Here is a 55730-nt window from a genome sequence, read left to right on the forward strand (position 1 = left end):
GCCTGCCCCCCTTTCCCACCCCTTCCCCGTTGAATACGCCTATGTCCGAAGCCAGTCCGTGTCTGAATTGCGGTGCCTGCTGTTCATACTTTCGTGTGTCTTTTTTCTGGGGCGAATGCGCCTCGTCCGGCGGAACGGTCCCCGACGAACTGGTGCAGAGCATCAGTCCCAGCCGGGTAGCGATGCTCGGTACCGACTGCAAGTCGCCACGCTGCATCGCCCTTGAAGGAGAAGTCGGCAAGGGTGTGAGCTGCTCGATCTACGCCCAGCGTGGCAGCCCATGCCGGGAGTTCGAGGCTTCCTGGATCGACGGCCAGCACAACGCCGATTGCGATGCCGCCCGGGCCGCGTTCGGCCTCGCCCCACTGGAGCCGGCGAACGATGAGCCCTGGTACGAGGAAAGCGCTTAGCACCATTGGCGATAACCCCCATAAGCAAATCATTAGGGCCAAAGTGCCACCGCCCATTGCAGCCACCGAGTGCCTTCTATACTGCAAGCACTCGTTGGCGCTGATCCGCCGACGCCAGACGACTAAAAAAGACATGGGCACGCTATGGATTGGCTGGGTCTGCATTTCATTACCGAGCTTCCGGATAGCGGGCAAGTGGTCCTCCATTGCACCCACAATCCGGTTCTAGTGCTGCTGGCCTACCTGGTGGCCTGCGCCGCCAGCTTCGCCACCCTGGACATGGCCGAGCGCGTCAGCCATGTCGAGCAGCCAAGCAGCCAGCGCTTGTGGCGTTGGGTCGGTGCCTGCTGCCTGGCCGGCGGCATCTGGTCCATGCATTTCATCGCCATGCTGGCGTTCGAGGCGCCGCTGGAAATCCACTACGACCTGCCGCTGACCCTGCTATCGCTGTTCATCGCGCTGATCGCCGCCTGGCTGGCGATGGATACCCTGAGCCACATGCAACTGCCGCTCTGGCGCTACTGCCTGGCCGCGCTGTGGATCGGCCTGGGCATCAGCGCCATGCACTACGTGGGCATGGCGGCCATGCGCTCCAGCGCCAGCTTGTACTACGAGCCCAGGATCATGGGGCTGTCGCTGCTGGTGGCCATCGGTTGCAGCCTGGCGGCGCTCTTGTTGTCCCGGCACCTGCGCGATGGCAGCGGGATATTCCACCAGTTGCTCAAGTACACCAGCAGCCTGGTACTGGGCGGCGCCATCGTCCTCATGCACTTCACCGGCATGTGGTCCATGACCCTGGCCCTGCCCGCCGGGGCGCTGCCGATCGCGGTGACGCCCGATGGCAACCTGCAACTGGGGCTGACTGTCTGCGCGATCATCCTGCTGGTCATCGGCAGCGGCATCAGCGCAGCCCTGGCGGACAAGAAGCTGCAGCACAAGGAGCGCGACCTGCGCCGGGTCAACGCCCTGCTCTCGCAGCTCGACCAGGCCCGCGCGTCCCTGCAGCACGTGGCCCACTACGATGCCCTGACCAACCTGATCAACCGCCGCGGCTTCAACCAGCTGTTCGCTGAAAAGCTGATGGAGAAGAGCACCTTCGGCGGCATGCTGGCGGTGATGTTCCTCGACATCGACCACTTCAAGCGCATCAACGATAGCCTCGGCCACGATGCCGGCGATGAACTGCTCAAGGTCATCGCCGGGCACATCAAGAGCTCGACCCGCAACCATGAGGACGTGGTGGCCCGCCTGGGCGGCGACGAATTCTGCATCCTCATCAACCTGTACGGTCGCGACGAGGCCAGGAACATGGCCCAGCGCATCATGCACAAGATGAAGGAGCCGATCGAACTGGGCGGGCGGCGCATGGTGATGACCACCAGCATCGGCATCAGTATCTTTCCCGACGACGGCAAGACCTGCGAGGAGCTGCTGAAGAACGCCGACCTGGCCCTCTACCAGTCCAAGGACTCGGGGCGCAACAGCCTGCATTTCTTCAGTTCCAACCTCAAGACCCGGGCCACCCTGGAGCTGCAACTGGAAGAAGAATTGCGCAATGCGCTGCGCGACAACCAGGGCTTGCAGCTGTACTACCAACCGATCTACGACCTTCGCAGCGCCCGGGTCACCAAGCTCGAAGCCCTGGTACGCTGGCAGCATCCACAGCATGGCTTGTTGAGCCCGGATCGCTTCATCAGCATTGCCGAAGCCAACGGCATGATCGCCGAGCTGGACAGTTGGGTGCTGCGCAAGGCCTGCGAAGACCTGGCCTACCTGTCACGCCACGGCCGCGGCGAACTGAAGATCGCGGTCAACTGCTCGGCGCTGAACCTGACCCGCGAAGAACTGGCCGGGGAGATCGAGAGCGCCCTGCGCGATGCCCAGGTGGCCCCCCAGCGCCTGGAACTGGAGGTCACGGAAAACGCCCTGATGGGCAACATCGCTAGCACCCTGGCGCTGCTCAAGCAGATCCGCGGCCTCGGGGTATCGCTGTCGATCGACGACTTCGGCACCGGCTACTCGTCCCTGGCCTACCTCAAGCGGCTACCGCTCAACACCCTGAAGGTCGACCGCTCGTTCATCCAGGACATCCCCAAGTCGATCCAGGACATGGAGATCGTCCAGGCGATCATCGTCATGGCCCATACCCTGCACTTGCAGGTGGTGACCGAGGGGGTGGAGACCCTGGAGCAACAGCAGCTGCTGGAGCACTACGGCTGCGACTACCTGCAGGGCTACCTGCTCAGCCGGCCGGTACCGTTGCTGGAGCTGCCCGGAGTGCTGGACGAACTCGACCAGCGTCATGCCGGTGCCCTCAAGCCTCGGCTGCCGGATCCCGATAGAGCTGAACCAGAGTCGCTGGATCTTTTTCCAGATAGCCTTGCCCACCATGCAGACGCATCAACTGCGCAGCTAACCCGCTGATCGGCGTCGCCGCGCCCTGCTCCCGGGACAGTTTCACCGCGCCATCCAGGTCCTTGAGCAAGGTGCGGACATGCCATTTCACCGGTTCGAAACGACTCTCGGCCATCTGCGGGGCGAGGATCTGCAATGGTCGCGAATCGGCGAAGCCACCGGCCAGGGCCTCGGCCAACAAACGCGCATCGACCCCGGAACGCTCGGCCAGGGCCACCACCTCGGCAATCACCAGGGCATTGCAGGCGACGATCATCTGGTTGCAGGCCTTGGTCACCTGGCCCGCGCCCACCGCGCCCATGTGCGTGACCCGCTGCCCCATGGCCAGCAACACCGGGCGCACCCGCTCGACATCCGCGGCGGTACCGCCAGCCATGATCGCCAGGCTGCCGGCCTCGGCGCCCTGGGTACCGCCGGATACCGGAGCGTCGACCCAACCCATGCCCGTATCGCGGGCCAGGGTGGCGGCCATCTCCCGGGTCGCCGCCGGCTCCAGGCTCGACAAGTCCAGCAGCAACTGGCCAGGCCGGGCGCCTTCGGCGATCCCGCCGGCGCCGAAGACCACCTCGCGCACCACCTCGGTATTGGCCAGGCACGACAGCACCAGGTCGGCCTGGTCGCAGAGCTGCGATGGCGCGGCAACTTGTCGCGCCCCGGCGGCCACCAGCGGCGCGCATTTGCGCGGGTTGCGGTTCCACACCACCAGCGGATAGCCCGCAGCCAGCAGGCGCTGGCACATCGGCAGCCCCATCAGGCCGATTCCGGCAAAACCGAGCGTAGGTAACGCTGACATCATATTGCCCTCATTTGATTAAAGATCATCGGATACTGGCCGATCCATCATGATTCAGGAAAGGATTCCCCCGAGCGTCGCTCAGAAAACACCCTGGCACCTTGGGCAAAATTCGCACTCCACGAAGCTGCGAGGTCCCATTCCGTGATGGCCCGCCGACACCTCGTCCGCGAGCCAACCTGACCAGGCACATGGCGCACAATGACTTCTAAAAACGATCCTGCCAACGCAGTCTCCGAGATGACGCTGACCTCCCCCAAACCAAGCCACTCAGATACGAAGCCATTGTCCAGTTCACGCCCCCAGTCGACCCAGCAGTACCTGTATTTCACCGAGACCAACACCGACCGCATCCTCGACAACCTCGACGGCCTGCGTGACACGGTATTCCCGCGTCCGGTGCACCTGGAAGACGAGCAGGAAAACCGCCGCGACCAGGAGTTTCCCTCGGTCTGCCTGATCGGCCTCGGCCGCTGCGGCTCCAACATCGCCCTGGACGTGGCGGAGCTGGTGTACAACGCCCGCAAGTTCTACCTCAACGAATTCAACAACGAAGACAAGTCCTACGAAGGCGGCTACAGCCCCGGCCAATGGATCCGCCAGAACCTGCGCCTGGGCCAGAACAAGGCCAGCAAGCCGGTGTTCCTGGTAGAGCCGCTGGTGATGCTCGGCGACCTGGACAAGGACATCGCCGGGCGCATCCGCTTCTCGCGCAAGGGCGAGAAGAGCGGGTTCATCCGCGACTACAGCAAGATGAAGATCATGGACCTCTCGGAAGTCCATGCCGGCGGTGCCGGTAACGCACCGATCCTCGGCCAGTACCTGGCCAAGATCATCCTCAACAAGGACACCCAGCGTTTCTCCAGCCCCGACTGGAAGATGATCCACTCGTACCTGATCGACTCCTGCGGGATCAAGGCCAACCAGTCGCGCCTGTACTTCTCGATCTTCAGCGCCGGCGGCGGTACCGGCTCGGGCATGGCCTCGGAGTTCGGCCTGGCCCAGCAGTACTCGTACATGAACAAGACCTTCGACACCAAGCCGATGGACGAGCACGACAGCAAGAGCGGGCACTCCTTCGTCTTCGAACCGATCTTCACCAGCGGCATCTGCGTGCTGCCGAATATCTCCGACCATCGCAGCGAAATGTCCGAGGCCCTGCACATCAACGCCGGGCGGCTGCTATGCAAGTACCTGTCCGAGGAGTGGGACTTCTCCTACAACTTCGATAACGAAGACAGCAGCGAAGCCAGCGTCATGGGGCGGATCCGCCCATGGAACGCGATGATGCTGATCTCCAACGACATCATGCGCTACGCCGAAGAAAGCGATGACGGCAACATCCAGAACATCGACGTCAATGCCATGGAGAAGCACGCCAACCAGTACATCTCCCAGCAGATCTTCAACATCCTCACCGCCCAGGCGGTGACCACCGACTACGACCAGAACTACTTCCGACGCGCCGGCATCGATATCGGCGAGACCATCCGCCTGGACGCCAACGACCTGTTCATGAGCCTGGCCGGCCCGGTGGCGATCGCCTACGCCGAATCCGTGGTGCCGGAACAGCCGGTGCCCACCGGCGACAAGTTCAAGGTGTTCGAGAAAGAGCCGCAGCGCCTGAACATCGACGACCTGTTCTTCCGCTCCATCGACCTGCCGCACTTCAACAAGCAGACCCAGGCCATCGAAGGCATCAGCCTGCTGCCGATCGAATCCAAGCGTTATCGCGCGGCGCTGGAGCAATACAAGGCCTCGGGCTTCGACGCCGCGGCGCTGCATGACCTGCATTTCTTCAAGAACTGCTCGTCGGTGGTGTCCATCGTCTCGCTGCCCAAGGACTACAAGCTGTCCTATATGGATCTGAACCGGCTCAAGACCCACCTCAACAGCCTGTTCCCCAACACCACCCTCAAGCGCTATGCGCTGGTGATCGGCGCCTCGGCCAACCTGTCGCTGACCACCCTGATCGCCAAGAGCCCGTGCCTGTCGGACGATTTCCTGACGTTGATCGTGGCTTTCATCAAGCGCTGCTTCGCCCGCAATCCATACCGCTTCGACGATACCCTGGACAACTCGGTACTGGACTTCATCACCAGCGATCACTTCGACGAAGACCGCATCGACGACCTGCTCAACGAGTTCGAGAACCCGGCGAAGATCCTCGACACCAACTGGTATGCGATCAAGCCGATGTACGAGAAGAAGTACCGCGAGCTGATCAACGACAAGGACAAGTTCGTCTCGATCAACGACATCCGCCTGTCGCGCGATTGCGTGAAGAAAGCCATCAAGTACCTGCGGGAAATCTACCGCCACCGCATCGGCAAGACCCGGGTCATCTCCCTCAACCAGCACACCGGCAAGACCGCCTACTGATGCCCGAGCACCGGCCAGCCTCATCGACTGGCCGGTGCTCGGGTCATGCTAAGGGAAAGGATCTGGACGCTTGCGAAGGCTGCCGGGGAACAATTGGGCAGCTCGTCGGACGGGCTTGAAACTGTTCCCCTTCCGTGAACGTCACCTTGGCCAAAAGACCCCGTGGGGCCTTTCTCTACGGCAAGGTGCCATCACTGGATTCACGGTTACTCGGCTACACACTTTTGTCCGACAAAAGCCTGCACCAGTTCAGCGCACGACCTCAGCTCGGCGCCCTTTCCTGGACCAGGATCCAGGGTGATACCACCACCGCCCACAACGTTGGATCGCGTTCCAGCAGATCGGACGCCCGCGTCGCAGACAGCTTTTCAACGTTACCCTGGGCCAACCAGGCCGCCACTTTGTCCGCCTGGTTCTCGGCCACGGCCTGGGCCACTTCGATCAGATCCAGGTCGGCATCGACCCACAATAGGGCACCCTTGGCGAAGAACCGCTCCAGTTCCTTCCAGCTGATGGATGCGGTCTCACCAAGCAGCTTGGCATAGAGGGTGCTAGGTTCTTGAGTCATGGGACTGTCCAGAAAAGAAATCGGCGCAATCATAACGTCGGTGTCCTGGCAGAAAAACCCGGTAGCAAAAGCGTCATCGATCGAGAAGCTCAGAAGCGCCAGGGATAGACGCCGAAACGCGCGAAATGCCACGCCGCAAATCTGTCTTTTTCTTTCAATCAAGCGACACTCCGCGTTTTTGCCCCCAGCAGCCAGCTTTTCAAGCGAACGACCGGCGCACTACACTGTACCGGTACAGTTGCCAGGGGCATTTCCGACGGATATTTACGAAATATCTGGTTCGGTTCTGCGACTCAAGGCCGCCGGAACTATAAAAATTACAACAGCAAGAGTGGAGCACTATGAATAAGGCTACTAAGCAGATTTCCAAACTGTTTGCCGCTATGGTCCTGGCAGGTGTTGCCGGCCATTCGTTCGCAGCTGACACCATCAGGATCGGTATCGCCGGGCCCAAGACAGGCCCTGTAGCACAGTACGGAGACATGCAGTTCAGTGGCGCCAAGATGGCCATTGAACAGATCAACGCCAAGGGCGGCGTGAACGGCAAGAAACTCGAAGCCGTCGAATACGACGACGCCTGCGATCCCAAGCAGGCCGTGGCCGTCGCCAACAAAGTGGTCAACGATGGCGTCAAGTATGTGATCGGCCACCTCTGCTCCAGCTCCGCTCAACCCGCCTCCGACATCTATGAAGATGAAGGCGTGGTGATGATCACCCCCGCCGCCACCAGCCCCGATATCACCGCCCGTGGCTACAAGATGGTGTTCCGCACCATCGGCCTGGACAGCGCCCAGGGCCCGGCCGCCGGCAACTACATCGCCGACCACGTGAAACCCAAGATCGTCGCGGTGCTCCACGACAAGCAGCAATACGGTGAAGGCATCGCCACCGCCGTGAAGCAGACCCTGGAGAAGAAAGGCACCAAGGTCGCCGTGTTCGAAGGCATCAACGCCGGCGACAAGGACTTTTCCTCCCTGGTGGCCAAGCTCAAGCAAGCCAACGTCGACTTCGTCTACTACGGCGGCTACCACCCGGAACTGGGCCTGATCCTGCGCCAAGCCCAGGAAAAAGGCCTGAAGGCCAAGTTCATGGGTCCGGAAGGTGTCGGCAACGACTCCATCTCGCAGATCGCCAAGGACGCTTCCGAAGGCCTGCTGGTGACCCTGCCCAAGTCCTTCGACCAGGACCCGGCCAACGTCGCCCTGGCCGATGCGTTCAAGGCCAAGAAAGAAGACCCGAGCGGTCCTTTCGTATTCCCTTCCTACTCCGCGGTTGAAGTGATCGCCGGAGCCATTGCCAACGCCAAGAGCGAAGACGCGGCCAAAGTCGCCGAAGCCATCCACGCAGGCACCTTCAAGACCCCGACCGGCGACCTGAGCTTCGACGCCAAGGGCGACCTGAAGGACTTCAAGTTCGTGGTCTACGAGTGGCACTTCGGCAAGCCCAAGACCGAAGTCTCGCCTCAGTAAGGCTGGCCCTGGCTGACTGCCGATAAAGCCCACGGCTTTGCCGTGGGCTTTGTTTTACGAATGTATGGGCCGCGCTCCCGTGATCCGGGAGCCTGCCCACCTGAAAATCTCAAAACCGTCATCAGCGGTTCGCTGGCAAAGTCCAGCCCGAAGTGGGTGCAGACCTACGGGGCCTGGACGGGAAAATGACTCCACCAGTGAAATGCGTATCAGGTTTTTAGGAGCGTTGTAATGCCTGACATCTATCACTTCTTCCAACAGCTGGTTAACGGTCTCACCGTTGGCAGCACGTATGCCTTGATCGCCATCGGCTATACGATGGTCTACGGCATCATTGGAATGATCAACTTCGCCCACGGCGAGGTCTACATGATCGGTTCCTACGTGGCGTTCATCGCCATCGCCGGGCTGGCCATGATGGGACTCGACAGCGTCCCGCTCCTGATGACCGCGGCCTTTATCGCGAGCATCGTCGTCACCAGTGCCTACGGCTACAGCATCGAACGGATCGCCTACCGCCCCTTGCGTGGCAGTAACCGCCTGATCCCGCTGATCTCCGCCATCGGCATGTCGATCTTCCTGCAGAACACCGTTCTGCTGGCGCAGGACTCCAAGGACAAGTCCATTCCCAACCTGATCCCGGGCAGCTTCTCCATCGGCCCAGGTGGCGCACAGGAAGTGCTGGTCTCCTACATGCAGATCGTGGTGTTCGTGGTGACCCTCATCGCCATGCTCGGCCTGACCCTGTTCATCTCCCGCTCTCGCCTGGGTCGCGCTTGCCGTGCCTGCGCCGAGGACATCCGGATGGCCAACCTGCTAGGTATCAACACCAACAACATCATCGCCCTGACCTTCGTGATCGGTGCCGCGCTGGCGGCCATCGCCGCCGTGCTGCTGAGCATGCAATACGGGGTGATCAACCCCAACGCCGGCTTCCTGGTGGGCCTGAAGGCCTTCACTGCGGCGGTCCTGGGCGGCATCGGCAGTATCCCGGGCGCGATGCTCGGCGGGCTGGTGCTGGGGGTGGCCGAAGCCTTTGGTGCCGACGTGTTCGGTGACCAGTACAAGGATGTGGTGGCGTTCGGCCTGTTGGTTCTGGTGCTGTTGTTCCGGCCGACCGGCATTCTGGGCCGTCCGGAGGTTGAGAAAGTATGACTAGGAATCTTAAATCGGCGCTGTTCAGCGCCCTGTTGGTCTGGGCAGTAGCGTATCCGGTACTGGGCCTGAAACTGAGTATCGTCGGCATCAACCTGGAAGTGCACAACACCAGCCCGACCATCCTCGCCACCATCGCGGTGTGCTCGGTCCTGATGTTCCTGCGGGTGCTGTTCCATAGCCAGATCAGCGCCATGTGGAAGTCCTCGCCGAAAATGCCGCTGATCCCGGCCAAGGCCAGCAACTTCCTGACCCTGCCCAGCACCCAGCGCTGGCTGATCCTGGCCCTGATCGTCGGCGCCCTGGTCTGGCCGTTCTTCGGCTCCCGCGGCGCGGTGGACATCGCCACGCTGATCCTGATCTACGTGATGCTCGGCCTGGGCCTGAACATCGTCGTCGGTCTGGCCGGCCTGCTGGACCTGGGCTACGTGGGGTTCTACGCCGTGGGCGCCTACAGCTACGCGCTGCTGTCGCACTACTTCGGCCTGAGCTTCTGGATCTGCCTGCCCATCGCCGGCCTGATGGCGGCCACCTTCGGCTTCCTGCTGGGCTTCCCGGTACTGCGCCTGCGCGGTGACTACCTGGCGATCGTGACCCTGGGCTTCGGTGAGATCATCCGCCTGCTGCTGCGCAACATGACCGACCTGACCGGCGGCCCCAACGGCATCAGCAACATCGAGAAACCGACCTTCTTCGGCCTGAGCTTCGAGCGCAAGGCAGCGGAAGGCATGCAGACCTTCCACGAGTTCTTCGGCCTGCAATACAACTCGATCAACAAGGTGATCTTCCTCTACCTGGTGGCGCTGCTGCTGGCCTTGTTCGCGCTGTTCGTGATCAACCGCCTGCTGCGCATGCCGATCGGCCGCGCCTGGGAAGCCCTGCGCGAAGACGAGATCGCCTGCCGCGCCCTGGGCCTGAACCCCACCGTGATCAAGCTCTCGGCCTTCACCCTGGGCGCCTGCTTCGCCGGTTTCGCCGGCAGCTTCTTCGCCGCCCGCCAAGGCCTGGTGACCCCGGAGTCCTTCACCTTCATCGAGTCGGCGATCATCCTCGCCATCGTGGTGCTCGGTGGCATGGGCTCGCAGCTGGGGGTGATCCTCGCGGCGATCGTGATGATCCTGTTGCCTGAAATGATGCGTGAATTCAGCGAATACCGGATGTTGATGTTCGGCGCCATGATGGTGCTGATGATGATCTGGCGTCCCCAAGGTCTGCTGCCCATGCAACGTCCTCACATGGAGCTGCGCAAATGAGCCGCGAGATCCTGAAAGTTACCGGGCTGTCCATGCGCTTCGGCGGCCTGCTGGCGGTCAACGGCGTGGGCCTGACCGTCAAGGAAAAACAAGTGGTGGCGCTGATCGGCCCGAACGGCGCCGGCAAGACCACGGTGTTCAACTGCCTCACCGGCTTCTACCAGCCCAGCTCCGGCACCATCCTGCTCGATGGCGAGCCGATCCAGGGCCTGACCGGCCACAAGATCGCCCGCAAGGGCGTGGTGCGGACCTTCCAGAACGTGCGGTTGTTCAAGGACATGACCGCGGTCGAGAACCTCTTGATCGCCCAGCATCGCCACTTGAACACCAACTTCCTGGCCGGCCTGTTCAAGACCCCGGCGTTCCGCAAGAGCGAGCGCGAGGCCATGGAGTACGCCGGCTACTGGCTGGACAAGGTCAACCTGCGCGAGTTCGCCAACCGTCCCGCCGGGACCCTGGCCTACGGTCAGCAGCGACGCCTGGAAATCGCCCGCTGCATGATGACCCGGCCACGGATCCTCATGCTCGACGAGCCGGCCGCCGGCCTCAACCCCAGGGAAACCGAGGATCTCAAGGCGCTGATCAGCGTGCTGCGTGAAGAGCACAACGTCACCGTGCTGCTGATCGAGCACGACATGAAGCTGGTCATGAGCATTTCCGACCACATCGTCGTGATCAACCAGGGCACGCCGCTGGCCGACGGTACGCCGGAACAGATCCGCGACAATCCCGAAGTGATCAAAGCCTACCTGGGGGAAGCGTAAATGCTGCAGTTCGAGAACGTTTCCACCTACTACGGCAAGATCCAGGCCCTGCACAGCGTCAACGTCGAGATCCGCCAAGGCGAAATCGTCACCCTGATCGGCGCCAACGGCGCCGGCAAGTCCACCCTGCTGATGACCCTCTGCGGTTCGCCACAGGCCCACAGCGGCAGCATTCGCTACCTGGGCGAGGAGCTGGTGGGACAAAGCTCGGCGCAGATCATGCGCAAGAGCATCGCCGTGGTGCCAGAGGGACGCCGGGTATTCGCCCGCCTGACGGTGGAGGAGAACCTGGCCATGGGCGGCTTCTTCACCGACAAGGGTGACTACCAGGAACAGATGGACAAGGTCCTGCACCTGTTCCCACGGCTCAAGGAACGCTTCACCCAGCGTGGCGGCACCATGTCCGGCGGCGAGCAGCAAATGCTCGCCATCGGGCGGGCGCTGATGAGCAAGCCCAAGCTGTTGCTCCTGGACGAACCGTCCCTGGGCCTGGCGCCGATCATCATCCAGCAGATCTTCGACATCATCGAACAGCTGCGCCGCGACGGCGTGACGGTGTTCCTGGTGGAGCAGAACGCCAACCAGGCGTTGAAGATCGCCGACCGCGCCTATGTGCTGGAGAATGGCCGGGTGGTGATGCAAGGCACCGGCGAAGCGCTGCTGACCGATCCCAAGGTCCGTGACGCCTACCTGGGCGGCTGAGTACCTGCCACACACGGAACGGCCCTGCGGGGCCGTTTTTTTTCGGGGCCAATAAAAAATCGCCAGGGGCTGTAACGAATCGCCAGGTGCCGTCTCTAGTAGGACAAGCGAGCACAAATGCTTCCTTGTCCAAACCCAACCCTGGAGAAACAACATGAGCCATCCTCGTACCCTGTCCGCCACTGCCCTGGTCCTGGCGCTGGGCTCTGCCGTCTGCATCGCCGCCCTGCCGGTCACGGCCCATGCCGAGGGCGACATGGAGAAGTGCTTCGGCGTCGCCATGAAGGGCCAGAACGATTGCGCGGCAGGTGCTGGAACCACCTGCGCGGGCACCTCGAAGACCGACCATCAGGCCAACGCCTGGAAACTGCTGCCCAAGGGCACCTGCGAGAAAACCGCCAGCAGCACCTCGCCCACCGGCTTCGGCCAGCTCCAGGCCTTCAAGGCCAAGTCCTGATGCCGCGGCCTGAGTGTCGATCATGAACATGCCCCTGAACCCGCACCGCCACGACGACACTCGGGCCTTGGCGCCAAGCCTGCCGCCTCGCGCTGGCCTGGGGCTCAAGACCGAGCACTTCAAGCAAGTGCTCGGCCAACGGCCCGACATCGGTTTCTTCGAGGTCCATGCCGAGAACTACATGGTGGACGGCGGCCCCTTCCATCATTACCTGGGCCTGATTCGCGAGCACTACCCGCTGTCGCTACATGGTGTCGGCCTGTCCATCGGTGGCGAAGGCCCACTGGACAGCCTCCACCTGGAACGCCTGGCGGCCTTGATCGAGCGCTACCAGCCCCAGTCCTTTTCGGAGCACCTGGCCTGGTCCAGCCATGGCCCGGTGTTTCTCAACGACCTGCTGCCCCTGGCCTATGACCAACCGACCCTGCAACGGGTCTGCGAACACGTCGACCAGGTGCAGGAACGCCTGGGCCGGCAGATGTTGCTGGAGAACCCGGCCACCTACCTGCAGTTCCAGCGCTCGACCCTGGATGAGCCGGACTTCATCAGCGAGGTGGTCCGCCGCAGCGGTTGCGGCCTCTTGCTGGACATCAACAACCTGCATGTCTGCTGCGTCAATCACCAGCGTGAGCCCCTGGCCTACCTGCAGGCGCTGCCATTGCATGCCGTAGGGGAAATCCACCTGGCGGGTTTTGCCGAGGACCGCGATGGGCTGGGAGATCGCCTGTTGATCGACGACCACGGCGCCCCGGTGGACGATGCCGTCTGGGCCCTGTACCAGCAAGTCCTGGAACGTATCGGCCCCATGGCCACGCTGATCGAAAGGGACAATCGCATTCCGCCCTTCGCCACCCTCCAGGCCGAAGCCGGCAAGGCCGAGGCGTTGCTGCGCCAGATCAAGGAGCGCACATGAGCAGCCACGCTGAGTTCACCAGGGCCCTGCTGGACACCGGGCGGGCCTGCCCGCCGGGCCTGTACAGCAGCAACGGCGCCGATCCGGCCAGCCGCTTCGCGGTCTATCGCAACAATGTGCAGGGCTCGCTGCTCAACGCCCTGGCAGACAGCTACCCGGTGGTGGAGCAACTGGTGGGCCAAGCGTTCTTCAAGGCCATGGCCCGAACCTATATCGAGCGCCAGCCTCCCAGCACCCCACGGCTCAACGATTACGGCGAGGGGTTTGCCGAATTCATCGATGACTTCGTTCCGGCCGCCTCCTTGCCCTACCTGGGCGATATCGCCCGCCTGGAACGCTTGCGGGTCGAGAGTTATCACGCCGCCGATGCCCGGCCATTGGCAGCGGCGCAACTGCAAGAAGCCATGAGCCGACCGGAGCAGCTTGGCCGATTGCACCTGCACCTGCATCCATCGCTGCGCAGCCTGCAATCGAGCTACGCCGTGGCCAGCCTGTGGGCCGCGCACCAGGATGGCCGGCAGTGGCCATCGTTCTATCTGCATCGGGAACAACACATCCTGGTGCTACGCAACGCCCTGGAGGTCGAGGTACTGGTGGTGGATGCCGGCTGCCTGGCCTTCACCGACAGCCTGCGCGCCCGGCAACCGCTGGCGGTCGCCGCCGCCCAGGCCCTGGATGCCCAAGCCGACTTCGACCTGGGCCGCTGCCTGGGCCTGCTGCTTGGCCACGGCGCACTCATTGACTTGTAACCACAGAAGAAGACCGATCATGAATACCCGGACCCACTCCCCTATCGCCAACCTGCTGATGCGGGCCTGCCAGAAACTGGAACTCATCCCCTACAGCCTGGTGGCCTTCATCGCGCGCTTCAGTATTGCCGCGGTGTTCTGGAAATCCGGGCAGACCAAGATCGAAGGACTGGCCATCGACCTGGTTTCCGGAACCTTCGAGCTGGGCTGGCCACGCCTGGCGGATTCGACCATTCCCTTGTTCCAGAGCGAGTACCACTTGCCGATACTGGCTCCGGAACTGGCGGCGCACCTGGCGGCCTTCGCCGAGCATTTTTTCCCGGTGTTGATTCTGTTCGGCCTGGCCACGCGCTTTTCTGCCCTGGCGCTGCTGGGCATGACCCTGGTGATCCAGTTGTTCGTCTACCCGGACGCCTACCCCACCCACGGCACCTGGATCGCCATCTTCCTGCTGTTGCTGGCCCGTGGGCCGGGCACATTCTCCATCGACCACCTGCTTTGCCGCAGGCTGCGCTGAAGCCCTGGAAGGTCCTGCGGATCCAGCTCGTTTCGTCTGGCCATGGCCGCCGTTACAAGCGGTCCAGGGCTTCGCCGCTGCGGCGGAACCAGTCCATCAGGTAATCGGCCAGGACCTGGGTGCGCCTGGGTAATCCGCCCTGGTAGGGATGCACCAGGTACATGGGCATGCTGCGGGTCTGGTAGTCCCGCAGCAGCCAGCGCAGGCGACCATCGGCCAGCTCGCCATGCAGCACATAGGATGGCAGCCGGGCGATACCGGCCCCCACCAGGGCGGCCTTTTTCAGCAGGTTGTAGTGATTGCTGGCGAACGGCCCGTTGACCCGCACCCGCAACAACTCGTGACGCTGGTGGTAGAGCCATTCTTCACGCCCGCTGTAGTGGCTGTTGAGCAAGCAGCGATGGTTGGCCAGTTCCATGGGCGTGCGGGGCTCGCCGTATTGCTCCAGGTATGCCGGGCTGGCACAGGTCATTTCGTGCCAGGCCAGCAGTGGCCGGGCCACCAGGCGCTGGTCGTTGTCTACCGCGGAGCGCACCGCCAGGTCGAAACCCTCACGGGCCAGGTCGCGGTAGGCATTGCTCAGGTCCAGTTCGATCTGCACCTGGGGATACTGCCGGGAGAACTCCAGCAACAGGCCGTCGAAAAAGGTTTCCCCCAGGGACACCGGCACCGTCAGGCGCACCGGGCCGGCGACATCGTCCTTGAGCCGGGCCAGGGCCTGGTGGGCGCGATCCACCTGGGCCACCAGCGCCTGGGCCTGGGGCAGCAGCGCGGCACCGGCGGCGGTCAGGTCCAGGCGGCGGGTGGTGCGTTGCAGCAGCACCACCGCGAACCGCGCCTCCAGGGCGCTGATGCGCTTGGACAGCTGGCCCTTGCTGCATCCCAGGCGTTGGGCCGCCAGGGTGAAACTGCCGGCCTCCACCAATACGGCAAAAGCCGCGAGGTCATCCATTTCGCTCATGGATTGTTTCCACCAGAAAACCAAAGGTTGCCTATTAGCGCGTTAATCCATGGAAAAAACCACTCTAGACTGCAACCTCATCTCCCTTCTCACGAGGAACAGACCATGAAGATTCTCCTGATCGGTGCCAGCGGCACTGTTGGCTCGGCGGTGGACCGGGAACTGGCGCAACGCCATGACATCGTCCGTATCGGCCGCAGCAGCGGCGACTTCCAGGTGGATATCAGCGACAGCCAGTCGATCCGCGCCCTGTTCGAGAAGACCGGCCGCTTCGATGCCCTGGTCTGCGCTGCCGGCAACGTCACCTTCGCGCCCCTGGGGGAGATGACCGCCGAACACTTCCAGCTGGGCCTGCAAGACAAGCTGATGGGCCAGGTCAACCTGCTGCTGATCGGCCGTGAGTACGCCAACGACGGGGGCTCCTTCACCTTCACCAGCGGAATCCTGGGCCATGACCCGATTCGCAGCGGCGCCTCGGCGGCCCTGGTCAACGGCGCCGTGGACAGCTTCGTCCGGGCCGCGGCCATCGAGCTGCCACGAGGCCTGCGGGTCAACTCGGTGAGCCCCAACGTGCTGGTGGAAGCCATGGGCAGCTACGCCCCGTACTTCCGCGGCTTCAAGCCGGTGCCGGCAGCGGACGTGGCGCTGGCCTACGCCAAGAGCGTGGAAGGCTTGCAGACCGGCCAGACCTACCACGTCGGCTGACGAAAAAATCCGGGGTTGTGATGAACGGTCGGGCTGCGTAACGTGTCGGCTTCCGCCTGGAGGCCCGATTGATGCGCACCGCCCGTTCCCTGCTCTGTTTCGCCCTGCTGCCGCTGTTCGCCGGTTGCCAGATGCTGCCCTTGTTCGATGACCAGCCCCAGGCTCCGTCCATGGCCGGGTTGACCCGGGTCCAGGGCGAGCTGAGCGCGGCGGACGGCAAGCTGCTGTTCAAGCCTTGCAGCGAAGACCGGCGCTACGTGGTCAGCGATGGTGGCGGCACCAGCGTGCTGCAGGAAGCCGCCACCCTGGCGGAAAAACAGGGCAAGTTGTTCGCCGACCTGCGGGGCAAGCTCTCCGCCAGTGGCAGCGGCGATGGCCAGCTGGACCTGCGCCAGCTGTATCGGGTGGAGCGCTCCAACGCCTGTGGCGATCCCAACTTCCAGCGCCTGATCCTGCGTGCCAGCGGCAAGAACCCGAACTGGAAGGTCGACGTCAACGCCCGTGGCATGCGCATCGAGCGTGACGGCCAGCCGCCCCTGGCCCTGCCATACCTGGAGGAGCAACTGGGCGATGGCCGCTTCAACCTCACCAGCGAAGCCAACAACCAGCGCGTCGAACTCTGGGTCGCCCCGCAACGTTGCGTCGACAGCCAGACCGGCAGCGTCCAGCACCTGAGCGCCGAGCTGCGAGTGGACGGCCAGGTCCAGCGCGGCTGCGGTTACTTCGGCGGCTCGCGCAACGACTGATTCGACGAGCAGCCGTTTTAACCTCACGGCCAGGGCGGATTGCGGCTTATAATCGCCGGTTTGTGCAAAGCAAGCCGGCGCACTGTCGCGCACCGCCTATCCGGACCCCGTCATGTTACGAATCACCGAACTCAAGTTGCCGCTCGACCATCCCGATGAAGACCTGCGCACCGCCATCGTGCAGCGCCTGGGGATCGCCAGCGACGACCTGCTGGACTTCACCCTGTTCAAGCGCAGCTACGACGCGCGCAAGAAGTCCTCGGAACTGTTGTTCATCTACACCATCGACCTCAACGTGCGCGACGAGGCGGCCCTGCTGCAAAAGTTCGCCGACGACCGCAACGTCAACCCGGCGCCGGACGTCAGCTACAAGTTCGTCGGCCAGGCCCCCGCCGGGCAGCAACAGCGACCGATCGTGGTGGGCTTCGGCCCGTGCGGTATCTTCGCCGGCCTGTTGCTGGCGCAGATGGGCTTCAAGCCGATCGTGCTCGAACGCGGCAAGGAAGTGCGCCAGCGCACCAAGGACACCTGGGGCCTGTGGCGCAAGAGCGTGCTCAACCCCGAATCCAACGTGCAGTTCGGCGAAGGCGGCGCCGGGACCTTCTCCGACGGCAAGCTGTACAGCCAGATCAAGGACCCGCAGCACCATGGCCGCAAGGTCCTGGAAGAGTTCGTCAAGGCCGGTGCACCGGAAGAAATCCTCTACATCAACAAGCCGCACATCGGCACCTTCCGCCTGACCAGCATGGTCGAGAAGATGCGCGAGGAGATCATCAACCTGGGCGGCGAGGTGCGCTTCGAGCAGAAGGTCACCGACCTGCTCACCGAGGGCGAGCAACTGACCGGCGTAGTCCTGGAAAGCGGCGAGCAACTGGCATCGCGCCATGTGGTCCTGGCCCTGGGCCACAGCGCCCGCGACACTTTCCGCATGCTCCACGCCAAGGGCGTGTTCATGGAGGCCAAGCCCTTCTCGGTGGGGTTCCGCATCGAACACCCGCAATCGCTGATCGACAAGGCGCGCCTGGGCAAGTACGCCGGCCACCCGAAGCTCGGCGCCGCCGACTACAAGCTGGTGCACCACGCCAAGAACGGCCGCTCGGTATACAGCTTCTGCATGTGCCCGGGCGGCACCGTGGTAGCGGCCACCAGCGAGCCGAACCGCGTGGTCACCAATGGCATGAGCCAGTACTCGCGTAACGAGCGCAACGCCAACTCCGGCATCGTCGTGGGTATTACCCCGGAAGTGGATTACCCGGGCGGCCCGCTGGCGGGCATCGAGTTCCAGGAGCGCCTGGAGTCCCACGCCTTCGTCCTCGGCGGCAGCAATTACCAGGCCCCGGCGCAGCTGGTGGGTGACTTCATCGCCGGCAAGCCCAGCACCGCCGTCGGCAGCGTCGAGCCGTCCTACAAACCCGGAGTGAGCCTGGGCGACCTGGCGCTGGCGCTGCCGGACTTCGCCATCGAGGCCATCCGCGAGGCCCTGCCGGCCTTCGAGCGGCAGATCAAGGGTTATTCCCTGCATGACGCGGTGCTGACCGGGATCGAGACCCGCACCTCGTCGCCACTGCGCATCACCCGTGACGCCTCGATGCAGAGCCTGAACCTCAAGGGCCTGTTCCCGGCCGGCGAAGGCGCCGGTTATGCCGGGGGCATCCTGTCCGCCGGCGTCGACGGCATTCGCATCGCCGAAGCCGTGGCCCGCGACATCCTCGGCATCCAGGCCTGAAGCAAGGATGGGGGGAGCCGCAACGGCTCCCCCTTGGCTTCAGATGCCGGCGCGCAACACGCTGGCAGGCAAGGCGGCTCCCTGCTCGACACTGGCCGCTACCGCTTCGATCAACTCCGCCAATTCATAGCCCTGCTCCGCCAGCCAGCGTTCATCGTAGTAGGTGGTCGCATAACGCTCACCGCCGTCACAGAGAATCGCCACGATCGATCCCGCCTCGCCAGCGGCGGCCATCTGCTGGGCGGCCATCAGCGCCCCCACCAGGTTGGTCCCGCTGGAGCCACCGACCCGCCGTCCCAGGCGCCGGGCCAGGTAGTGCATGGCGGCCAGGGACAGGGCGTCCGGGACCTTGACCATGGCGTCGATCACCTGGGGCAGGAACGAAGCCTCGACCCGTGGCCGGCCGATGCCTTCGATCCGTGAGCCGCAGTCCAGGCGCAAGCTGGCATCGCCGCTGTTGTAGTAGTCGAAGAACACCGAGCGTTCGGCATCGGCGCACAGCACCCGGGTCTGGTGCTGGCGATAGCGCACGTAGCGCCCCAGGGTCGCGGTGGTACCGCCAGTGCCGGGACTGGAGATCAGCCAGGCCGGCTCCGGGTAACGCTCGAAGCGCAATTGCTGGAAGATCGATTCAGCGATGTTGTTGTTGGCCCGCCAGTCGGTGGCGCGCTCGGCATAGGTGAACTGGTCCATGAAGTGTCCGCCACTCTCGCGGGCCAGGCGCTCGGACTCGGCATAGATCTGCGTCGGGTCCTGCACCAGGTGACTCTTGCCGCCATAGAAGGCGATCTGGGCGATCTTCTCCTGGGAGGTGGTGGCCGGCATCACCGCAATGAAGGGCAAGCCCAGCAGTCGCGCGAAGTAGGCTTCGGAGATCGCCGTGGAGCCGCTGGAGGCTTCGATCACCGGCGCCCCGGGCTTGAGCCAGCCATTGCACAAGGCATAGAGGAACAACGAACGGGCCAGGCGATGCTTGAGGCTGCCGGTGGGATGGCTCGATTCGTCCTTGAAATACAGTTCGATGCCCGGATGACCGGCCAGGGGCAAGGGGATCAGATGGGTGTCGGCACTGCGCTGGAAGTCGGCTTCGATGATGCGGATGGCCTCGCGGGCCCACTGGCGATTGTCGCTCATGTTCTATTCTCGTCGGATCGAACGCCATACCGGCGCTAGAAGATGAAATGCACCCGGCGCAGGAGATCCAGGTCCGGGACCGCTGGCATTTTTTCGTGGATGGAAAAGCCCTGCGGCCCACTGCCGCCGGACATGTTAGGAAATAACTCGCAGCCCTGACAGGTACAGCTGTGAAGCAATTGGAAACACAACTTCCAAGAGCGTTTTTCAGCAGGCCGCTTGCCCTCTACATATAACAAAAAAGAATATAACTTTTGTTTTAACAACCAACTGTACGGGTTAGGGTGTGCCACCTTGTTTGCTTTTAGATGGAGAGCGCCCCTTGCCTCTGCGTAGTACTTTCACTCGTTTCTTTGCCATGGAGGCAGCCAGCGGCCTGTTGCTGATCGCTGCCGCCATCCTTGCGCTGATCATCAACAACTCGCCCCTGTCCTGGTTGTACAACGGCCTGCTGGAAACCCCGGTGGTGGCCCAGGTCGGCGCCTTGAAGATCGCCAAGCCGCTGCTGCTGTGGATCAACGACGGCCTGATGGCCCTGTTCTTCCTGCTGATCGGCCTGGAGGTCAAGCGTGAAGTCCTGGACGGCCAGCTGTCCAAGCCTTCGCAGGTAGTGCTGCCAGGGGCGGCGGCCATCGGCGGCATGCTGGTGCCGGCGCTGATCTACTGGTTCCTCAACCGCGACAATCCGCCGGCCCTCAACGGCTGGGCGATTCCCACCGCCACCGACATCGCCTTCGCCCTCGGGGTCCTGGCGCTGCTGGGCAAGCGGGTACCGACCTCGCTGAAGCTGTTCCTGATGACCCTGGCGATCATCGATGACCTGGGCGCCATCGTGATCATCGCGATCTTCTATTCCGGTGCCCTGTCGACCTTGTCGCTGATGCTGGCGGCGGCCTGCATCGCGGCGCTGGTGGCGATGAACCGCCTGGGCGTGGTCAAGCTCGGGCCCTACATGATCATCGGCCTGATCCTCTGGGTCTGCGTCCTCAAGAGCGGCGTCCACGCGACCCTGGCGGGCGTGACCCTGGCCTTCTGCATTCCCTTGCGCACCCGCAATGCCGAGCCTTCGCCGCTGCTGGCCCTGGAACATGCACTGCATCCCTGGGTGTCGTTCGGCATCCTGCCACTGTTCGCCTTCGCCAACGCCGGCTTGTCCCTGAGCGGCGTGACCGTTGAGAGCTTCACCCACTTCGTGCCGATGGGCATCGCCGTCGGCCTGCTGCTGGGCAAGACGGTCGGGGTATTCGGCCTGACCTGGCTGGCGGTCAAGACCGGTCTTGCGGCCCTGCCGGCCGGGGCCAACTGGGGCCAGGTGTTCGGCGTGGCGATTCTCTGCGGGATCGGCTTCACCATGAGCCTGTTCGTTGGCTCCCTGGCGTTCGTCCCGGGCAGTAGCGAGTATGCCGGCATGGATCGCATGGGCATCCTCACCGGCTCGCTGTTCGCCGCTCTGATCGGCTATGCCGTCACCGCCGCAGCCAGCCGCAAGAGCACCTCCCTGGCGTCCTGATCGGCGAAGTTCTCCCCCGCCTGAAAACAAAAACCCCGGTCAGTTGCCTGGCCGGGGTTTTGTTTGGCTGAAGGAAAATCAGCGAGTTACACGGCTGGTACCGTTGACGCTCATGATGCGTACACGGTCGCCAACACGGAACACTTCGTTTTCCTGAACTTGCTGTACATAGGCACGCATGCTGCCGTCGTCTTCACGCACGGTGATCTCCACGCCCTGGGTACGGGTCAGCCCTTCCTCGGTGGCCGAGCCGAGCAGGCCGCCCGCCACGGCACCGATGACCGCAGTGACGATGCTGCCACGACCGCCGCCGATGGCGCTGCCGCCCACGCCGCCGATCACCGCGCCAGCGGCGCCGCCGATAGGGGTCTTGGTGCCTTCGATCTTCACCGGGCGCAGGGATTCGATGGTGCCCATACGTACGGTTTGCACGCGACGCGCTTCATCACGAGAGTAGGAATCACCGGTCAGGTTGGAGGCGCAACCGCCGAGCAACATGGCCATCGTGGTGAAGGACGCAACCAGCAAAACAGACTTACGCATAGGATCAACTCCAAGGGACAATAAATCATTAGACTCCGCAGCTTGACACCTGTCACGGCACCGCCCGGATAAAATTGCTTTCATTCAGCCCAAGTACAGGCTACGTGAACTCCGGACGCTCTCGCTACGGTAGCCCCAGCCTCCAGCATAACGCTATCGAACAAGGTATTTTCCATGGATTACTTCATCATCTTCGTGGTCACGGTCGCCGGCCTGTACTTTCACTGGTGGCTGTACGTACGTATCAAGCGCTGGACGGACCGGGACCTGGCGTTGTCTATGGCCGGGACCGACGCCCAGAAGAAGCAATACATGTTGCAACAATTGGCCGAAGCCCAACGCCAGAAAGTAAAACGCCGGGACCTGCCGCAATGGCTGGAAGCCGCTGCGGCAGGTTATCCCGGCGAGTGATCCAGAAGCTTCAGGGAGCCAGGCGCTCACGCACCCACTGCAGGTTCTGCAGCCGATAGTTCAAGCGATCATGCAGGCGGCTGGGGCGCCCCTGCCAGAACTCGATACGCTCCGGCAACAACCGGTAACCACCCCAGTGCTCCGGACAGTCGGGCTGGCTGTCACTGAAGCGTGCCTCGGTGGCCTTGAGCAGCTCCTGCAGCTCACCACGATCGGCAATCACCCGGCTCTGCGGTGATGCCCAGGCGCCCAGGCGGCTGCCCAAGGGACGTACCTGATAATAGGCATCGGATTCCTCGGCAGAGACCTTGACCACCCGTCCCTCGATCCGCACCTGGCGCTCCAGGGTCGGCCAGAAGAACGTCATGGCGGCAAAAGGCCGCGCGGCCAGCTGCTGGCCCTTGGCGCTCTCATAGTTGGTGAAGAAGGTGAAACCCTGCTCATCCAGTCCCTTGAGCAACAGGATGCGGCAATGGGGACGACCGTCGGCATCGACGGTCGCCAGCGTCATGGCATTGGCTTCCACCGGTGGCTGCTCGGTCTGCACCGCTTCGGCGAACCACTGATGAAACAGTGCGAAGGGTTCGGCCGGAGCCTGGGCCTCGGACAAGCCGTCGCGAGCGTAGTCGCGACGCATGTCAGCCAGAGACTGGGTCATGCCTGCTGTTCCTTATCCTGGAAGATCAGTTCTTGGCCTGGGCGGTAGCCGTCGGGTTCTTGGCCGCGGCCACGGTCTTCTTGGCCGGAGCCTTCTTGGCCGCAGGCTTGGCTGCGGGTTTCTTGGCCACGGTGGACTTCTTCGCCGGGGCTGCCGCCTTCTTGCTGGCCGGAGCCGGGACCGTTGGCTTGGCGTCCTGGATAGCGACCATTTCGGTTTCGGATGGGGTCGGCTGGTTGTACTTGCTCAGCAGGCCCAACAGGGTGCTGCGCTGGGTCAGCATGATTTCCACCCGACGGTTCAACGAACGGCCTTGCGGGCTGTCGTTGGCGGCACGCGGCATCACCGCGCCCATGCCACGCAGCATCAGGCGGTCCTGCTTCAGGCCGCTGAGGCTGAAGATCGCGGCCACGGATTGGGCGCGGTCACGGCTCAGCTTCTGATTGGCCAGGGTCGGACCAGTCGCATCGGCATGGCCGAGAATCAGCACGGCGGTCTTCGGATCGCCTTCCACAGCCTTGGCCACGCGGGTGAACGGGCCCAGGGTCACCGGCAGCAGCATCGCCGGGCGATCCGGGTTGAAGGAAGCGTCCACCAGTGCGGTGACTACCAGCACGTTCTCACGACGCTCCACTTGCAGCTTGCTGTCCTTCACCGCTTCACGCAGGCGCGGTTCATAGTCGTCGAGCCAGGCCTGGGTAATTTTCGGGTCGGGCATCGGGATGTCCGCCACGTTGACCTTGCTCAGGGGCTTGGGCTGGCTCTTGCCGAAAGGCCACCACCATGGGTTCTCGGCATCAGCGGCCTTGGCCACGACAGGAGCTGGAGCAGCTTCGGCCTTCTTGGCCTCGGCTACCGGCTTGTCGGCCTCCTTGGAAGAGGAAAACGGCCACCACCAGTTGCCACCTTCAGCCTTGGCCGAAGCGTTCTCAGCCTCTGGGGCCGGGGCCGGAGCTGCCGCTACCGGAGCGGGCTTGCCTGCAGGAGTCTTGGCTGGCGCGGCTGCCTTGGCCGCTGGCGCTGGCTGCTTGGCGGAAGCCGTGGTCTTGCCAGCGGCAGCCGGAGCGCCCTTGGCCGCGACAGCCGGCTTGCCCGCGGGGGCTGCCGGAGCAGTCTCGGCCGTGGCTGGTTGTTCAGCGGCAGGAGCAGGAGCGGCTTCCTTGCTGGCGGCCTTGTCGCCTCCGAACGACCACCAATGGCCGCCGTCCGCTTCATTTTGTGGGGTTTGTGCGCAACCGGTAACGGTCAGGCAAATGGCCAAGGCTAGAGACTTGTTCGACGACATGGGATATCCACAAAATGAGATAAAAAGTTCGGTCTAAATAACCGCTACAAACAGACGCTTGGAAATTATAAAAGCCACAGGGTTCCGTCCTGCAGCTTTTCAAGCATGTTTAAGCAAAAAAGTTCTTAACAGCAACCTTTTTACAGACAATCCGACAAAACTCGCACCAACTTCTGTGCCCGCGGATCCATCAACACATAGGGACCCAGGGTGTTGGTGACGAAAGCGAAAGCCACGTCGCGCTCCGGATCGGCAAAACCGATGGAGCCCCCCGCCCCGGGATGTCCGAATGCCCGTGCCCCCAGGCCAAAGGTCGCGTTGGCCACCTGGGGCTGGTCGAGCATGCAACCCAGGCCGAAACGGGTCTGGGTCAACAGGGTCTTGTCCATGCCCAGGCTATGCTCCCGGGTCAGTTCCTCGAGCATCTCGGCCTCCAGCAAGCTGCCATCAAGCAAGCCGCTGTAGAAGCCTGCGAGGCTGCGGGCGTTGCCATGACCGTTGGCCGCGGGCTGCTGCATGCGCCGCCACTCGGGTTTATTGGTGCTGGTCATGATAGACGGTGGATTGGTAAATGCCCGGGTAGTCATCGCTTCGGGCTCGCGCATGGTCACCTGCAAAAGGCGCTGGGCCGCGGCATCGCCGACATTGCCCTTGCCGCGCGCGATATGCGCCACCCGGTGGAATTCCTCGTCGGCCAGGCCGATATGGAAATCCAGCCCCAGGGGCTTGGCCACCCGGGCCACGATCGATTCGCCAGGGCCACGGCCGTCGGCCCGGCGAATCAGCTCGCCCACCAACCAGCCATAGGTGATGGCGGCATAACCGTGACCTTCCCCCGGTGTCCACCAGGGTTGCTCGGCGGCCAGGGCGTCGACCATGGTCTGCCATTCGTACAGGGCCTGTGGCGGCAGCAACTCACGCAGGGCCGGCAACCCGGCCTGGTGGCACAGCAACTGGCGCAAGGTGATGGCCGCCTTGCCCGCCGCGGCGAATTCCGGCCAGTAGTCGGCCACCGGCGCGTCCAGCTTGAGCTTGCCCTCGGCCACCAACTGCAACGCGGTCACCGCGGCAAAGGTCTTGGTGCAGGAAAACAGGTTGGCGATGGTATCGCTGTGCCAGGCCTCGGCGCCGTCCTTGTCGGCCGTGCCGGCCCAGAGGTCGACCACGGTTTCCCCTCCGACCTGGATGCACAGCGCGGCGCCACGCTCCTGGGGATCTTCGAACAACGCCGCGAAGGCCTCGCGTACCGCCTCGAACTTGAGCTCGTAATGACCTTGAATCTGCACCCCTGAATCCCCCTGCGACAATGCTCGGCAACGTGGCGCGCATTGTTTCAGCCCCAAGGGAATTTGGGAACAACCAGGTCCTACCTGAGCAGGGCCCGAAAGTCCTCAGTGGCCGTTGCCGGAATGGCCACCGGCGTGCGCTTCGGGCCTGGCACTCGGTACGTCCCGGTTTTCCGCCGCAGGCCCGCTGGCGGCGGCCTGCTCGGCCTGGGCCCGAGCGAGCTGCGCGGCCTTGCCCAGTTGCTCCAGCGCCAGCAGGTTGCCCCTGCGCACGGCCTCGACGAAGCCCTGGAACGGCACATCGGTAATACCCACCAGGCCGAAATGACCGTTCTCACCGTCCAGCAGGCGTCCGGTCACCGGCTGGTCCAGGTACTGGAACCAGTGCACTCCGACGATGGACGGCTCGCTCAGTGCCTGCTTGAGGAAGTTGGCATAAGCCGGTCCCCGCTCCTCCTCCCGGGCCAGTTCAGTGACGGCGCCCCAGAACGGGCCGCGATCCCGGGAACCGAAGTTGAACTCGGTGACCAGCACCGGCTTGTCGAGACTGCGCAGGTAGGTGAAATCCTGCCCGTCCTGGGGCTTGAGGGTGTACATGTTGAAGCTCAGCACGTCGCAATACTGGGCACAGGAAGCCACCGCCTCAGGTGTGCTGACGGCAAACCGCCCTCCCAGCAGCAGGTGGTTGGGGGCGTGCCACTTCAAGGAATCGGCGATGGTCTTGAAATAGGTATCGGCGAAGACTCGCTGGAAATGCCGGTAGTCGGCCTCGATCTCGGGATGCTCGGGGCTTGGCAACGGCGCCTCGAAGCCCGGGTCTTCCAGCAACTCCCAGGCCGGCAGATCGATACCCCAGGCCTTGGACAGCCCCTGTTGGTTGCGATACTTGTCGCGCAGTTGCTTGAGGAAGGCGCGCTTGGCCGGGACATCGGTGGTCAGGCGCAAAGTACCGTAGGCCAGGGCGAAGCGGGATTTCGCGTCATTTCCCGGACCTGCCCAGGCCAGTTCGTTGTCGGCGAAGTAGCCGATCAGCCACGGATCGTCACGATGATCCCGGGCGGCGATGGCCACGGCGCGCTCGGTGGCCATGGCAAAGCGTGGATCGAAGGGGTCGGGCATGCCGCCCCACCAGTCGCTGCCGGTACTGATGCTGGCGTAATCACCGACGATCGACAGCGGCAAGGTGTAGGGCACCCGATCGGCCAGGCCCAGGGCCGGCGCGCTCCAGTTGCCGATGGTGTTGAAGCCCCAGGCTTGCAGGCGGTCCAGGGTGTGGCCGAGCCAGCGCTTCTGGTCGAACCCCGGTGCCGCGCAGGGCGTCGCCTGGTCGGACGCCGACACGGCCGCGCCAGCAGCGGCGCAAGGTGCGCCATAAGTACGCTGCAGGTTGGCCCGGTAGAAGTCGTACCAGCGCCCGCTGTTGTAGCCCCGCCCGCGGTCGGAGCCGTTGCCGCCACGGTTGTCGCCATCGCCGTAATAGGCTGCCAGCGGCTCGCCGTCCTTGGGCAGGTCGCTGAACATCCATTCGCGCCCGGCGACATAGGTGCGGTTGTTGTCCGCAGCCAAGGTGTTGACCCCCAGGGAATAGAACGGATGCCCATCGGGAGTCACCAGGAACCAGCGGCCATCACGTTTCTGGGTACGAAAGAAGCCGCTGGCCTTGAAGACCGGCCCCTGGCTCAGGCCGCCGAAGCGGTCCAGGGGGGCCTTTTCACGCTCGGCGAGCCAGCCCTTGAGCTGTTGCTGCTCCTTGCTGGCGGCGGATTTGAGTTGCTCGTCGCTGGCGACCTTCTCCGGCCAGCGGTCCCGGGTCGACTGGCCATAGCCGTCCACCAGGGAGCCATACACGGCGCGAACCACGCCCTCGCCGTCCTGCACGCCGAAACGCTCGAGAAGGATGCTTTGCGAAGCCTTGGGGTTGTCCAGGGACAGGGTCACCGATACCACCTGGCTGCGGTCCAGCTGCCCTTCGCTGCTGGCCAACAGGATGCGTTGGCCGTCCACGGTCATGGGCATCGGCGGCGCGGCCTTCATGCCCTGCTCCAGGGCACTGCTGGCCACCAAGGGCACCAGCAGCGTCTGCGCCGGGCCGGCGGGCAAGTCGACCCGGCTGACCAGGGTCTGGCCATCGTTGCTCTGGATGGTCACGTAGAGGGTCAGGGCCCAGTCCATCGCACTCTGGATACGCAGGCTCATCAGCCCCGACTGCGACCAGTCCCAGGCCCCCGCCTGGGGGCTCAGGCGCAAGCTGGGACGCAGTGTCGGGTTGAACGTCACCCGCCGCAGCACTTCACCTTCGGCCGTTTGTTCGGCGTTGTACTGCGGCAGGTTGGCATCCTGGGTCGCCACCTGCACCACGGAGGCCGGGCGGACAAAGTTGAACAACGTTTGTTGTCCGGCAGGGGCCGCCAACACAGGCGCGGCAAACAACAGGGCAAGTACGACGGGCAACGAGCGGCGAATCATATGGGCCGGTTTCTCCTTGTAGGGCCGCTGGGCGGCCGGTGCTCAAGCATTGAAGTGAAATAGACAGCAGGGTGCGCAAAGGTGCGGCCCTGCCCGGTAAACCCGTGAAAAGACCTTGGGCGCCGTGGATACCCAAGCCCTCGCCGGGCGGCGTGCTCGCCTGCCCGGCGCATTGCGGCGCCGGCCGGCCGAACAGGCCGTTGAAAAACGTAGGCAAGGCAGTCAGCGCAAGGCAAAAAACAGGCGAAAAAGCGCAATTCACGAGTGGTAAATGAGCATTTTGACCGGGCTGGCGCACCAGCCTATTTTTAACGCAGCGATGGCAACGCAGGTAGTTTTTCAACGGCCGACTAAGATATTTCCCGGCGAAAAGGCGGCAGAGCATTGAGGATCGCCTTGCCATAGCGCTGGGTGACCAGGCGCCGATCCAACAAGGTGATGGTGCCGCGGTCTTGCTCGGTACGCAGCAGCCGGCCGCAAGCCTGGACCAGCTTGAGGGAGGCATCCGGCACCGAGATTTCCATGAACGGGTTGCCGCCCCGGGCCTCGATCCACTCCGCCAGCGCAGCCTCCACCGGATCGTCCGGTACCGAGAACGGGATCTTGGCGATCACCACGTGCTCGCAATAGGCGCCAGGCAAGTCCACCCCTTCGGCGAAGCTGGCCAGGCCGAACAACACACTGGAATCACCACCATCGACCCGGGCCTTGTGCTTGTTGAGGGTCTCCTGCTTGGACAGGTTGCCCTGGATGAACACCTGCTTGCGCCAGTCGCGATCCAGGCCGTCGAACACGTCCTGCATCTGCTTGCGCGAAGAGAACAGCACCAGGCTGCCCCGGGAGCCTTCCACCAGTTCCGGCAGGTCGCGGATGATCGCTGCGGTATGGGCCGCGGCATCCCGCGGGTCGGCCCGCAGGTCGGGAACCCGCAGCACGCCGGCGTCGGCATGGTGGAACGGGCTGGGCACCACGGCGGTGACGGCCTTCTTCGGCAAGCCGGCACGCATGCGGAAGCGGTCGAAGGTACCCAGGGCAGTCAGGGTCGCCGAGGTCACAAGGGCGCCGTAGGCCACGTTCCACAAGTTGCGGCGCAGCATTTCCGCGGCCAGGATCGGGCTGGCGTTGACCTCGATATCGAACAGCGAACCGCTCTCGGCCAGGGTCAACCAACGGGCCATGGGCGGGTTGTCCTCCGGGTCCTCGACGGTGAAGGCCGTCCACAGTTCCCAGTTGCCCGAGGCTCGGGCCAGCAGGCTGCCGAACAGCGGATACCACTCCTCGGCCTGGTTGCTGGCGATGCCGATGTTGACCTCGCCGTCCATGCCTTCCTTGAGCAGGTCGGTCAGGCGAGTGAAGAGGTCGGTCAGGCGCGAGAAGCCTTTCTTCAGCTCGATACCCATCTCGCGCATGTGCTCGGGAATCAGCCCGCCGACAAAACGATGGCGCGGCCGCTCGCGGCCTTCCATGTCTTCACCGGTCTTGAAGTCGGCGATCTGCTCGCAGGCGGTGAACATGAACTGTTGTTGGGTCTTGATCTCCCGCGCCAGCTCCGGCACCTGCTCGATCAGCCGCCCCAGGTCGCCCGGCAGCGGGTGCTGGGCCAGGAGCTTGGTGAGGTTCTTGGCGGTCTGCTCCAGCCAGTCGGCGGTGGAGCGCAACCGGGTGTAGTGGGCGAAGTGGCCGATGGCCTTGTCCGGCAGGTGATGGCCTTCGTCGAACACATAGAGGGTATCGCGGGGGTCGGGCAGCACCGCACCGCCGCCCAGGGCCAGGTCGGCCAGGACCATGTCGTGGTTGGTGACGATCACGTCGACCTTGCCCATGCCTTCCCGGGCCTTGTAGAAGGCGCACTGGCCGAAGTTGGGGCAATGGCGGTTGGTGCACTGGCTGTGGTCGGTGGTCAGGCGCGCCCAGTCGGCGTCTTCCAGGGCGTTGGGCCAACTGTCGCGGTCGCCGTCCCATTTATTGCCGGCCAGTTTCTCGATCATGCTGGTGAACAGCTTCTGGCTCGCCTCGTCCACCTCGATCTTGAAGCCTTCTTCTTCGAACAGCTGGGCGGTGGCGGTCTGCGCGTGGCCTTCCTGCAGGAGCATGTCGAGCTTGGACAGGCACATATAGCGCCCGCGCCCCTTGGCCAGGGCGAAGCTGAAGTTCAAGCCGCTGTTGCGCATCAGGTCGGGCAGGTCCTTGTAGACGATCTGCTCCTGCAGGGCGACGGTGGCGGTGGCGATCACCAGGCGCTTGCCGGCGGCCTTGGCCGTGGGGATCGCCGCCAGGCTGTAGGCCACGGTCTTGCCGGTACCGGTGCCGGCCTCTACCGCGACCACCGCCGGATCGCCGCTGCGCCGCCCCTCGTCGTCTGTATCGACATCACCCAGGACCTTGGCCACCTCGGCGATCATCAGGCGCTGGCCATAACGCGGCTTGAGGCTCTTGGCTTCGAGAAAACGCGAGTAGGCGCCCTGGATCGTGGTTTTGAGTTCGTTGCTGATCATGGTTCTTCAGGCGCACAAAACGCTGGATAAATTTTCAGTGGTTCGAATCGGCCGCTATCATACCCCGCTAATTCATCCTGCGCAGAACGGAGTACCCGAATGACCGCTTTCGCCCTCGCCTACAGCCTGCACGTCCTGGCCGCCCTGGTCTGGGTCGGCGGCATGTTCTTCGCCTGGATGGTCCTGCGGCCCGCCGCCGTGGTGGCCCTGGAAGGGCCCCAGCGGCTCCAGCTGTGGGCCCAGGTGTTCCCGCGGTTCTTCGCCTGGGTCTGGGCGGCAGTGGTGATCTTGCCGATCAGCGGTATCGGCCTGCTGCACCTGCGGTTCAATGGCTTTGAAACCGCACCGCGCTATGTGCACATCATGATGGGCCTGTACCTGGTGATGACCGCGCTGTTCATCCGTATCCAGTCGCTGCAACTGCCGGAGTTGCGCCAGGCGGTGGCGGCCCAGGACTGGCCGGCCGGTGCCGCGGTGCTCGGGCGGATCCGCCGCCTGGTGGGTATCAACCTGATCATCGGCCTGCTGCTGGTGGCCCTGGCGGCTGCCCGGCCGAGCTTCTGAAACGCGATCGCCCGCAGGAGCGGGCGATCGGCATGACACCTGGCAAAGCCGGTTACAGACGCTGCACGGTCAGCGAGCCCGCCACGCCTTCCGGACCCGGTTCGCCCTGGGCACCGGGACGTCCGCCCTTGCCACCGTCGGCCCGGTAGACCAGGCAGCCCTTGGATTTACCGCCCGCGCCCGGCTTGCCACCGGCCCCGGCCAAACCGCCGGCACCGCCATCGACCCAGACCTTGATCTGCTCGTCGGGGAAATCCCGCGGCAGCTCCAGGCGTACCTGGCCACCCGCCGCACCCGGGTGGCCATTGCCGCCATTGTCCCCATCGGCACCACGTCCGGCCTGGCCCCAGGTACAGCCTGGTTCATCACCATTGGCTCCATCCAGGCCGACATAACCCGGCGCCCCGGTGCCACCCCGGGCATCCACCGACAGCTCCTGGGCCTTTAGCGACTCGATCCGCAGGTTCAGGTTGCGACCGGGCTTGGCGGTCTTTTCATAGGTCCCCGGCGCCCCCCGGGAGGTGAACTGACTGCCCTCGTCCAATTGTGCCCGCTGGATCACCAGATGCAGGCTCTGCCCGGTGGGTACTATGGCGATCCGCGCCTCGCGCCCCAGGTGCAGGTCCTCGACCTTGAGTTCAGTGACATTGGCTGGCACCAGCAAGGTAGCGAAGTCGGCCACGTCCAAGCGTTCCAGGACCAGGCTGCTGGCGGTATTGGGCAAGCGCATGAAGGAATTGGTTTCGACCCTGACCTCCTGGGCCAGGACCAGGGGGCTGAAGAACAGGAGCAGCGGGCAGAGCTTACGCATGATCGGCCTCGACGATAACGGGGGCTGGAAGGGTCTGCAGATGGAAAATACCTACCAGCAGGATTTGCAGGCGATCACGCCAAGGATGGGCACGGCCCTTGAGGCTGCCGTTGAACAGCACCAGCTCCAACAGATGGGTCAGCAGCAACAGGCTGCCCGCCAGGTTGACCAGCAAGTGCAGTGGATTGATCAACGGCCTGGCCAGGTTGATCAACACAACCAGCCAAAACACCAGGGTCAGAAACTTCCCCAGCCCCCATAAGACCTTCATATACCCCCCCTTGTAGGTTCTTCTTTGCGCGCACAGTAACGACTTATTACCGGGATAAGCCAGAGGGAGACGAAAATTCTTCCCACAACAGTGCGTTAGCGACCGGATCGACGAGGATCGCTGCGCCCGCCTCCCCCATGCCACGCTCGGACGCCCCGGCGCGGCACCTCGGGCCGCGCCGGGCATGTCTACTCAACGATTGATCTGGATTTCCGTGCGACGGTTCATGGCCCGTCCTTCTGTGGTCTTGTTGTCCGCCACGGGTTGGCTGGCTCCGGCGCCGGTCACCGAGACGAAGCTGGCACGGGGAATACCGCTCTGGATCAAGTACTCCACCACCGAGTGAGCGCGTTTATCCGAGAGTTTCTGGTTGTAGGCCGCCTTGCCGACGCTGTCGGTATGCCCCGTCACCCGCAGTTGTGCCGAGGCCGACTCTTGCTTCAGGCGAGTCACTATGGTGTTGAGCTTGGTCTTGTCGGCCTCGGTCAGCTTGGCCGAGTCGAAGTGGAAGTGCACATCGCGCACGACGATGGTTTCTTCCTTGACCACCACGACTTCTTCCACCACGGGAGGAGGCAGTGGGCAGCCGCTGGCATCGACCTGCACGCCCTTGGGCGTATGCGGGCACTTGTCACGGCTGTCCGGAACGCCATCGCCATCCTCGTCGCCATCGCCATGCACCCAGCAATAGGCACCCGCCAGGCCACCGACAACCAGTGCGCCACCGCCCGCCCACGCCGAGCTTTCGGTGGCGCCCAGCGCCGCGCCGGTGACGCCGCCTACCGCGGCGCAGATCGGCCAGTCGGTTTTTTGCAAACCTGCACAACCAGTCAACACACCGGTCAACAGAACCAGGGGTACTGCCGTACGAATGATGCTCATCTGATTTCTCCTGAGGGATCGGCTCGAGGGCCGATTCACGGAGTAAAGACCCGGCCGAAAGCCCGCGCCAGCAAACTGCCAGCGCCTGTTTCGCCCCGTAAACACGGGGGGCTCGCGAATAAATGAAGAACCGCTCTAGGCCCGCGGATGCCGGCAAGCTAGTCTTGGACGCTCTGATCGAGGAGCGATGATGAGCGTCGGTATTTCTACCCGTACCCCGCAGCAGGCACTGGCTGCCCTGCTGGACCGTTATGCACCGCAAAGGCTGCTGCTGATCGGCGCCAGCGACTTTCCTGCCCTGGCCGCGTTCAAGGCCGCCCATCCGGCCACCGAAGTGGCCCAGGCCGCCCCCGGGCCCTTGCCCGCCGACCTGGCCGCGCAGCGTTTCGACCTGGCCCTGGTGGTGGATTGCCTGGAGCACCTGCCCAAGCGCGAGGGCCAGAACCTGCTTGGAGGCATCCGCAACCTCAACGCCAGCCGCATCGCCGTGCTGGCCGACCTGGCCGCCTGCGGCTGGCAGGAAACCGACTTCTTCTCCCTGGCCCTGCAAGCCGGCGAGCGCTTCCAGCGGGAGCAACAGGTGCTGACGCTGTTTACCTACGATCTGCTTGAATACAAGCAAGTGCCCGATTGGCTCAATTCACGCTTCTGGGCGAACCCGGAAAATTTTGGAAAGTACTGGTGGTAACACGATGAGCGCTTCGATCTGTCCCTGCGGCAGCGGCAACCTGCTGGACGCCTGCTGCGGCCATTACCATGCCGGCCATCCCGCGCCCTGCGCCGAGGCCCTGATGCGCTCGCGCTACAGCGCCTATGTGCTGGGGCAGGTGGACTACCTGGTAGCCACCACCCTGCCGGCCCAACAGGCAGGGCTGGATCGCCAATCCATCAGCGACTGGAGCGCCCAAAGCACCTGGCTGGGCTTGCAGGTGGAAAACTCGGAGGTATTCGGCGGCCAGCCCGAGCATGCCTTCGTCACCTTCACCGCCCGCTGGCACGACAGCCAGGGCGAGCACAGCCATCGCGAACGCTCGTCGTTCGTGCAGAACCAGGGGCGCTGGTACTTCATCGACCCCACGGTGCAACTCAAGGCCTCGCGCAACGATGCCTGCCCCTGCGGCAGCGGGCAGAAATACAAGAAGTGCTGCGCGGGCTACTTCAGCCGCTGACCCCTCGTCCGCCACGATCAGCCCCGATCCAGGATGGATACAGGGGAGACCAAAAGGAGCCCTGCGATGATCGGTGAGCTGCGCCTGCTACCAATTCTCTGCCTGCTCGGGATGCTGGGCCTGTCCGGCTGCGTGTCGTGGTTCACCGACGAAGACATCGATCCCGAGGTGCACCTGGTCAAGGTCGAGGTGGTCAAGGCCAACTTGCTGGAGCAGCGCTTCACCCTGCACTTGCGGGTGGACAACCCCAACGACGAAGACCTGACCGTGCGCCGCCTGACCTACCGGGTCTACCTGGAGCGCTTTTTGCTCAGCGATGGCGAGCATGAGCACTGGTTCACCGTCACACCCCATAGCAGTCGCTATTTCAAGGTGCCGGTACGCACCAACCTGTGGCCGCAGATCCGTGACCTGGTGAAACTCCTGCACAAGCCCGACCGGCCGATTCCCTATCGCCTGGAAGGCGAGCTGGAAGTGGGATTATTCATCGGCAAAGACGTGCACCTGAAGCGCAATGGCGTGATAATTCCCGGCGATTTTATCCCGGAGTGACCTTCAATGACCCAGCAACCCCATGTCCATGGCCCTGACTGCAACCACGATCACGACCATCACGACCATGGCCATGTCCACGGCCCGCATTGCAACCACGGCCACCAGGAGCCGGTGCGCAACGCGTTGAAAGACGTCGGCCGCAACGATCCCTGCCCATGTGGCAGCAACAAGAAGTTCAAGAAGTGCCACGGCGCCTGATCCAGCCGTGAAACAACGCCTGCCGGCGGCCTTGCCGGCAAGCGCTGCTGCGCCTAAAGCAGCTGCGCCAGGTTCACCACCGTGGCGTATTCGCCATGCAGATTGGCCAGTGACATGGCATGCACCTCCTCGGCAGTCCGCAGCCGTCCGGCAAAGTCGGGCTTGTCGAAGGTGAAGCAGGCATCGGCCACCACCCAGACCATGAATCCCAGGTTGCCGGCAGTGCGCGCCGTGGACTCCACCGAGTTGTGGGTGGCCACGCCGACGATCACCACTTGCCCGATCCCCGCAGCCCGCAGGTCCGCGTCCAGGGAGTTGCCACAAAACGCATCCGGCACCTGCTTCTGGACCAGCTTCTCCTGCCCCTGGGGACGAAATCGCGACTGGAACTCCACCCCGGACTGACCGGGCCAGAACACCGAGTCCGGCGAGCGTGACAGGTGCTGTACATGGACCACCGGCCAGTTGCGCTCACGCCAGTGGGCGAGTAACTGCAGCATGCGCTCCTCGGCCTGGGGGTTGTTGCGCGGCCCCAATCGGGGGTGCAGGATGCCTTGTTGCTGGTCGATGATGATCAGCGCCGTATCAACGGTAAGGGGCATGGAGGCTCGTCCTTGGACATTCATTCGAAGGCTGCCACTTCAGCACTACCCCACAATCCCGGGCAAGCCCTCGAACAGCGGCGGAGCGATCCAATGCCGGGGTTCGTTGTCCCTATACAAGTCACATCCACCTGGAGCGCTGCATGATCGACCTGTACTACTGGACCACCCCCAACGGCCACAAGATCTCGCTGTTCCTCGAGGAAGCCGGGCTGCCCTACAACCTGTACCCGGTCAACATCGGCCTGGGCGAGCAATTCAAGGCCGAGTTCCTCAAGATCGCGCCCAACAACCGCATCCCGGCCATCGTCGACCACCAGCCGGCCGACGGCGGCGCGCCACTGTCGCTGTTCGAGTCCGGGGCGATCCTGTTGTACCTGGCGGAGAAGACCGGCCGCTTCCTGCCCCAGGACCTGCGCGGGCGCCAGGAAGCCCTGCAATGGCTGTTCTGGCAGATGGGGGGCCTGGGTCCGATGGCCGGGCAGAACCATCATTTCGCCCACGCCGCCCCGGAGCGGATCCCCTACGCCGTCAAGCGCTACGTGGACGAAACCGCCCGCCTCTACGGTGTCCTGGATCGACGCCTGGCGGACCGGCCCTTCGTCGCCGGCCGCGACTACAGCATCGCCGACATGGCGATCTACCCCTGGGTCGCCTCCTACAAGAAACAGAGCCAGAGGCTCGAGGACTTCCCGCACCTGCATGGCTGGTTCAACGGCATCAAGGCGCGACCGGCCACCGAACGTGCCTACGCCCTGGTGGAACGGGTCAACCCGACCTGAACCGGGCCCCGCAAGCGCTCCTGCAACCCTGCGGCGCAGGCCTTCGTCCGGGCCTGCGATAAATACCTGTCGCCCCGCTTGCGCGGCACACGCCTGCTCACTAACGTAGCGCCTTTATCGACGCTACCCCCCGCAGGAGCTTTGCCATGGCCTCGCCAGCCTTCTCACATGTTCTTCCCCGATTCGGCGTTGCCGCGGCAGTAGCCGGCGTCCTGAGCCTGGCCGGTTGCCAGTCCTGGAACGCCCAGAACAGCCTGCCTCCCACCTCCGGTGTGCAACCGCTCAAGGGCCTGGCCCAGAACGTCTCGATACGCCGCAACGCCGTGGGCGTGCCGCTGATCGAGAGCAACAGCTTCCACGATGCCCTGTTCAGCCTGGGCTACGTCCATGCCGGCGACCGCATCGGCCAGATGGTGACCCTGCGCCTGCTGGCCCAGGGCCGCCTGGCGGAAATGTCCGGCGCCGACGCCCTGGACGTCGACCGCCTGATGCGCGCGGTGAACCTGAAGAAAAGCGCCGACGAGCTATACAAGGCCTCTTCGCCACGGATCAAGCGCTTCTTCGAGGTCTATGCGCGGGGCGTCAACGCCTACCTGTTCCGCTATCGCGACAAGCTGCCGCCGGACCTGGCGGCCCACGGCTACACCCCCGAATACTGGAAACCCGAAGATTCGGCGCTGATCTTCTGCCTGCTGAACTTCGGGCAATCCGCCAACCTGTTCGAAGAGCTCAACGCCCTGGTGCTGGCACGCAAAGTCGGCAGCGACAAGCTGCCCTGGCTGACCCCCAGCTACCCCGACGAGCCCCTGCCCCTGGCCGAAGCCGAGAAGCTCAAGGGCCTGAACCTCGAGATCCCCGGCCTGGACGAACTCAGCCGCGCCGCCAGCCAGTTGGCCCGGCTCAACACCCTGGACCTGAGCGGTGGCAGCGACCTGGCCATCGCGCCCCAGCGCAGCCGCAACGGCCGGAGCCTGCTGGCCAGCGACAGCCAGGCCGCTGCCTGGCACTACGTCCAGTTGCGCGCACCCAAGTACCAGGCCGCCGGCGCTGCGATCCCCGGCTTGCCGGCGATCCTCCAGGGCTTCAACGGCAAGGTGGCCTGGAGCCTGAGCTCGGTGCAAGGCGACAACCAGGACCTGTTCCTGGAAAAACTCAAGCGCCAGGGCAATGCCCTGTACTACTTGAACAACGGCAAATGGCAGCCGGTGGCCGTGCGCAACGAGACCTACTTCGTCAAGGGCCAGCGCCCGCTTCGCGAAGCGGTGTACGAAACCCGCCACGGCCCCTTGCTCAACAGCGCCCTGGGCGCCAGCCAGGCCAACGGCCTGGGCTTGGCCCTGCAGACGCCAGAGCTCAAGGACGACCGGAGCCTGGATGCGTTCTTCGACCTGTCCCGGGCGCAGAGCGCCGAGAAGGCCTCGGACGCCAGCCGGGAAATCCGCGCCATCGCCCTGAACCTGCTGTTCGCCGATGCCAGCCACATCGGCTGGCAGGTCACCGGACGCTTCCCCAACCGTCGTGAAGGCGAAGGCCTGCTGCCCTCCCCTGGCTGGGAAGGTCGGTATGACTGGGACGGTTATGCCGATCCGATGCTGCACCCCTACGACCAGGATCCGGCCCAGGGCTGGCTCGCCATCGCCAACCAGCGGGTGATTTCCCGTGGCTACGGCATGCAGCTGTCCAACTCCTGGGACGCCCCGGAACGCGCCGAGCGCCTGGCCCAGCTCGCCTCCAGCGGCAAGCAGGACAACCGCAGCCTGATCGCCATGCAATACGACCAGACCACCCTGTTCGCTACCAAGCTGAAGAAGATGTTCGAGGCCCCCGGCATGGCCCAACCGCTGAAGAAGGCCATCGACACCCTGCCCGATGCCGACCGGGCCAGGGCCCGCGAGGCCTACAGCCGCCTGATGGCGTTCGATGGCAAGCTCAGCGCCGGCTCGGCGGATGCGGCACTGTACGAGCTGTTCCTGCAGGAGAGCGCCCGGCAGGTCTTCGTCGACAAGCTGGGTCCGGAATCCGCCGCCCCCTGGCAGGCCTTCGTCGCCAACGGCAGCCTGTCCTACTCGCCCCAGGCCGACCACCTGCTGGGCCAGGAAGACAGCCCGTTCTGGGACGACCCGCGCACGCCACAGAAGGAAGACAAGCCGGCGATCCTGGCCCGCAGCCTGGCCGCCGCGGTCAAGTCCGGCGAGCAACTGCTGGGCAACGATCGCAAGGCCTGGCAATGGGGCAAGCTGCACAGCTACAGCTGGATCGGCGACGACGGCAAGGCCATCCGCGGACCATCGCAGGCCGGCGGCGACCACAACACCATCAACGCCGCGCCGTACCGCTGGGGCCAGGACTTTGCCGTCAGCGCCGCCCCGGCCTTGCGCATGATCGTCGACTTCGGCCTCAGCGAGCCCTTGATGGGGCTCAACAGCAGCGGCCAGTCCGGCAACCCGGCCAGCCCCCACTACGCCAATGGCATCGATGGCTGGTTCAAGGCCCAGTACCTGAGCTTCCCGATGCAGCCGCAGAACTTCGAGCGCAGCTACGGCAAGACCCGCCTGACCCTGGTCCCGGGCAAGTAACTCCCCCGCCCTTGCGCCCCGCTCGTGCACCCAGTACGAGCGGGGCCTGCCCCCACAACGTGCACCCTGTACGCAACCATCCCCCGGCTGGCACCGCTGTTCCTTCCGCGCCAGCTGAGCACCCGCCCTCTTTCAGCGCGAACGCTGCCTCACCAAGGCTCCCCTGGCTTTTAAAACAGCTGTTCGGGACTCTGGTTCGGAAATTGCTACTTTCATTAAGTCTTATGCGTTGCAGTAACAGCACTCATGCGCCACAAGCGCTCATATCGGCTCTTAGGGATTGAATAATGAAAAAAGCATTGCTGACCCTTTCTGCACTGGCTCTGTGCATGGCCGCCGGCTCGGCGCTGGCCAAGGAATACAAGGAGCTGCGCTTCGGCGTCGATCCTTCGTATGCGCCTTTCGAATCCAAGGCCGCCGATGGCAGCCTGGTGGGCTTCGACATCGACCTGGGCAACGCCATCTGTGCCGAGCTGAAGGTCAAGTGCAAATGGGTCGAAAGCGACTTCGACGGCATGATCCCTGGCCTCAAGGCCAACAAGTTCGATGGCGTGATCTCGTCCATGACCGTGACTGCGGCCCGGGAAAAAGTGATCGACTTCTCCAACGAGCTGTTCTCCGGCCCCACCGCCTTCGTATTCAAGAAAGGCTCGGGGCTGAGCGAAGACACCGCCTCGCTCAAGGGCAAGACCATCGGTTACGAGCAGGGCACCATCCAGGAAGCCTACGCCAAGGCCGTGCTGGACAAGGCCGGGATCAAGACCCAGGCCTACCAGAACCAGGACCAGGTCTATGCCGACCTGACTTCCGGGCGCCTGGATGCCTCGATCCAGGACATGCTGCAAGCCGAGCTGGGCTTCCTCAAGTCGCCCCAGGGCGCCGACTATGAGATCAGCAAACCCGTGGACGACCCCCTGCTGCCGGCCAAGACCGCGGTGGGTATCTCCAAAGGTAACAAAGAGCTGAAAGCGCTCCTGGATAAAGGTATCAAAGCGTTACACGATGATGGCACCTACGCCACCATCCAGAAAAAACACTTCGGTGACCTGAACCTCTACAGCGGTAAATAACCTGCCGGCGCCCATCCTCGATGGGCGCCTTTTTTATCGTCACGGGTCACTGATCGATGTTCGAACAACTCCTAACGAACCTGGGGCTTTCCGCGTTCAGCTTGAAGGGTTTCGGCCCCTTGCTGCTGGAAGGTACCTGGATGACCGTCAAATTGTCGGTGCTATCGCTGCTGGTCAGCGTGCTGCTGGGCCTGATCGGCGCCAGCGCCAAACTCTCCAGCCTTGCCTTGCTACGCATACCTGCCCAGCTCTACACCACCTTGATTCGCGGCGTGCCGGACCTGGTGCTGATGCTGCTGATCTTCTACAGCCTGCAAACCTGGCTGACTTCCTTCACCGATTTCATGGAGTGGGAATACATCGAGATCAATCCCTTCAGCGCCGGGGTGATCACCCTGGGCTTCATCTATGGCGCCTATTTCACCGAGACCTTCCGTGGCGCGATCCTCGCCGTGCCCCGGGGCCAGTTGGAAGCGGCCACCGCCTATGGCCTCAAGCGCGGCCAGCGCTTTCGCTTCGTGGTCTTCCCGCAGATGATGCGCTTCGCCCTGCCGGGCATCGGCAACAACTGGATGGTGATGCTCAAGGCCACGGCCCTGGTGTCGATCATCGGCCTGGCCGATCTGGTCAAGGCCGCCCAGGATGCCGGCAAGAGCACCTACCAGCTGTTCTATTTCCTGGTTCTGGCGGCGCTGATCTACCTGCTGATCACCAGCGCTTCCAATTTCGTCCTGCGTCGGCTTGAACGGCGCTATGCCGCGGGTGCCCGGGAGGCCGTGCGATGATCGAACTCCTGCAGGAATACTGGCGCCCGTTCCTCTACAGCGACGGCTACCACATCACCGGCCTGGCCATGACCATGTGGCTGCTCACGGCCTCGATCGCCATCGGCTTCGTGGTATCGATCCCGCTGTCCATCGCCCGGGTCTCGCCCAGGCGCCTGGTACGCTGGCCGGTGCAGTTCTACACCTACCTGTTCCGCGGCACGCCGCTCTATATCCAGTTGCTGATCTGCTACACCGGGATCTACAGCATCGCCGCCGTCCGCGCCCAGCCGGTGCTGGATGCGTTCTTTCGCGATGCGATGAACTGCACCATCCTGGCCTTCGCCCTGAACACCTGCGCCTACACCACGGAGATCTTCGCCGGGGCGATCCGCAGCATGGCCCATGGCGAGGTCGAGGCCGCCAAGGCCTACGGTTTGAGCGGGTGGAAGCTCTATGCCTACGTGATCATGCCCTCGGCCCTGCGCCGTTCGCTGCCGTACTACAGCAACGAAGTCATCCTGATGCTGCATTCGACCACCGTGGCCTTCACCGCGACCGTTCCCGACATCCTGAAAATCGCCCGTGATGCCAACTCGGCAACCTTCCTGACGTTCCAGTCGTTCGGCATCGCCGCGCTCATCTATCTGTGCGTGACCTTCACCCTGGTGGGCCTGTTCCGCCTGGCCGAACGCCGCTGGCTGGCCTTCCTTGGCCCGACCCACTAGGACTTGCAGCAGGAAAAACACCCAATGCGCCATGAGATCCACGACCTGCTCGCACCGTTGCCGGGCACCGCGCGGCAGGTCCACAGCTTTCACTTCGGCCCCGCCCAGGCCGCTCGCAAGATCTACATCCAGGCTTCGCTGCACGCCGATGAAATGCCCGGCATGCTGGTGGCCTGGCACCTCAAGCAACGCCTGGGGCAACTGGAGGCCGCCGGCCGCCTGCGCCACGAAATCGTCCTGGTACCGGTGGCCAACCCCATCGGCCTGGAGCAGGTATTGATGGACGTCCCCCTGGGGCGCTACGAACTGGAGAGCGGGCAGAACTTCAATCGCAGCTTCGCCGACCTCGGCCTGCAGGTGGGCGATGCCATCCAGGACCTGCTCGACGAGGATCCCCAGCACAATCTCGACTTGATCCGCCGACACCTGGCCGATGCCCTGGCGCGCCAGCGGCCCGAGACCCAGTTGCAGTCCCTGCGCCTGACCCTGCAACGGCTGGCCTGCGATGCCGACCTGGTACTGGACCTGCATTGCGACTTCGAGGCCGTGGCGCATTTGTACACCACCCCCGAGGCCTGGCCACGGATCGAACCGCTCGCCCGGTACATCGGCTCCCAGGCGAGCCTGCTGGCCACCGACTCGGGCGGTTTGTCGTTCGATGAGTGCTTCACCCTGCCCTGGTGGCAACTGCAGCAACGTTTTGGCGAGCGTTTCACGATCCCCACCGGCACCTTGGCGGTCACCGTCGAGCTGCGCGGCCAGGGCGACGTCAATCACCCGCTGGCCAGCCGCGATTGCCAGGCCCTGCTGGACTACCTGACCCACTATGGCGCCATCGCTGGCGAGGCACCGCCGCTGCCGGAACTGGCGTTTCCAGCCACGCCACTGGCCGCAGTGGAGCCGGTGGCGACGCCGTTGGGCGGGCTGCTGGTGTTCACCGTCCTGCCGGGACAGTACCTGGAGGCCGGACAGCAAGTGGCCGAGATCATCGACCCGATCACCGACCGAGTCACCCCCATCCATTGCCGCAACGCCGGGCTGATGTATGCCCGCTCGCTGCGCCGCATGGCCACCGCCGGCATGGTGGTAGCCCATGTCGCCGGTCGCGAAGCCTATCGCAGCGGCTATCTACTTTCGCCTTGAGGATGCATGCCCCATGTACAAATTGACCGTTGAAGGCCTGCATAAATGCTATGGCGACAATGAAGTGCTCAAGGGTGTTTCCCTCAAGGCCAGAACAGGCGACGTGATCAGCCTGATCGGCGCCAGCGGCTCGGGCAAGAGCACCTTCCTGCGTTGCATCAACTTCCTCGAGACCCCGGATGACGGGGCCATGAGCCTGGATGGCCAGCAGATCCGCATGGTCAAGGACCGCCACGGCATGCATGTGGCCGACCCCACGCAGCTGCAGCGCATTCGTACCCGGCTGGCGATGGTGTTCCAGCATTTCAACCTGTGGAGCCACATGACCGTACTGGAGAACATCACCATGGCTCCGCGCCGGGTACTCGGGGTCAGCACCAGGGACGCCGAGGAGCGGGCCCGACGCTACCTGGACAAGGTCGGCCTGCCGGCCCGGGTCGCCAGCCAGTACCCGGCCTTCCTCTCCGGCGGCCAGCAGCAACGGGTGGCCATCGCCCGGGCGCTGGCCATGGAACCGGAGGTGATGCTGTTCGACGAGCCCACCTCGGCCCTGGACCCGGAACTGGTGGGCGAGGTGCTCAAGGTGATCCAGGGGCTGGCGGAGGAAGGCCGGACCATGATCATGGTGACCCACGAGATGAGCTTTGCGCGCAAGGTATCAAGCCAGGTGCTGTTCCTGCACAAGGGCCTGGTGGAAGAAGAAGGTGCGCCCGAAGAGGTCCTGGGCAACCCCAGGAGCGAGCGCCTGAAGCAGTTCCTCAGTGGCAACCTGAAGTAGCCCGTCGCCCGCGCCGCTTCAGCGGGCGCGGGTGCCAGGCGCCCTGCGGCTCAAGCCACAGGCGCGGGTGGCGGCTCGTCCGGCAGGGTCGGCTCGCCAGGCTCGCTGGGCTCGGCGGGCTGAGGGGTATCGGGATCGGGCTGGCCGGGGATGCCCCCGGCCATGTCGACAGGAGGATGCGCCAGCAGGCTCCAGGCCAGTACCCCAACCTGATTGGGTTCGAGCCTTGCCAAGGTGGCGCTTATTCGGGGATCGATCTTCATGGGGCACTCCTGGGCTGTACCCGGCACGCTTTGCGCGTGCCGGCGGACACTGCAATAGAGTGTCCGCCCGCCGAGGAATTCCCGCTGTTCGTCAGACGAACGGGATCAGGTACGCGGCAGGGTGACGCCGCGCTGGCCCTGGTATTTACCGCCACGGTCCTTGTAGGACACTTCGCATTCTTCGTCGGACTGCAGGAAGAGCATCTGCGCCACGCCTTCGTTGGCGTAGATCTTCGCCGGCAAGGTGGTGGTGTTGGAGAACTCCAGGGTCACGTGGCCCTCCCACTCGGGTTCCAGTGGGGTGACGTTGACGATGATGCCGCAACGGGCGTAGGTGCTCTTGCCCAGGCAAATGGTCAGCACGTCACGCGGAATGCGGAAGTACTCGACGGTACGGGCCAGGGCGAACGAGTTTGGCGGAATGATGCACACGTCGCTCTTGATGTCGACGAAGCTGCCGGCATCGAAGTTCTTCGGGTCGACGGTGGCCGAATTGATGTTGGTGAACACCTTGAATTCGTCGGCGCAGCGCACGTCGTAGCCGTAGCTGGAGACGCCGAAGGAGATGACCCGGCTGTCCTGTTCGCCGCGCACCTGGCGCTCGACGAACGGTTCGATCATGCCGTGCTCTTGCGCCATGCGGCGAATCCACTTGTCCGATTTGATGCTCATGGCGGAAGTCCTGAAATAACGAGGTGAAAAATTCTGTGCGGCATCTTACCGGGGCGCGGGGCAGGGTTCAAAGTCCAGGCTGCTTTTCTCGCTCCATCCCGCGTTTTTAAAGGGCTACAAGACAGATGGCCGGTCACCGATCACGAAAACCGAGAAACCTTCGCAATGGCCATTGGCACGTTCGGGAAAAAGGTTTAAGGTGGCGCCACTGTGCTGCTTGTGTCACTGAGAATCTCTACACGATGTTGAATTTCGATCCAACCATCTTCAAGAATTTTTCCTGCTCTTTGCACTCAGTCTCGGCCCGGGCTTTTCCCGAGTCGCAGTTAACTTTGTCCAAGGAGATACACCATGTCTAATCGCCAAACCGGTACCGTTAAGTGGTTCAACGATGAGAAAGGCTTCGGCTTCATCACCCCACAATCCGGTGACGACCTGTTCGTACACTTCAAAGCCATCCAGGCTGACGGCTTCAAAACCCTGAAAGAAGGCCAGCAGGTTTCTTTCGTCGCTACTCGCGGCCAGAAAGGCATGCAAGCTGAAGAAGTACAAGTTATCTAACTTGCACTGATCCAGTAAAAAGCCCCGCCCTCAACAGCGGGGCTTTTTTGTGCCCGAAGGTTTTTCCCGCAACTTCCGCTGGAGCGCGCCCGGGGTTACCAGGTCACGCCGAAACCTACGGTATAGCGAGTCTTGTCCAGGTCGCTGTTTTCGGTACCACGGATCATGTCCTTTTCCGCCTTGAGGTTCAGCGAAGCCCAATCGGTGACCTTGTAGCGCAAGCCCAGCTCGGCATCCAGGGCGTAATCAGCCACGCCGGACAGCGGCCTGCTCACTTCACCAGCAGTGAAGAACTCGACCCGCTTGCCGATCAGGTAACGGTTGTAGTCCCACTTCATGGCCAGGGAATAGAAGTTGTCCTTGCCGCCATCGGCATACCGGTAGTCCGTACGGTTAAGCAGCGAACCCAGGGAGAAGGCTCCCAGTTCGTCGTCCCAGAACTGATAGCCCGGGCCAGTACCTACCACCCGTTGCTGCTCGAGATCCTCGACCTTGTCACGCTTGTAGGTCAAGCGGCCCTGCCAGAACCACTGCTGGGTAATGAAGCGGTCCAGGGCGTATTCGGCCTGCCAGTTATCGGTGGTCACCGCCTTGTTCTGGAACTCGCGGTTGTATTCGGCCTCGGCGTTGTGTCGCCAGGCGCCATGGCGCGCGGAGGTCTTGAGGTCGATGTCATAGCGGTCGGTGTCCTTCTCGGCCCGCTTGTAGTCCATGGCCACATCGACATTGCCCTTCCACACGATGTCTTCCACCAGCGGCTTGGGCTTCATGATCTGCTGGATGCTGGCCAGTTCCACCGTCCTGGGCGCCTCGCCATTGGCCAGGACGACCTTGCCGTCCTCCGACGCTCGCAGCGACTTGGCCCTCTCCCCCGAATAGGCATCCTCCTTGACCAGCAGTTCCTGGTCGCTTTCCAGGGTCTTGACCTGCTTCCAGTCGATGGAGATAGCCCCGCCATAATCGGTCTGGATCAGCAGCTTGCCACCGTCGAATACCTTGATCTTGCCGCTGACGCGGTCACCGTTCTTCAACCACACGACATCGGCCAGCACGGGCAAGGAAGCGCCAAGCATTGCGAAACACACGAGAATTCTAGGCAACATAGCTAAATACAAAACTCGGACTTGCGAAAAAAACGGCATTATTCCAGTTGGAATAGGCCCTGATCACGAATGACCCGACTATTACGAATGAGTTCAATCCTCATCGGCCTTCAGTCACCACGAACACCTATATCTGGATCCGCGAATGTGACCGAACACAGCGAAGAGCCACAGGCGCCCGCGCAAATCCGACGCACGGCGCTATACCTGACCCTGGCCCAGGTTCCCGAAGGCAAGGTGGTCAGCTACGGCCAACTGGCGGAAATGGCCGGCCTGGGACGAGCAGCGCGCTGGGTCGGACGTACCCTCAGCCAGCTGCCTGCCGACACCAGCCTGCCCTGGCACCGAGTGCTGGGTGCCGGCGGTCGCATCAGCCTGCCCGCAGGCAGCCCATCGGGGGATGAACAACGGGCACGGCTGCGCGACGAAGGTGTCAGTGTCCTGAACAACAGGGTGGATATTCAGCGCCATGGCTGGCGTCCGGTAGAGCACAGCGGTTAGAGTGCGCGCTTTGTTTCCGTAATCCTTGAGGCAGACTCCAGCCCATGCCCCGTAAAACCTGGCGCGCCGCACTTGCCGCCTATGCCAGCCCCTCGACGCTCGTGCTGTTGCTGCTTGGTTTCGCTGCCGGCATGCCTTACATGCTGGTGTTCTCAACGCTTTCGGTGTGGTTGCGCGAGGCCGGAGTGGCCCGCGAAACCATCGGTTATGCCAGCCTGATCGGCCTGGCCTATGCCTTCAAATGGGTGTGGTCGCCCCTGCTCGACCAATGGCGCCTGCCGCTGCTGGGCAAGCTGGGTCGACGACGATCCTGGCTGGTGCTGGCCCAGGCGCTGGTGATCCTGGGTCTGATCGGCATGGGTTTCTGTGATCCGCAGAAACACCTGTCCTGGCTGATCGCCATTGCCGTGATCGTGGCCTTCGCCTCGGCTACCCAGGATATCGCCATCGACGCCTACCGCCTGGAGATCGCCGACGACAGCCGCCAGGCCGCCCTGGCTGCCAGCTATATGTCCGGCTACCGCGTGGCGGTACTGCTGGCCACCGCCGGCGCGCTGTTTTTCGCCGAAGGTTTCGGTTCCACCGGCTTCAGCTACAAGCATTCGGCCTGGACCGGCACCTACGTGCTGTTCGGGGTGCTGATGATCCCGGCCTTGATCACCACCTTGCTCATGCGCGAACCCGCAGTGCCCCTGCGCACCCAGCTGTCGGCGGGGCGCTACAGCTTCGCCCACCAACTGATCTCGGTATTCGTGCTGATCGTGTTGCTGGTCTCGGTGCCAGCCACCTTCACCCAGCTCTACAACACCGACTTCGCCAGCGTGATCTTCCACGGCGTCAGCTTGCTGGACCTGCTACTGGAGGATCGGGCCTTCCTGCGTGCCATCCTCTATATCACCCTCACCGCGCTGTGCCTGTCGGCCATGGGCCGCCGTGGCCTGGCGCCGGTACTGACGCCGGTCAACGACTTCATCCTGCGCTATCGCTGGCAGGCCTTCCTGCTGCTGGGGCTAATTGCCACCTACCGCATGTCGGACACGGTCATGGGGGTCATGGCGAACGTGTTCTACATCGACCAGGGCTTCACCAAGGACCAGATCGCCGGGGTCAGCAAGATCTTCGGCCTGATAATGACGCTGATCGGCGCCGGCATGGGCGGCCTGCTGATCGTGCGTTTCGGCATCCTGCCGATCCTGTTCATCGGTGGCGCCGCATCCGCCGGCACCAACCTGCTGTTCCTCATGCTGTCCGACATGGGGCCGAACCTGAAGATGCTGATCGTCACCATTTCCCTGGACAACTTCAGCTCCGGAATGGCCACCTCGGCGTTCGTCGCCTACCTGTCGAGCCTGACCAACCTGAAGTTCTCGGCCACCCAATACGCGCTGCTCAGTTCCATCATGCTGTTGCTGCCGCGCCTGATCGGCGGCTATTCGGGGGTCATGGTGGAAAAATTCGGCTATCACGACTTCTTCCTCATCACCGCGATCCTCGGAGTCCCGACCCTGATCCTGATCGCCCTGCACTGGTTCCAGGAAAGCCATCGCGCCGGCCCTAAAGCCGAGGAACAAACCTCGGCCAGCAACAACGCCGTCGGCGAAGAATCCTAACGTTTCCCAGGGGTTGCGGGCTTTTCCAGACCGCCCCTGTCCCTGCCGAGCGCAATCCTGTACGCCAGCGGCACGCGCCCGTACAATGCTCCGTCACTTCCAGTCTTAAGCAACCGATAACGGCCTACCATGCGTACCAGTCAATATCTGCTCGCCACACAAAAAGAAACGCCTTCCGACGCGGTCGTGATCAGCCACCAGCTGATGCTGCGCGCCGGCATGATCCGCAAACTGGCTTCCGGCCTGTACACCTGGCTGCCGATGGGCCTGCGGGTGATGCGCAAGGTCGAGGCCATCGTTCGCGAAGAAATGAACGCCGCTGGCGCGCTTGAAGTGTTGATGCCGGGCATCCAACCGGCCGAGCTGTGGCAGGAATCCGGTCGCTGGGAACAGTACGGCCCCGAGCTGCTGCGCCTGAAGGACCGCCACAATCGCGACTTCTGCGCAGGCCCGACCCACGAAGAAGTGATCACCGACCTGGTCCGCAACGAGCTGAGCAGCTACAAGCAGCTGCCGCTGAACCTGTACCAGATCCAGACCAAGTTCCGTGATGAGATCCGTCCACGCTTCGGCCTGATGCGCGGTCGCGAGTTCATCATGAAGGACGCCTATTCCTTCCACGCCGACCAGGCGTCGCTGCAGGTCACCTATGACCGCATGCACCAGGCGTACTGCAACATCTTCACCCGCCTGGGCCTGAAGTTCCGCCCAGTGGAAGCGGATAACGGCTCCATCGGCGGCGCCGGCTCCCATGAGTTCCACGTACTGGCCGAATCCGGCGAAGACGACATCATCTTCAGCAACGGCTCCGACTACGCGGCGAACATCGAGAAGGCCGAGGCCGTGCCTCGCGAAACCTCACGCCCGGCGCCGACCGAAACCATGCGTCTGGTGGATACCCCTGACGCCAAGACCATCGCCCAGCTGGTGGAAGGCTACGGCCTGCCAATCGAAAAGACCGTCAAGACCCTGGTGGTGCACGCCGAAGAGCCGGGCAAGCTGATCGCCCTGATCATCCGTGGCGACCACGAGCTCAACGAAATCAAGGCTGCCAAGCAGCCAGGCGTCGCCGACCCACTGGTCATGGCCTCCGAAGCCGAACTGCGTGCAGCCATCGGCGCTGGCGCCGGCTCCCTGGGCCCGGTGAACCTGCCGCTGCCGGTCATCATCGACCGCTCCGTGGCCCTGATGAGCGACTTCGGCGTCGGCGCCAACATCGACGACAAGCATTACTTCGGCGTGAACTGGGAGCGCGACCTGCCGGTTCCAGCCGTGGCCGACCTGCGCAACGTGGTCGCCGGCGACCCGAGCCCGGACGGCAAGGGCGTGCTGGAGATCAAGCGCGGCATCGAAGTCGGGCACATCTTCCAACTGGGCAGCAAGTACAGCCAGGCGATGAAGTGCGAAGTGCTGGGCGAGAACGGCAAGCCGGTCACCCTGGAGATGGGCTGCTACGGTATCGGCGTCTCTCGCGTGGTGGCTGCCGCCATCGAGCAGAACAACGACGAGAGAGGCATCATCTGGAGCGACACCCTGGCTCCGTTCCAGATTGCCCTGGTACCGCTGCGCTATGAAACTGAACAGGTTCGCGAAGCCACCGACAAGCTTTACGAGCAGCTCACCGCAGCCGGTTTCGAGGTCCTGCTGGACGATCGCGACAAGAAGACCAGCCCGGGCATCAAGTTCGCGGACATGGAGCTGATCGGCATTCCGCACCGCATCGTGGTCAGTGACCGTGGCCTGGCCGATGGCAACCTGGAATACAAGAGCCGTACCGAAGCCGAGGCGCAAGCGCTGCCAGTGGCCGACGTGCTGTCCTTCCTCCAAGCCCGTATCCGTCGCTGAAACCAGATAGAGAAGTCATGTTCAAGCGAAACACCCTAAGCCTCGGTGGCGCCGCCTTGTGCGGCGCCCTCTTGGTCAGTGGCTGCGCCAACCAGATGTCGCAACGCAGCGAGCACGAGGAGCGGGTCGAGCGCAAGCTGCTCGACCACAGCCTGCAGATCGATGTCGGCGAGCCCAAGGTGCTTGAGCTGCCGCAACGACGAGTACGTATCCACGAGCAGAAAACCTTCGAGGTCACCGAGTTCGAGGTTACACGCCGCTACGACCGCTATACCCCCTACCAACCCTGGCGGGAGATCTACGAGATTCCGCTGGGCGCGGTGGCCCTGGTGGCCGGTGTCGGCGCCAACGTGGTCAATGTGTTCGCCCTGGGCAACCTGCCGGATAGCGTCACCAAGGATTGGCTCAGCTACGGCGTCTCCGGGGTCAACCCGTTCATGAACATGCCATCCCATGGTCGAGCCCAGCAGAACCTGGCGGCAATCGACGAGGTCCAGCGCGACAAGCGCGTGGAATATTCGAGCCTGCCCTGGAGCGAACGCCCGGTGCAGGTCAAGGCTGGCAAGCAGACCTACGAGCTGAGTACCGATCGCAACGGCGTGCTGAGCTTGAATCTCCTGAACGACCCGTTTTCCGAGCAGGACCTCAAGCACATCGGCAAGCTGCAGATCAGTGTCGAGGATGCCCAGGACGAGGTGCACTCCGATTCATCCCTGAGCATCAGTCCCGGCCTGCGCAGCAAACTGGTGGAGGCCCACGCGCTGATCTACGACGACCTCGAGGACGACGAAGTCAGTGAGTGGGTGCACCGGGTCAAGCGCCTGTCGCAACTGGGCCTCGAAGAAGAAGCCAGCGAACTGGAGCAGAGCCTGATCGAGCTCACCCGCAACGATCCGGAATTGCAGAAAGAGTTTCTCAAGGCCCTGACCAAGAACGCCGGCCGCCTGGTGGCGGATCCTGGCAGCAACTGATTGTCCCGACCGGCACCATGGGCTCATGCTCCTGGCGCCTGGCTCGCCCTCCTCTCCTATGACTCCCTGAACAACTCCAACTGTTCGTGACCACCACGCAGGTCGTGCAGGCGCACGCCTATGCCCAGCAGTCGCACCGGCTTGCCGCCACGCTTGAAGGCCTGGCTCAGCAACTGCCGATAACTCTCCAGGTCACGACCGGCCCCTGCCTGTTCCAGGGTGGTCTGGGTAAAGTCATGGAACTTCACCTTGACGAACGGCTTGCCCGGGCGGTAGCTGCTGTCGATGCGCGCCATGCGTCCGGCCAGGGTTTCCATCAGCTCCGGCAACTTCTGCAGGCAGCTGTCCAGGTCCGGCAGATCGGTATCGTAGGTGTTCTCCACGCTGATGGATTGCCGCCGGCTGTCATTCTGCACTGGCCGCTCATCGATCCCGCGCGCCAGGCTCCATAGGCGCTCGCCGAAACTGCCGAACTCACGCACCAGCGCCAACTTGCTCCAGTCGCGCAACTGCATACAGCTGGTTATGCCCAGCCGGCTGAGCTTGTCCGCGGTGACCTTGCCCACTCCATGCAGCTTGCTCACTGGCAGCTCGGAGACGAAATCCTCGACCTGGTCCGGAATGATCACGAATAGCCCATTGGGCTTCTTCCAGTCACTGGCGATCTTGGCCAGGAACTTGTTAGGCGCAACGCCAGCCGACACCGTGATGTGCAATTGGTTGGAAACGCGCCGGCGGATGTCCTGGGCAATACGCGTCGCGCTGCCGGAGAAGTTCGGGCTGTCGGAGACATCCAGGTAGGCCTCGTCCAGCGATAGCGGCTCGATCAGGTCGGTGTAGTCGCGAAAGATCGTGTGGATCTCCCTGGATGCCTCGCGGTAGGCATCCATGCGCGGCTTGACGATGACCAGGTCCGGGCATAGCGCCAGCGCATGCCGGGAGGACATGGCAGAACGCACCCCGTAGGCACGGGCCTCGTAGTTGCAAGTAGCGATCACCCCTCGCCGCTCCGCGGAGCCACCAACGGCCAGGGGCTTGCGGGCCAATTGCGGATCGTCGCGCATTTCGATGGCAGCGTAGAAACAGTCGCAATCGATATGGATGATTTTGCGCTGCATCATGGGAAGGCAGGGATCATGGAAGACCGCCGGAATGGACAGGCGCCCAGTATCTAACGACACCTGTATATAGCACCAGTACCTTGCATCATCCTGCGGGTGCACGAGAGCCACCCGAGGATTTATCCGCTCAATGGATAGTCCGTCGGCAATAGAGCTGAAAGCCCCGTGCCATCTACCTCCAAGCGGTTTTCAAAGCCCGTCTCAAGCGGCTAACCGGTTGAGCCGAAAGCAATTTTTTAAAATTAATGATTGACAGCCTCTCAACTCCCTGTAGAATTCCGCCACATCAGACGCGGGATGGAGCAGCCTGGTAGCTCGTCGGGCTCATAACCCGAAGGTCGTCGGTTCAAATCCGGCTCCCGCAACCAGATATAGAAAAAGGCCACTTCTTTGAAGTGGCCTTTTTTGTGCGCGTCGATTTTTAATCTCCCCGGGCACTTTGGAAAAACTCCTTGAGTGGCCATGGGTTAAGCATCGAAGTAGAAAAATCGACGCTTATTTGACCCTGATGGACATTAACGGTTGACACTCGGTCGTTCACCTGTAGAATGCCGCCCCACAGACGCGGGATGGAGCAGTCTGGTAGCTCGTCGGGCTCATAACCCGAAGGTCGTCGGTTCAAATCCGGCTCCCGCAACCAAATATCAAAAAAGGCTGCTCGAAAGAGTGGCCTTTTTTGTACCTGTAGAAAAAATCCTTTCGCAACAAAGACCTGGCAAAGTATTGCGAACCTTTGGCGATGCTTCGACTCTTCAATATGCAAGCTATGCTCTGTCTCAAGCCTGTCCTTGCGCCACCCACGCCGGGTCGTCGGGCCACGCCGAGACGCGTTAATATTTGAAATTATTTTTCCACAGGGATTGGTAACTTGGCCGGATACCCCCATCCTGTCGCGCACAATCCACGAGGTGATTGATGCGCGCCAACACGTCTGATTCACAAGACACCGATACCGCTACACAACCCATCACAGTCACTCGTTTGCGCTGGCTCGAACTGCTGAGCAAATACCGCCAGCCGCTCGGCCTGGTGGTGACCTTGCTGCTGTTCGCCATTGCCCTGGTCGCCTGCCGCCACCTGCTCAGCGAGCTGGATTTCTACGCCCTGCACGACTCGATCCTGGAAGTACCCAAGCCCGCCATGCTCGGCGCACTGGGCGCGACCATCCTCGGCTTCATCATCCTGCTGGGCTATGAGTGGTCTGCCAGTCGTTATGCCGGGGTAGATCTTTCCGGGCGCACCCTGGCCCTGGGCGGGTTCACCGCTTTCGCCATCGGCAACGCCATCGGCCTGTCGCTGCTCTCCGGGGGCTCGGTGCGCTACCGGCTTTATGCACGGCACGGGCTGGGGGCTGCCGACGTCGCCCACATGACCCTGTTCGCCAGCCTGTCCCTGGGCTGTGCCCTGCCGCCCCTGGCCGCCCTGGCGACCCTGAGCAACCTGCCCGCCGCCTCGACGGCACTGCGCCTGCCCGAGGGCCTGCTGGCCGGCATCGCCATTGCCGTACTGCTGCTCGGCGCGGTGCTGGCCATGGGGCTTTATCGCCGCCGCCTGCCGGAACAGCCCCTGCGCGACAACCTGCTGGTGCGGATCGGTCGTCGTACCCTGCGCCTGCCCGGGCGCCGCCTGACCTTCCTGCAACTGATCATCACCGCCCTGGACGTGGCCGCGGCCGCCACCGTGCTGTACCTGCTACTGCCCGAGGCTCCGCCATTCGGCGCATTCCTGCTGGTCTACCTGCTGGCCCTGGCCGCCGGGGTGCTCAGCCATGTACCAGGCGGCGTCGGGGTGTTCGAGGCGATCCTGCTGGCGGCCTTCGCCGACAAGCTGGGAGCCGCGCCACTGGCGGCGGCACTGCTGCTGTATCGACTGATCTACGTCGTACTGCCGATGCTGGTGGCCTGCGTGCTGCTGCTGATCAACGAAGCCCAGCGCCTGTTCCAGACTCGCCAAACGCTGCGCGCGGCATCGGGCCTGGCGGCTCCGGTCCTCGCGGTGCTGGTGTTCCTCTCCGGCGTGGTGCTGCTGTTCTCCGGCGCCACCCCGGAAATCGATACCCGCCTGCAGCACATCGGCTTCCTGATTCCCCATCGCCTGGTGGACGCTTCGCACTTCGGCGCCAGCCTGATCGGCGTGCTCTGCCTGCTGCTGGCCCAGGGCCTGCGCCGGCGCCTGTCGGCGGCCTGGATGCTCACCACCATCCTGCTGCTGGTGGGCGCCGTGCTGTCCCTGCTCAAGGGTTTCGACTGGGAGGAAGCCTGCCTGATGACCTTGACCGCCAGCCTGCTGGCCGTCTTCCGTCGCTCGTTCTATCGCCCTAGCCGCCTCACCGAATTGCCGTTCTCGCCGCTGTACCTGGTGGCCAGCGTCTGCGTGCTCGGGGCGTCGATCTGGCTGCTGCTGTTCGCCTACCAGGATGTGCCCTACAGCCACCAATTGTGGTGGCAGTTCACCCTCGACGCCGATGCCCCACGGGGCCTGCGCTCGCTGCTGGGCGCCGCGGTCCTGTTGCTGGTGGTATCCCTGACCTGGCTGTTGCGCACCGCGCGCCCGGTGATCCACCTGCCCACCGGCGAAGAACTGGACAAGGCGGCGAAGATCCTCATGGCCTCCTCCCAGCCCGACGGCGGCCTGGCGCTGACCGGCGACAAGGCGCTGCTGTTCCACCCCAACGACGATGCATTCCTGATGTATGCCCGTCGCGGTCGCAGCCTGGTGGCGCTGTATGACCCCATCGGCCCGACCCAGCAACGTGCCGAGATGATCTGGCAGTTCCGCGACCTGTGCGATGTGCACCACGCGCGCCCGGTGTTCTACCAGGTACGGGCGGAGAACCTGCCCTACTACATGGACATCGGCCTGACCGCGATCAAGCTCGGCGAAGAGGCCCGGGTCGATCTCAAGCGCTTCGACCTGGAAGCCAAGGGCAAGGAGATGAAGGACCTGCGCTACACCTGGAACCGTGGTACCCGCGACGGCCTGTCGCTGGAGATCCACGAGCCCGGGCAAGCGCCGATGGACGAACTGAAGGTGATCTCCGACGCCTGGCTGACCGGCAAGAACGTCCGGGAGAAGGGTTTCTCCCTGGGTCGCTTCAGCGACGACTACCTCAAGTACTTCCGCATCGCGATCATTCGTTTTGAAGGACGCCCGGTGGCCTTCGCCAACCTGCTCGAGACCTACAGCCACGACCTGGCCAGCCTCGACCTGATGCGCGCGCACCCGGATGCTCCGAAGCTGACCATGGAGTTCATGATGGTCGGCCTGATCCAGCATTATAAAAATCATGGATATGCCCGCTTCAGCCTGGGGATGGTGCCCCTTTCCGGCCTGCAACCGCGCCGTGGAGCACCGCTGACCCAACGCCTGGGCTCGATGGTGTTCCGCCGCGGCGAGCAGCTCTACAACTTCCAGGGCCTGCGCCGCTTCAAAGACAAGTTCCAGCCTGACTGGGAACCCCGTTACATGGCCGTGCCGGCAGGGCTGGACCCGCTGGTAGCACTGGCCGACACCGCCGCCCTGATCGCGGGCGGCCTGACTGGATTGGTGAAACGCTGATGATTCGACGTACTTGGCGGTATCTGCTGGCCACCCTGGTGGTTCTGGCACTGATCGCAGGTGGTGGCTATTGGTGGTGGAATCGCCCCGCGCCCGAACCGACCCTGGAGCAATTGCCCCAGGCCGATGGCTCGACCCTGACCCGTGTAACCCCCGGCA

The 55730-nt window shown here is 63.5% G+C and carries 54 protein-coding genes and 2 tRNA genes (1 of these 56 running past the window's edge); 38 read left to right on the forward strand and 18 right to left on the reverse strand.

The genetic code is table 11. The features are described 5' to 3' along the window. The first annotated feature begins 41 nt into the window (after positions 1–41). A complete protein-coding gene (locus tag CAG11_RS27500; protein ID WP_053135500.1) occupies positions 42–410 on the forward strand; it encodes a YkgJ family cysteine cluster protein in 369 nt (122 codons plus the stop codon). Between the two features lie 144 nt (positions 411–554). Next, a complete protein-coding gene (locus CAG11_RS27505; RefSeq protein WP_085599172.1) occupies positions 555–2834 on the forward strand; it encodes a bifunctional diguanylate cyclase/phosphodiesterase in 2280 nt (759 codons plus the stop codon). On the opposite strand, the gene CAG11_RS27510 is transcribed toward CAG11_RS27505, so the two are convergent. Then, positions 2725–3621: an NAD(P)-dependent oxidoreductase gene (locus CAG11_RS27510; RefSeq protein ID WP_085599174.1), complete on the reverse strand. Its 897-nt coding sequence runs from the start codon at positions 3619–3621 to the stop codon at positions 2725–2727. The two genes, CAG11_RS27505 and CAG11_RS27510, sit on opposite strands and share 110 nt — an antisense overlap. 198 nt (positions 3622–3819) lie before the next feature. Here CAG11_RS27510 and CAG11_RS27515 point away from each other — a divergent pair, with 198 nt between their 5' ends. Next, complete coding sequence (locus tag CAG11_RS27515) at positions 3820–6000, forward strand: hypothetical protein (protein ID WP_085599176.1); 2181 nt, start codon at positions 3820–3822, stop codon at positions 5998–6000. Positions 6001–6262: 262 nt separating this feature from the next. On the opposite strand, the gene CAG11_RS27520 is transcribed toward CAG11_RS27515, so the two are convergent. After that, positions 6263–6568, reverse strand: coding sequence for a DUF2288 domain-containing protein (locus tag CAG11_RS27520; protein ID WP_085599178.1), 306 nt, complete (start codon positions 6566–6568; stop codon positions 6263–6265). 341 nt (positions 6569–6909) lie between these two features. Here CAG11_RS27520 and CAG11_RS27525 point away from each other — a divergent pair, with 341 nt between their 5' ends. From CAG11_RS27525 to CAG11_RS27565, 9 genes are all read left to right on the forward strand, one after another. Further along, on the forward strand, positions 6910–8037 hold the full coding sequence (locus CAG11_RS27525) for a branched-chain amino acid ABC transporter substrate-binding protein (protein WP_085599179.1): 1128 nt from the start codon (positions 6910–6912) through the stop codon (positions 8035–8037). Positions 8038–8268: 231 nt separating this feature from the next. Then, entirely contained in the window at positions 8269–9192 is a 924-nt protein-coding gene (gene livH / locus CAG11_RS27530; protein WP_022642711.1) for a high-affinity branched-chain amino acid ABC transporter permease LivH, read from the forward strand. Beyond that, entirely contained in the window at positions 9189–10445 is a 1257-nt protein-coding gene (locus CAG11_RS27535; RefSeq protein ID WP_085599181.1) for a high-affinity branched-chain amino acid ABC transporter permease LivM, read from the forward strand. Before livH ends, CAG11_RS27535 begins: the two co-directional genes overlap by 4 nt. Beyond that, the gene (gene livG / locus CAG11_RS27540) at positions 10442–11209 is read left to right on the forward strand and encodes a high-affinity branched-chain amino acid ABC transporter ATP-binding protein LivG (RefSeq protein ID WP_022642709.1); all 768 of its coding nucleotides are present in this window, start codon (positions 10442–10444) and stop codon (positions 11207–11209) included. The genes CAG11_RS27535 and livG overlap by 4 nt, the downstream gene beginning before the upstream one ends. Then, complete coding sequence (locus CAG11_RS27545) at positions 11210–11911, forward strand: ABC transporter ATP-binding protein (RefSeq protein ID WP_022642708.1); 702 nt, start codon at positions 11210–11212, stop codon at positions 11909–11911. Positions 11912–12065: 154 nt separating this feature from the next. Beyond that, a complete protein-coding gene (locus CAG11_RS27550) occupies positions 12066–12368 on the forward strand; it encodes a DUF2282 domain-containing protein (protein WP_085599183.1) in 303 nt (100 codons plus the stop codon). 28 nt (positions 12369–12396) lie between these two features. Continuing rightward, entirely contained in the window at positions 12397–13281 is an 885-nt protein-coding gene (locus CAG11_RS27555) for a DUF692 domain-containing protein (protein ID WP_143494793.1), read from the forward strand. Next, complete coding sequence (locus CAG11_RS27560; protein ID WP_085599187.1) at positions 13278–14030, forward strand: DNA-binding domain-containing protein; 753 nt, start codon at positions 13278–13280, stop codon at positions 14028–14030. The genes CAG11_RS27555 and CAG11_RS27560 overlap by 4 nt, the downstream gene beginning before the upstream one ends. A 19-nt stretch (positions 14031–14049) precedes the next feature. Continuing rightward, positions 14050–14547, forward strand: coding sequence for a DoxX family protein (locus tag CAG11_RS27565; protein ID WP_085599189.1), 498 nt, complete (start codon positions 14050–14052; stop codon positions 14545–14547). A gap of 52 nt (positions 14548–14599) precedes the next feature. Here the strand turns inward: CAG11_RS27565 and CAG11_RS27570 are convergent, their stop codons facing one another. Then, on the reverse strand, positions 14600–15508 hold the full coding sequence (locus tag CAG11_RS27570; RefSeq protein WP_022642703.1) for a LysR family transcriptional regulator: 909 nt from the start codon (positions 15506–15508) through the stop codon (positions 14600–14602). Positions 15509–15613: 105 nt separating this feature from the next. Here CAG11_RS27570 and CAG11_RS27575 point away from each other — a divergent pair, with 105 nt between their 5' ends. The 3 genes from CAG11_RS27575 to CAG11_RS27585 all read left to right on the forward strand — a co-directional run bounded on the left by CAG11_RS27575 (position 15614) and on the right by CAG11_RS27585 (position 18685). Then, on the forward strand, positions 15614–16213 hold the full coding sequence (locus tag CAG11_RS27575; RefSeq protein ID WP_085599190.1) for a short chain dehydrogenase: 600 nt from the start codon (positions 15614–15616) through the stop codon (positions 16211–16213). A gap of 71 nt (positions 16214–16284) precedes the next feature. After that, positions 16285–16959 carry a COG3650 family protein gene (locus CAG11_RS27580; protein ID WP_022642701.1) on the forward strand — a complete coding sequence of 225 codons (675 nt, stop codon included), beginning with the start codon at positions 16285–16287 and terminating at the stop codon, positions 16957–16959. Positions 16960–17071: 112 nt separating this feature from the next. Then, positions 17072–18685 carry an NAD(P)/FAD-dependent oxidoreductase gene (locus tag CAG11_RS27585; protein WP_085599192.1) on the forward strand — a complete coding sequence of 538 codons (1614 nt, stop codon included), beginning with the start codon at positions 17072–17074 and terminating at the stop codon, positions 18683–18685. A 39-nt stretch (positions 18686–18724) separates the two neighbouring features. Here the strand turns inward: CAG11_RS27585 and CAG11_RS27590 are convergent, their stop codons facing one another. Then, positions 18725–19819: a PLP-dependent cysteine synthase family protein gene (locus CAG11_RS27590; RefSeq protein WP_022642699.1), complete on the reverse strand. Its 1095-nt coding sequence runs from the start codon at positions 19817–19819 to the stop codon at positions 18725–18727. Positions 19820–20141: 322 nt separating this feature from the next. Between CAG11_RS27590 and nhaA the strand changes: the two genes are divergently transcribed. Continuing rightward, entirely contained in the window at positions 20142–21329 is a 1188-nt protein-coding gene (gene nhaA / locus CAG11_RS27595) for a Na+/H+ antiporter NhaA (RefSeq protein ID WP_022642698.1), read from the forward strand. A gap of 78 nt (positions 21330–21407) precedes the next feature. Here nhaA and CAG11_RS27600 read toward each other — a convergent pair whose 3' ends face one another. Continuing rightward, positions 21408–21872: a glycine zipper 2TM domain-containing protein gene (locus tag CAG11_RS27600; RefSeq protein WP_025127763.1), complete on the reverse strand. Its 465-nt coding sequence runs from the start codon at positions 21870–21872 to the stop codon at positions 21408–21410. A gap of 174 nt (positions 21873–22046) precedes the next feature. Between CAG11_RS27600 and CAG11_RS27605 the strand changes: the two genes are divergently transcribed. Beyond that, positions 22047–22283 carry a hypothetical protein gene (locus CAG11_RS27605; protein WP_085599194.1) on the forward strand — a complete coding sequence of 79 codons (237 nt, stop codon included), beginning with the start codon at positions 22047–22049 and terminating at the stop codon, positions 22281–22283. Positions 22284–22293: 10 nt separating this feature from the next. Here CAG11_RS27605 and pdxH read toward each other — a convergent pair whose 3' ends face one another. From pdxH to dinG, 5 genes are all read right to left on the reverse strand, one after another. Then, on the reverse strand, positions 22294–22941 hold the full coding sequence (pdxH, locus tag CAG11_RS27610) for a pyridoxamine 5'-phosphate oxidase (RefSeq protein ID WP_085599196.1): 648 nt from the start codon (positions 22939–22941) through the stop codon (positions 22294–22296). Between the two features lie 25 nt (positions 22942–22966). Beyond that, positions 22967–24226, reverse strand: a complete 1260-nt coding sequence (locus CAG11_RS27615) for an OmpA family protein (protein ID WP_085599198.1) — start codon at positions 24224–24226, stop codon at positions 22967–22969. A 140-nt stretch (positions 24227–24366) separates the two neighbouring features. Beyond that, positions 24367–25512, reverse strand: a complete 1146-nt coding sequence (locus CAG11_RS27620; protein WP_085599200.1) for a serine hydrolase domain-containing protein — start codon at positions 25510–25512, stop codon at positions 24367–24369. Between the two features lie 105 nt (positions 25513–25617). Continuing rightward, entirely contained in the window at positions 25618–27978 is a 2361-nt protein-coding gene (locus tag CAG11_RS27625) for a beta-galactosidase (protein WP_085599202.1), read from the reverse strand. 350 nt (positions 27979–28328) lie between these two features. Beyond that, positions 28329–30473 carry an ATP-dependent DNA helicase DinG gene (gene dinG, locus CAG11_RS27630; RefSeq protein ID WP_085599204.1) on the reverse strand — a complete coding sequence of 715 codons (2145 nt, stop codon included), beginning with the start codon at positions 30471–30473 and terminating at the stop codon, positions 28329–28331. A 99-nt stretch (positions 30474–30572) separates the two neighbouring features. Here dinG and CAG11_RS27635 point away from each other — a divergent pair, with 99 nt between their 5' ends. Beyond that, positions 30573–31037, forward strand: coding sequence for a CopD family protein (locus CAG11_RS27635; protein WP_085599206.1), 465 nt, complete (start codon positions 30573–30575; stop codon positions 31035–31037). A 52-nt stretch (positions 31038–31089) separates the two neighbouring features. Here the strand turns inward: CAG11_RS27635 and CAG11_RS27640 are convergent, their stop codons facing one another. The 3 genes from CAG11_RS27640 to CAG11_RS27650 all read right to left on the reverse strand — a co-directional run bounded on the left by CAG11_RS27640 (position 31090) and on the right by CAG11_RS27650 (position 33001). Beyond that, positions 31090–31848 carry a hypothetical protein gene (locus CAG11_RS27640; RefSeq protein ID WP_022642689.1) on the reverse strand — a complete coding sequence of 253 codons (759 nt, stop codon included), beginning with the start codon at positions 31846–31848 and terminating at the stop codon, positions 31090–31092. Continuing rightward, on the reverse strand, positions 31841–32119 hold the full coding sequence (locus CAG11_RS27645; protein WP_085599208.1) for a DUF1145 domain-containing protein: 279 nt from the start codon (positions 32117–32119) through the stop codon (positions 31841–31843). The genes CAG11_RS27640 and CAG11_RS27645 overlap by 8 nt, the downstream gene beginning before the upstream one ends. A gap of 192 nt (positions 32120–32311) precedes the next feature. Next, positions 32312–33001, reverse strand: a complete 690-nt coding sequence (locus CAG11_RS27650) for an OmpA family protein (RefSeq protein WP_085599210.1) — start codon at positions 32999–33001, stop codon at positions 32312–32314. Between the two features lie 190 nt (positions 33002–33191). Here CAG11_RS27650 and CAG11_RS27655 point away from each other — a divergent pair, with 190 nt between their 5' ends. From CAG11_RS27655 to CAG11_RS27670, 4 genes are all read left to right on the forward strand, one after another. Next, complete coding sequence (locus CAG11_RS27655) at positions 33192–33689, forward strand: DUF6231 family protein (protein WP_085599212.1); 498 nt, start codon at positions 33192–33194, stop codon at positions 33687–33689. A gap of 4 nt (positions 33690–33693) precedes the next feature. Continuing rightward, complete coding sequence (locus tag CAG11_RS27660) at positions 33694–34170, forward strand: YchJ family protein (RefSeq protein ID WP_022642685.1); 477 nt, start codon at positions 33694–33696, stop codon at positions 34168–34170. A gap of 66 nt (positions 34171–34236) precedes the next feature. Beyond that, positions 34237–34722 carry an LEA type 2 family protein gene (locus CAG11_RS27665; RefSeq protein WP_085599214.1) on the forward strand — a complete coding sequence of 162 codons (486 nt, stop codon included), beginning with the start codon at positions 34237–34239 and terminating at the stop codon, positions 34720–34722. A 6-nt stretch (positions 34723–34728) separates the two neighbouring features. Beyond that, positions 34729–34923, forward strand: coding sequence for an SEC-C metal-binding domain-containing protein (locus tag CAG11_RS27670; RefSeq protein WP_031321030.1), 195 nt, complete (start codon positions 34729–34731; stop codon positions 34921–34923). 53 nt (positions 34924–34976) lie between these two features. Here the strand turns inward: CAG11_RS27670 and CAG11_RS27675 are convergent, their stop codons facing one another. Further along, a complete protein-coding gene (locus tag CAG11_RS27675; protein WP_085599216.1) occupies positions 34977–35525 on the reverse strand; it encodes a cysteine hydrolase family protein in 549 nt (182 codons plus the stop codon). A gap of 143 nt (positions 35526–35668) precedes the next feature. On the opposite strand from CAG11_RS27675, the gene CAG11_RS27680 reads away from it, so the two are divergent. The 7 genes from CAG11_RS27680 to CAG11_RS27710 all read left to right on the forward strand — a co-directional run bounded on the left by CAG11_RS27680 (position 35669) and on the right by CAG11_RS27710 (position 43366). Next, entirely contained in the window at positions 35669–36307 is a 639-nt protein-coding gene (locus CAG11_RS27680) for a glutathione binding-like protein (protein ID WP_085599218.1), read from the forward strand. A 146-nt stretch (positions 36308–36453) separates the two neighbouring features. Next, complete coding sequence (locus CAG11_RS27685; protein WP_085599220.1) at positions 36454–38883, forward strand: penicillin acylase family protein; 2430 nt, start codon at positions 36454–36456, stop codon at positions 38881–38883. Positions 38884–39170: 287 nt separating this feature from the next. Further along, entirely contained in the window at positions 39171–39953 is a 783-nt protein-coding gene (locus CAG11_RS27690; RefSeq protein ID WP_031321029.1) for a transporter substrate-binding domain-containing protein, read from the forward strand. 56 nt (positions 39954–40009) lie between these two features. Then, positions 40010–40738, forward strand: coding sequence for an ABC transporter permease (locus tag CAG11_RS27695; RefSeq protein ID WP_085599222.1), 729 nt, complete (start codon positions 40010–40012; stop codon positions 40736–40738). Beyond that, a complete protein-coding gene (locus tag CAG11_RS27700; RefSeq protein ID WP_022642676.1) occupies positions 40735–41445 on the forward strand; it encodes an ABC transporter permease in 711 nt (236 codons plus the stop codon). Before CAG11_RS27695 ends, CAG11_RS27700 begins: the two co-directional genes overlap by 4 nt. 24 nt (positions 41446–41469) lie before the next feature. Further along, a complete protein-coding gene (locus CAG11_RS27705) occupies positions 41470–42588 on the forward strand; it encodes a succinylglutamate desuccinylase/aspartoacylase family protein (RefSeq protein WP_085599224.1) in 1119 nt (372 codons plus the stop codon). 13 nt (positions 42589–42601) lie between these two features. Further along, positions 42602–43366 (forward strand): ABC transporter ATP-binding protein, encoded by a 765-nt coding sequence (locus CAG11_RS27710; RefSeq protein WP_053135568.1) that lies wholly within the window; start codon positions 42602–42604, stop codon positions 43364–43366. 50 nt (positions 43367–43416) lie between these two features. Here the strand turns inward: CAG11_RS27710 and CAG11_RS27715 are convergent, their stop codons facing one another. Together CAG11_RS27715 and dcd are read right to left on the reverse strand one after the other, a co-directional pair. After that, positions 43417–43629 carry a hypothetical protein gene (locus CAG11_RS27715; protein ID WP_022642673.1) on the reverse strand — a complete coding sequence of 71 codons (213 nt, stop codon included), beginning with the start codon at positions 43627–43629 and terminating at the stop codon, positions 43417–43419. A 105-nt stretch (positions 43630–43734) separates the two neighbouring features. Beyond that, positions 43735–44301, reverse strand: a complete 567-nt coding sequence (gene dcd, locus CAG11_RS27720; protein WP_003258001.1) for a dCTP deaminase — start codon at positions 44299–44301, stop codon at positions 43735–43737. Positions 44302–44652: 351 nt separating this feature from the next. Between dcd and CAG11_RS27725 the strand changes: the two genes are divergently transcribed. Continuing rightward, a complete protein-coding gene (locus tag CAG11_RS27725) occupies positions 44653–44862 on the forward strand; it encodes a cold-shock protein (protein ID WP_010445013.1) in 210 nt (69 codons plus the stop codon). Positions 44863–44957: 95 nt separating this feature from the next. Here the strand turns inward: CAG11_RS27725 and CAG11_RS27730 are convergent, their stop codons facing one another. Then, entirely contained in the window at positions 44958–45965 is a 1008-nt protein-coding gene (locus CAG11_RS27730; protein WP_085599226.1) for a DUF481 domain-containing protein, read from the reverse strand. Positions 45966–46112: 147 nt separating this feature from the next. Here CAG11_RS27730 and CAG11_RS27735 point away from each other — a divergent pair, with 147 nt between their 5' ends. The 4 genes from CAG11_RS27735 to CAG11_RS27750 all read left to right on the forward strand — a co-directional run bounded on the left by CAG11_RS27735 (position 46113) and on the right by CAG11_RS27750 (position 50892). Next, positions 46113–46466 (forward strand): MGMT family protein, encoded by a 354-nt coding sequence (locus CAG11_RS27735; protein WP_085599228.1) that lies wholly within the window; start codon positions 46113–46115, stop codon positions 46464–46466. 44 nt (positions 46467–46510) lie between these two features. Continuing rightward, positions 46511–48076: an AmpG family muropeptide MFS transporter gene (locus CAG11_RS27740; RefSeq protein ID WP_053135575.1), complete on the forward strand. Its 1566-nt coding sequence runs from the start codon at positions 46511–46513 to the stop codon at positions 48074–48076. Positions 48077–48205: 129 nt separating this feature from the next. After that, positions 48206–49921, forward strand: a complete 1716-nt coding sequence (locus CAG11_RS27745; protein ID WP_085599230.1) for a proline--tRNA ligase — start codon at positions 48206–48208, stop codon at positions 49919–49921. 17 nt (positions 49922–49938) lie between these two features. Further along, the gene (locus CAG11_RS27750; protein ID WP_022642668.1) at positions 49939–50892 is read left to right on the forward strand and encodes a hypothetical protein; all 954 of its coding nucleotides are present in this window, start codon (positions 49939–49941) and stop codon (positions 50890–50892) included. A gap of 56 nt (positions 50893–50948) precedes the next feature. Here CAG11_RS27750 and dinB read toward each other — a convergent pair whose 3' ends face one another. Next, entirely contained in the window at positions 50949–52013 is a 1065-nt protein-coding gene (dinB, locus tag CAG11_RS27755) for a DNA polymerase IV (RefSeq protein WP_085599232.1), read from the reverse strand. Positions 52014–52304: 291 nt separating this feature from the next. Here dinB and CAG11_RS27760 point away from each other — a divergent pair. The 4 genes from CAG11_RS27760 to CAG11_RS27775 all read left to right on the forward strand — a co-directional run. Next, positions 52305–52381 (forward strand) — tRNA-Met (locus CAG11_RS27760). A 195-nt stretch (positions 52382–52576) separates the two neighbouring features. Beyond that, positions 52577–52653: transfer RNA gene (locus tag CAG11_RS27765), tRNA-Met, on the forward strand. 275 nt (positions 52654–52928) lie between these two features. Further along, entirely contained in the window at positions 52929–55571 is a 2643-nt protein-coding gene (mprF, locus tag CAG11_RS27770) for a bifunctional lysylphosphatidylglycerol flippase/synthetase MprF (protein ID WP_085599234.1), read from the forward strand. Then, a protein-coding gene (locus CAG11_RS27775) for a virulence factor family protein (protein WP_085599236.1) crosses the window boundary here: on the forward strand, positions 55571–55730 show its 5' end (the start). Its footprint extends 1136 nt past the window's final position; only the first 160 of its 1296 coding nucleotides appear in the window; the start codon lies at positions 55571–55573; the stop codon falls past the right edge of the window. The genes mprF and CAG11_RS27775 overlap by 1 nt, the downstream gene beginning before the upstream one ends.

It is taken from the genome of Pseudomonas sp. B6(2017), assembly GCF_002112765.1.
GTDB lineage: Bacteria > Pseudomonadota > Gammaproteobacteria > Pseudomonadales > Pseudomonadaceae > Aquipseudomonas > Aquipseudomonas piscis.

What these genes read in the sequence shown, in the direction of transcription:
- CAG11_RS27675 (WP_085599216.1), bottom strand. Translation starts at nt 35,525, where the DNA reads ATGCCCCTTACCGTTGATACGGCGCTGATCATCATCGACCAGCAACAA.
- CAG11_RS27645 (WP_085599208.1), bottom strand. Translation starts at nt 32,119, where the DNA reads ATGAAGGTCTTATGGGGGCTGGGGAAGTTTCTGACCCTGGTGTTTTGG.
- CAG11_RS27695 (WP_085599222.1), top strand. Translation starts at nt 40,010, where the DNA reads ATGTTCGAACAACTCCTAACGAACCTGGGGCTTTCCGCGTTCAGCTTG.
- CAG11_RS27590 (WP_022642699.1), bottom strand. Translation starts at nt 19,819, where the DNA reads ATGAGCGACAATCGCCAGTGGGCCCGCGAGGCCATCCGCATCATCGAA.
- CAG11_RS27650 (WP_085599210.1), bottom strand. Translation starts at nt 33,001, where the DNA reads ATGAGCATCATTCGTACGGCAGTACCCCTGGTTCTGTTGACCGGTGTG.
- CAG11_RS27505 (WP_085599172.1), top strand. Translation starts at nt 555, where the DNA reads ATGGATTGGCTGGGTCTGCATTTCATTACCGAGCTTCCGGATAGCGGG.
- dcd (WP_003258001.1), bottom strand. Translation starts at nt 44,301, where the DNA reads ATGAGCATCAAATCGGACAAGTGGATTCGCCGCATGGCGCAAGAGCAC.
- CAG11_RS27680 (WP_085599218.1), top strand. Translation starts at nt 35,669, where the DNA reads ATGATCGACCTGTACTACTGGACCACCCCCAACGGCCACAAGATCTCG.
- CAG11_RS27665 (WP_085599214.1), top strand. Translation starts at nt 34,237, where the DNA reads ATGATCGGTGAGCTGCGCCTGCTACCAATTCTCTGCCTGCTCGGGATG.
- CAG11_RS27570 (WP_022642703.1), bottom strand. Translation starts at nt 15,508, where the DNA reads ATGAGCGAAATGGATGACCTCGCGGCTTTTGCCGTATTGGTGGAGGCC.
- CAG11_RS27640 (WP_022642689.1), bottom strand. Translation starts at nt 31,848, where the DNA reads ATGCGTAAGCTCTGCCCGCTGCTCCTGTTCTTCAGCCCCCTGGTCCTG.
- CAG11_RS27585 (WP_085599192.1), top strand. Translation starts at nt 17,072, where the DNA reads ATGTTACGAATCACCGAACTCAAGTTGCCGCTCGACCATCCCGATGAA.
- livH (WP_022642711.1), top strand. Translation starts at nt 8,269, where the DNA reads ATGCCTGACATCTATCACTTCTTCCAACAGCTGGTTAACGGTCTCACC.
- CAG11_RS27555 (WP_143494793.1), top strand. Translation starts at nt 12,397, where the DNA reads ATGCCCCTGAACCCGCACCGCCACGACGACACTCGGGCCTTGGCGCCA.
- CAG11_RS27545 (WP_022642708.1), top strand. Translation starts at nt 11,210, where the DNA reads ATGCTGCAGTTCGAGAACGTTTCCACCTACTACGGCAAGATCCAGGCC.
- CAG11_RS27575 (WP_085599190.1), top strand. Translation starts at nt 15,614, where the DNA reads ATGAAGATTCTCCTGATCGGTGCCAGCGGCACTGTTGGCTCGGCGGTG.
- CAG11_RS27715 (WP_022642673.1), bottom strand. Translation starts at nt 43,629, where the DNA reads ATGAAGATCGATCCCCGAATAAGCGCCACCTTGGCAAGGCTCGAACCC.
- CAG11_RS27670 (WP_031321030.1), top strand. Translation starts at nt 34,729, where the DNA reads ATGACCCAGCAACCCCATGTCCATGGCCCTGACTGCAACCACGATCAC.
- CAG11_RS27740 (WP_053135575.1), top strand. Translation starts at nt 46,511, where the DNA reads ATGCCCCGTAAAACCTGGCGCGCCGCACTTGCCGCCTATGCCAGCCCC.
- CAG11_RS27565 (WP_085599189.1), top strand. Translation starts at nt 14,050, where the DNA reads ATGAATACCCGGACCCACTCCCCTATCGCCAACCTGCTGATGCGGGCC.
- CAG11_RS27710 (WP_053135568.1), top strand. Translation starts at nt 42,602, where the DNA reads ATGTACAAATTGACCGTTGAAGGCCTGCATAAATGCTATGGCGACAAT.
- CAG11_RS27705 (WP_085599224.1), top strand. Translation starts at nt 41,470, where the DNA reads ATGCGCCATGAGATCCACGACCTGCTCGCACCGTTGCCGGGCACCGCG.
- pdxH (WP_085599196.1), bottom strand. Translation starts at nt 22,941, where the DNA reads ATGACCCAGTCTCTGGCTGACATGCGTCGCGACTACGCTCGCGACGGC.
- CAG11_RS27660 (WP_022642685.1), top strand. Translation starts at nt 33,694, where the DNA reads ATGAGCGCTTCGATCTGTCCCTGCGGCAGCGGCAACCTGCTGGACGCC.
- CAG11_RS27615 (WP_085599198.1), bottom strand. Translation starts at nt 24,226, where the DNA reads ATGTCGTCGAACAAGTCTCTAGCCTTGGCCATTTGCCTGACCGTTACC.
- dinB (WP_085599232.1), bottom strand. Translation starts at nt 52,013, where the DNA reads ATGATGCAGCGCAAAATCATCCATATCGATTGCGACTGTTTCTACGCT.
- CAG11_RS27605 (WP_085599194.1), top strand. Translation starts at nt 22,047, where the DNA reads ATGGATTACTTCATCATCTTCGTGGTCACGGTCGCCGGCCTGTACTTT.
- CAG11_RS27580 (WP_022642701.1), top strand. Translation starts at nt 16,285, where the DNA reads ATGCGCACCGCCCGTTCCCTGCTCTGTTTCGCCCTGCTGCCGCTGTTC.
- CAG11_RS27535 (WP_085599181.1), top strand. Translation starts at nt 9,189, where the DNA reads ATGACTAGGAATCTTAAATCGGCGCTGTTCAGCGCCCTGTTGGTCTGG.
- CAG11_RS27550 (WP_085599183.1), top strand. Translation starts at nt 12,066, where the DNA reads ATGAGCCATCCTCGTACCCTGTCCGCCACTGCCCTGGTCCTGGCGCTG.
- dinG (WP_085599204.1), bottom strand. Translation starts at nt 30,473, where the DNA reads ATGATCAGCAACGAACTCAAAACCACGATCCAGGGCGCCTACTCGCGT.
- CAG11_RS27500 (WP_053135500.1), top strand. Translation starts at nt 42, where the DNA reads ATGTCCGAAGCCAGTCCGTGTCTGAATTGCGGTGCCTGCTGTTCATAC.
- CAG11_RS27625 (WP_085599202.1), bottom strand. Translation starts at nt 27,978, where the DNA reads ATGATTCGCCGCTCGTTGCCCGTCGTACTTGCCCTGTTGTTTGCCGCG.
- CAG11_RS27510 (WP_085599174.1), bottom strand. Translation starts at nt 3,621, where the DNA reads ATGATGTCAGCGTTACCTACGCTCGGTTTTGCCGGAATCGGCCTGATG.
- mprF (WP_085599234.1), top strand. Translation starts at nt 52,929, where the DNA reads ATGCGCGCCAACACGTCTGATTCACAAGACACCGATACCGCTACACAA.
- CAG11_RS27725 (WP_010445013.1), top strand. Translation starts at nt 44,653, where the DNA reads ATGTCTAATCGCCAAACCGGTACCGTTAAGTGGTTCAACGATGAGAAA.
- CAG11_RS27515 (WP_085599176.1), top strand. Translation starts at nt 3,820, where the DNA reads ATGACTTCTAAAAACGATCCTGCCAACGCAGTCTCCGAGATGACGCTG.
- CAG11_RS27750 (WP_022642668.1), top strand. Translation starts at nt 49,939, where the DNA reads ATGTTCAAGCGAAACACCCTAAGCCTCGGTGGCGCCGCCTTGTGCGGC.
- CAG11_RS27655 (WP_085599212.1), top strand. Translation starts at nt 33,192, where the DNA reads ATGAGCGTCGGTATTTCTACCCGTACCCCGCAGCAGGCACTGGCTGCC.
- CAG11_RS27525 (WP_085599179.1), top strand. Translation starts at nt 6,910, where the DNA reads ATGAATAAGGCTACTAAGCAGATTTCCAAACTGTTTGCCGCTATGGTC.
- CAG11_RS27685 (WP_085599220.1), top strand. Translation starts at nt 36,454, where the DNA reads ATGGCCTCGCCAGCCTTCTCACATGTTCTTCCCCGATTCGGCGTTGCC.
- CAG11_RS27560 (WP_085599187.1), top strand. Translation starts at nt 13,278, where the DNA reads ATGAGCAGCCACGCTGAGTTCACCAGGGCCCTGCTGGACACCGGGCGG.
- CAG11_RS27745 (WP_085599230.1), top strand. Translation starts at nt 48,206, where the DNA reads ATGCGTACCAGTCAATATCTGCTCGCCACACAAAAAGAAACGCCTTCC.
- CAG11_RS27700 (WP_022642676.1), top strand. Translation starts at nt 40,735, where the DNA reads ATGATCGAACTCCTGCAGGAATACTGGCGCCCGTTCCTCTACAGCGAC.
- CAG11_RS27600 (WP_025127763.1), bottom strand. Translation starts at nt 21,872, where the DNA reads ATGCGTAAGTCTGTTTTGCTGGTTGCGTCCTTCACCACGATGGCCATG.
- CAG11_RS27520 (WP_085599178.1), bottom strand. Translation starts at nt 6,568, where the DNA reads ATGACTCAAGAACCTAGCACCCTCTATGCCAAGCTGCTTGGTGAGACC.
- CAG11_RS27635 (WP_085599206.1), top strand. Translation starts at nt 30,573, where the DNA reads ATGACCGCTTTCGCCCTCGCCTACAGCCTGCACGTCCTGGCCGCCCTG.
- livG (WP_022642709.1), top strand. Translation starts at nt 10,442, where the DNA reads ATGAGCCGCGAGATCCTGAAAGTTACCGGGCTGTCCATGCGCTTCGGC.
- CAG11_RS27730 (WP_085599226.1), bottom strand. Translation starts at nt 45,965, where the DNA reads ATGTTGCCTAGAATTCTCGTGTGTTTCGCAATGCTTGGCGCTTCCTTG.
- CAG11_RS27690 (WP_031321029.1), top strand. Translation starts at nt 39,171, where the DNA reads ATGAAAAAAGCATTGCTGACCCTTTCTGCACTGGCTCTGTGCATGGCC.